The sequence below is a fragment of the Sphaerisporangium rhizosphaerae genome, from assembly GCF_042665155.1.
GTDB lineage: Bacteria > Actinomycetota > Actinomycetes > Streptosporangiales > Streptosporangiaceae > Sphaerisporangium > Sphaerisporangium rhizosphaerae.
This window is the reverse complement of record NZ_JBHTCG010000046.1, coordinates 1-53,413: the sequence shown is the minus strand read 5'-3', so window position 1 is coordinate 53,413 and position 53,413 is coordinate 1. Positions and strand designations below refer to the sequence as shown.

Here is a 53,413-nt window from a genome sequence, read left to right as displayed (position 1 = left end):
GGGCCGTTCGCGCCCTGCGGCGCGGGCGGCGACGGCTGCCACGACGAGGACCGCGACGAGGGCTGCACGGGCTGCGACGGCTGCCAGGACGGGGCCGCCTGCTGGGGGCCCCGCACCGGCTGCGCCGGCTGCCACGGCTGGGCGGGCGCGGCGGCGGCGCCCGTGCCGGTCTGCGTGGCCGGTTGCGGCGGGGCTGCGGACCGGGACGACGCGCCGCCGCCGCCGAGCACGAAGTCGTACCCGCAGGTCTCGCAGAACCGGCCGGTGCGCTCGGCCCCGCAGTCGGGGCAGTCGCCGGTCGCCGCGCCGCCCTGAACGGCCGCGGCCCCGGGGGACGCCGCGCCGGAGGCCGGGCCCGCGGGCGCCCCGGAGGCGGCCGGCGCCGGGCTTCCCGACATCAGCGCGCCGCAGATGTCGCAGTATTCCTCGTCGGCGGAGTCGTGCCCCACAGGGCAGATGGCCATCCTCAGTTCTCCGGGTCCTTGCGCATGCGGACGGTTCGGACGGAACGGGTGTCGAGCGCGATCTCGTCCGCCTTGTCAACGACGCGCTTGAGGCGGGCGGTTCCCGTCTCGGGGTCGACGTCGATCACCTTGTCGAGCAGTTTGGCGGTCTCCTCGTTGCCGGCCTGCTGGGCGATGCCGCGCGCCCTGCCGAGCCGGGCGGTCGCGGTGTCCAGGTCGCCCTCGTTGCGGGCCTGCAGGCCCTCCTGGATCAGCGAGGCGAGCTCCTGCTGGCCGGTGTAGTGGGCGACCCTGGGGTTGATGCGCGTGGACTGGACCGGGTCGTCACTCCACTGCGCCAGGATGTTGCCGCCGGCCAGCACCTCCCCGGTGTCGGGCACCACCAGCTTGACCAGGCCGGCGCGCATCTCCTGGCCGACGTTGCCGGCCGGCACGCGCACGCTGACGTGGTACTCGCGGGTCTCCCCGCCCCAGGAGCCGGTCGGGTAGTCGCCGGTGAGCGCGTCGACCTCCGTGCGGCGGCCGGTCAGGTCCTCAAGGGTCGGGGACACCTGCTTGACGAAATTGAGGGTCGCCGCCCGGGGCGTCCACACGCGCAGCGCGACGTCGGCGACGGTCTTGCCCATGGCGGCCTCGGTCATGGCGCGGAAGTCGGCCTCCAGCTCCTCGGGCCTGCGCACGTCCATCACGCTGCCGAGCAGGGTGGAGCCGATCCTGCGGACCTCGGCCACCACCCAGTCGGTGCCGACGCCGCGGCAGTCGCAGACGAACTTGCCGGCGCAGTAGGCGAGGTTGGCGTCGAACTCGGGGGCGGGCTCGTGCTCGTTCTTGCCGTCGGTGAGCAGGATGGCGTGCCGGATCGCGCCCGGGTGGCTCATCTGGTGGGCGCTGAACAGGTCGGCGGCGCGGCGCAGCCAGCGGCCCATGGCCGTGCCGCCGTCGGCTCGGAGCTGGGCGACGGCGTCCTTGGCGGCCTGCCGGCTCTGCGGGGTGGCGGGCGCGAGCTGCCCGTTGGGCGGGAAGACGACCTCGGCCTGGTGGTCGCCGGAGATCACCGCGAAGTACACCCCGTCGCGCAGGGTGTCGATGGCGGCCTGCGCGGCCTTGCGGGCATCGGTGATCTTGCCGTACGCCATGGAGCCCGACGTGTCGACGATGATCACCTCGGCCGCCTCGGCGACGGGCGCCCGGTCCACCGGGCCGCTCGCCTCGACCGTGATGATGCCGTGGACCTCCTGGCTCCCCGCGGGCAGGTACTTGTTCTGGTCCACACGGACGCTGAAGTCAGTCACTTGTCTCCTTCGGGAATGCCACCGTCGTCTCGCCCCGCTCCCCCTGTCCGAACGGGATCACCGCGACGGTGATGTTGTCGTGACCCCCAGCCTCGTTGGCCAGCCGCACGAGCCGCCGCGCCACCGCCAGAGAGGGGCCGCTCAGGGCCGTGGCGGCCAGCGCCTCCGGCTCGGGGTAGTAGTTCCACAGGCCGTCGCTGCACAGCAGCACCACGCCGGGACCGTCGGTGGTGAAGGTCCTGACGTGCGGCACGACCTCTCCCGCGTCGGCGCCGAGCCAGGCGGTGAGCATGTGGGTGCCGGGGGTGGCGTCGTCGGTGGTCAGCAGCGACGAATGCTCCCCCAGCCAGTACGCGCGGCTGTCGCCCACCCATCCCACGGTGACCCGCCGCCGCTCGACCACCGCGGACACCAGCGTGCAGGCGGGCGAGTCCTCCCCCGGCCGGGCGGCGGAGGCGACGGTGTCGGCGGCCAGCCGCACGGCCTCGCGGGTGGCGGTCTCGGGGCCCTCTCCCTCGGCCAGGCGCTTGGCGATGGTGACCGCCGCGATGTCGGCGGCCGCCTGGGAGGCCTCGTCGGGGCGCGGCGAGGTGGACACCCCGTCGCACACGACCGCGACGACGGCGTCCTCGCCGGCCGTGAGCAGCGCCATGGCGTCCTCGTTGCGGCTGTGCCGCAGGCCGCGGTCGCTGACGCCGGCCATCGGGCCGAGCTCCATCTCCACGTGGTCGCGGCCGGTGGGCTGGAGCATGCCGCAGTTCTCGCAGTAGCCGTCGGACCCGATGGCGGCCGACCCGCATACGGTGCAGGCCCTCCCCGAGGACGGCGCCGAGCCCCGCGCGGCACCTGGCGCCGAACCCGGCGAGGCCGGCCGCGCGGAGACCCGCGCGGCCGCGGACAGGTCATGCCCGCACTGCTCGCAGAACGCCTCACCGGCCAGGACGTGGGTGCCGCACACGGGGCAGGAGCCGCTCACCTCTGCCCCGCTCGTCTCCGGGCCGCTCACCACATCGTCCTCGGCCGCACGGCGTTGGCCCTGCCGATGAGGGCGTGGCGTTCCTCGGTGGACCCGGCCGAGCGGGCCAGGGACCGGTAGACCCGTTCGAGCTCGCCGCGCACGCCCTGCTCGCTGAGCGGGGTGCCGAGCAGCGTCCCGTTGCCGGGCACCGCCTGCCCGGTGACGAACCGGGCGAGCGCGCTCTCGAGCACCTCCGAGGCCAGCCCGGCGCGGTCGCGCGCGTCGAGCTTCAGGTCGCGCAGCCGGTCCCCGGCGGCGACCAGCTCGGGCTCGGCGGGAGCCTGGCCGCGCACCACCACCGCGACGGCCGCCACCTGGGCGGCGGTGCGGTGGATGGAGGTGGGCGGCATCTGGTCGAGCACGCGGATCGCCCCCTGCGGGTCGCCGGCGGCCAGCCGGATGCGCGCCTGGGCGAAGCAGGCGCTGACGTAGGAGCGGTCGGTCTGCCAGATGGCGGCGTAGTGCCGTTCGGCGTCGGCGAGGGCGCCGAGGTGCTCCAGGGCGAACGCCAGGGCCAGCCGGGGCGCCGCCTCTCCGGGGAACCACGAGTAGATGCCGTCGAAGAACTGCGCGGCGCCGCCGGCGTCCCCGGCGGCCAGCGCGGCGACGCCGCGGTACCACCACAGCCGCCAGTCGCCGGGCAGGTCCCTGGCCACGGCCGCGTACAGCTCGTCGGGCACCGGGCGGCCCTGCTCGCTCATCACCCTGATCAGCGCGAGCCTGGTCTCGGGGGTGGGCGGCGCGGACTCCAGCAGGCCGATCAGCTCCTCGGGGTTGCCGGCGGTGAGGCCGGCGAGCAGGCCGGCGGCCGGGTCGAGCGGGTCGACCAGCGGCACGGGGAGCGCGGAGGCGGCGTCGGCGGGGTCGAGCGCCGGGAAGGCGCGCCCGGTGGTGGCCGGGGCGAGCTCGGTGCCCACGGCGGCCCGCTCGGGGCCGAACACCCCCGACTGCGCCGGGTGCGGCGTGCCGTCCTCGATGGCCCTGACCTCGCGTAAGACGCCGACGAGCTGGTCGGACATCTCGGCCGCGCTCTGGAACCGCCTGCCGGGGTCGGGGTCGGCCGCTCGCCGCAGGAAGCGCTGGAAGGACTCCTGGCGGGGGCCCATGTCGGGCAGCGGGGCGCTCTTGCCGCCGCTGGTCGGGCTGAAGGGGAAGGCCAGCACCGCGAGCGTGCGGCCCACGGTGTACAGGTCGGAGGCGACGGAGGGGCCGTGGGAGGCGATCTCGGGCGCCTGGTAGCCGATGGTGCCGTAGATGGCGCTGTCGGCGTCGTCCACCCGCCGCACGGCGCCGAGGTCGATGAGCTTGAGCTGTTCCTCGACCTGGATGACGTTGGCCGGTTTGAGGTCGCAGTAGAGCATGCCGCGGTCGTGCAGGTAGCCGAAGGCCCGCAGGATCTCAAGGCCGTAGGCGATGACCTGGGCCAGCGGCAGCGCCTCGCGGTTGTCGGACTCCCGCAGCCTCCTGCGCAGCATCTCCTGCAGGGGCTCGCCGCCGACGTACTCCATGACGATGTAGCCGACCATCGTCCCGGTGCCCGGGTCGGGGTGGTTCACGAAGTTGAAGATCTTGACGATGTTCGGGTGGTCCATCGCCGTCAGGTAGCGCCGCTCGGCCTCGGCGGCGGCCAGCGCCTCCAGGTCGCCGGTGTCGAGCAGGCCTTTCATGACCACCCAGCGGCCGTCGAGGTTGCGGTCGGCGGCCAGGTAGATCCAGCCGAGACCGCCGTGGGCCAGGCACCCCTTGACCTCGTACTGGCCGGCGACCAGGTCGCCGGAGCGCAGTTTCGGTGTGAAGGAGAAGCGCTGGCCGCAGTGCGGGCAGAAGCCCTCGGGACGGCCCGGGCGGCCGTCCCGCGTGCGGCCGACGGGCTTGCCGCAGTCGGGGTTGCCGCAGAAGCGGCGGTCCTCGGGCACGACCGGGTCGGAGAGCACGACCGCCGAGGGGTCGCGGTAGGGCACCGGGGGCACCTCGACCAGCCCCATGCCGAGCATGCCCCGGCGGGAGCGGCTGCTGGTGCGGCGCGAGCCGCTGGTGAAGCCGGTGATGCCGCTGGGCGCCGAGCCGGTGGGCATGGTGACGGGGGGCATGCCGGCGGAGGGCGCGGTCAGCGGCCCCGGGACGACGCCGGAGGGCGGCGCGCCGGTGGCGGAGGACGGCCAGGCCGTGCCCGGGCGTCCCGCGCCGCCCGCGGGGGCGTTGGGGATGCCGGGGGCGTTGGGCGGCGACGCGGAGGGCCAGGCGGTCCCGGGGTGGCCGGAGTTGCCGAACCCGGGAGGCGCCGGCGGCGCGCCCGGGGGCGCCCAGTGGCCGCCCGGCGGGCTCTGGGGCGCGCCGGGTGGGGCCTGCGCGGGCGCCGAACCCGGGGACGAGCGCGCGGCCTCGGGAACGGGCGCCATGCCGCATGTGTCGCAGTACCCGTCCACCACCGTCCCGGCGCAGCCGGGTTGCGTGCATCTGGTCATCCGGCCGCTCCTATTCGAGTGATGGCCCGCTGGTACTCGGCGACCGCCACGGTCGCCCGCCGCAGATCGCACGGCGCCGTCCACAGAAGGTCCCGCGCCGCCCCGTACAGGCCGGCGAGGGCGAGGTCCTCGGCGTGCCCGAGGCGCACCGCCTTGGCCTGGTAGGCGGACAGGCGCCCGCGCAGTTCGTCGCGGCGGCCGATCAGGCCGGCGACCGACTCGGTGGTGCGCGTGGCGTGGGCCAGCGCCTCCTCCACGCCGCGTTCGAGGGAGGTCAGGCGCTCGGCCAGCTCCAGCCAGCGGCCCGCGCGGGTGTCCAGAGCGGCCAGCCGGTCGCGCAGCGTGGGCGCCTGGTCGGGCATCTGGGGCAGCGACGGCGACTGGATCTTGGTGAGGACCAGGTCGCGGACGCGCAGCGCCTCCCGCTCGGCCTCGGCGACCGCGTCGATGCGCTCCGCGAGCCGGCGGGCGCGGCCGTCGAACTCCTCGCGCACGCGAAGGGCCTGGTCCAGCTCGGCCCGGCGCGCGCCGGCGGCCCGGCCGAGCGCCTCCAGCTCGCCGAGCAGACCGGCCGATCCGAGCGGGTCGGTGGTGACCCGCGCGCGCAGCCGGGCGGCGGTGTCGTCGAGCCGGTCGAGCTCGGGGTCGGGCGCGCCGAGGGAGGTGGCGGCCTCGCGCGCGCCCCGGCGGGCGGCGTCGGCGGCGTCCAGCGCGGGCAGCAGGGTGTTCCACGCGGCGTCCACGGCGCCGATCAGCTCGGCGACCTCGCGGTAGGCGCCGTCCATCCCGGCGAGGGCGAGGTCCAGGGTGATCCACTCGCCCTTCTCCCTGAGCAGGGAGCGCTTCTCGATGGGCACGTCGTCGGGCTTGAGCTCCACCGAGGGGCCGGTGAGCAGCGCGGTGAGCAGGCCGAGGTCGGGCCGGCCCGCGGCCCTGGCCTCCTGGGCCAGGTCGAGCACGCGGCGGTAGGCGTCGAACAGCCACCACAGCCTGACCAGGGTGACCTGCGCCTGGTCCCATCGGCGCGCGGTCTCCCCGGTGGGGGTCATGCCTTTGAGCAGCCGGTGGCTCGGGTGGTCGTCCAGGTCGAGCATGTCGCCGGCGACGCGGTCGCGTTCCTCCATGCGCCGGCGCAGGGCGTGGTCGACGCCCTCCAGGCTCATAGGCGGGCCGGCGGCCCCGGGCATCCCCAACGCTCCGCGCCTCCCCCGGTGCTGGGACGTACTAGTCCGTCTCTATCCACATTCTTTCCATAATTCAGGGGCGCGCGTGCGGTCCGGGAGGGCGGCGCAGGCGGGTATTCGATCACATACCGGTCACGCAGGTGTCACGGCGCGGTCGTCCGGCGCGAAACGGGGGGCGGGGCGGAGGGCGGTCAGCGGCCGACGAGCCAGTTCCACACGCTTCTGACCACGTCGGATCCCACCTCGGCCGGCGCTCCGAGCTCACGGGAGACCGCGTCCTTGATCAGCCGCTCCATGGCGGCCTCGTCGCGGTACTGGACGGCGTAGTCCAGCCGGGTGGCGTACTCGGCGTCTTCGCGGCGCCGTTCGTCCACGGCCCGCAGGATGTCGGCGTCGTCGATCATGGGCGTCAGAAGGGGAAGCGGGCGAGGTCGAACGCCTTGACGCCGCGCACGCCGTCCCACACCAGGAAGTTGCCGTATTCGCGCATCGCCTCCACCGGCACCCTGGCCAGCTCGGTGACGTCGCCCAGCAGCCGCTGGAAGCGGAAGACGGCCGCCGGCCCGAGCTTGTTGACCACGCCGGCCATCAGCCGCACGAGGTTGTAGCGGAACAGCGCCGAGCAGGGCAGGACGCGGTGGTCGTCGCGCAGGCGGGAGAACACCTCGGCGTGTTCGGGGTGGGCGGCGCGGTAGGCCTCGCACACCTCGGCGGAGAAGTGGCCGCGGTAGCGGACGGCGTGCCCGTCGAAGCTGAGCCGGTCGTCGCCGATCGCGAACTCGCCCGTGGTGTAGGTGGCGGCGCCCAGCAGGTCGGCCCACGGTTCCAGGAAGGCGCGCTCGAACCGGGCGGCCCTGGCCGAAAGCCGGTCGGCGAGCGCGGGGCTCGGCAGGAACGCGCCGTGCGACCCGCGCATGTCGAAGATCCAGGGCGGCGGGGTGAGGGTGTCGGCCTTGGTGAGGACGACGGTCAACTTGGCCAGCAGCTCGGCCCTGGTCTGCCGGTCGGCTCCGGCGAGGAGCGCGCGCAGGCATCGGGCGTCGGCGGCGGTGGAGGCGCTGTCGGCGTGGAGGGCCCAGATGACGACATCGGATTCGACCAGCCGGTCGCGATACATGGCGTGATATGCCGGATCCGCGGCCAGCGATTCTCCCATTCCAGGCATATCCCAAAATGTCAACATATGGCCGGAATTACCGGGGACGGAAATGCAACGCGGCTCACACGTTCCCGTTTTGCCGTCGCCGACCGGCAGCCGGGTGCCGAACAACGCGTTGAGCAGCGACGACTTCCCCACTCCCGCCTGCCCCATTATGGCCACGCTCAACGGCCTGCCCGATTCGGCGTCCCGCTCCCGGCGTACTCCCTGCCTGACCTTTTCCAGCCGCTCCTCACCGAGCGCGCCGACGGAAACACGCTCCATCCTTGCCACGGGCTCACCTCAGGTCATAGCGTTGACGACTGTTCAGGACCATTTCCCGCCCCGCCCATCGTGGCCACCGATCCTTGCGATGACCTTGCGGAAAGGCCGCCGACGTGACGATCGCGAACCGACCGCCTCGGTAAGACGTGGCGACATTCGACATCCGCCTGCTCGGTGACGTATCGATCCTCGTCGACGGAACCGCGCGCAAATTACTGCCTCAGACGGCCAAGGCCCTGGCCATGCTCGTCTCCGCCAGGAACCCGGTGCCGCAGAACAACCTGGCCGCGGCGCTCGGCCAGAGTCCCGACTGGCCGGTCACCGACGTGGCGCCCCCGCTGTCGCGGCTGCGCCAGGCGCTGACCGGCAGCGCCCTGGACATCCCTCCCGCCAAGTGGTCGCACGCCTACGAGCTGGTCGAGCGGGAGCCGGGCTACCTGGCCGCGACGGTGGACGCCGCCAGGTTCGAGGCCCGGCTGCGCCGGGGACGCGAGCTGTACGACGACGGCGACCTGGCCGGCGCGCTGCCCGAGCTGCGCGCGGCCGCCGCCGAGTGGCGGGGCGCGCCGTTCGCCTCGCTGTCGGCCGGATGGACGCTGCCGTGGGTGTGCGAGACCTACCGCGCCAAGCTGGAGGACCAGCGCAAGGAGCTGGTGCGGCTGGTCGCCCGCGTCGCGCTGCGCCTGGGCCGCTACAACGAGGCGGCCTTCCTGTCCGAGGGCCCGATCGGCGAGGGCGGCGATGACACCACGGCCGTGTGGCTGCTGCGCTTCCTTGCCTCCCTGCGCGAGGACGGCCCGGCGGGCGCGCGGCGGGCCGTCGAACTGCGGCGCCGGGACCCGCACGGCGACGACGCGGCGCGCCCCGCCGAGTACCTGCTGGCGCTGCACGAGCACGGCTTCGACGTGTGCGCCCCGCTCGGCGCCGCGGCGGAGGCGGCCGACGGCACCGGCGGCCCGGCCGTCCTGGTCGGCCGCCGCCGCGAGGTCACCGAGCTGTCGCGCCTGGTCGAGCGCCTGCGCGCGGGCGAACCCGCCTCACTCGCCCTGTGCGGCCCGGGCGGCATCGGCAAGACGCGCCTGCTGAGGGAGGCCGCCCGCCTGGCGGCCCGCGCCCGGGTGGAGGCCGTCACCGTGATGTGCCGCGACCTGGACGGGCTGCAGCCGTGGCGCGAGCTGGCCGGGCTGCTCTGGGCGCACCTGCGGCGCGACCCGTCCAGCCCGCCCGAGCCGATCAGCACCCAAGAACGCGACACCCTCGGCAAGCTCATGTCGGCGGGGACGCCCGGCTCTCCCGCCGGCCCCGGCCACGAACGCGACCCGCGCGAGCTGACCTTCCTGCTCACCGGCCTGGTGCGCCGGGCCGCCGGGCGGGGGCTGCTGGTGAGCTTCGACAACGCCCACCTGCTCAGCCCGTACGCCGAGGAGCTGCTCCAGCACGTCAGGCGGGGGCTCGGCGCGGTGCCGGCCGGGTTCCTGCTCGCCACCCGCGACGAGGCCGCGCACTGGAAGGAGGCCATGGAGTCCCTCGCCGTGGCACCGCTCACCCAGCCTGAGGTGGCGCAGTGGCTCGGCCGGGTGTGGCCGCGCGAGCCGACGCCGGGCGAGATCGAGCGGGCCGCACGGGTCACCTCCGGCGTCCCGCTGGAGCTGTGCTCCCTCAACGAGGCCGGCGACCTGCGCCCCGCCCCTGCCGCGCCCCGCTCCGAGGCCGGGCCCGCGTTCCACTGGCTGGCCGCCGCGGCGGTCACCGCCCTGGGCCTGGACGTCGACGCCGCGCTGGTGGCCCGCATGCTCGGCCTGGAGCCCGCCGAGGCCGACCGCGCCCAGGCCCTCGCCGCCGCCGGCGGCGCCGTGGAGTGCCGCGACCGGGTGCGCTTCCCGCACGACCGCTCCCGCGAGGCCGTCCTGGACGAGCTCGACCGCGACCCGGCGCTCGCCCGCCACCTGCACCGCCGCGCCTTCGAGGCGCTGACCGACCGCATGGCCTCCGGCGGCTGGGCCGATCCCGCGCTTCCCGTCCGCGTCGCCCAGCACGCCCGGGCCGCCGGATCCGATGTCCCGCAGGAGCGCGCCGCCGCCGCGTGCCTGGACGCCGCCCGCGCCGAGCAGCGCGGGTTCGGCGTCGAGACCGCCGTGGAGTGGGCCCAGTACGGCCTGCGGCTGCGCTGCGACCCCGCCACCCGCGTCGGCCTGCTCATCACGCTCGGGGACGCCCTCAGCGACGGCGGCGACATGGAGGAGGCCGGCCGCCGCTACCTGTCGGCCCACCAGGCCGCCGAAGGACTGCCCACGCTCGCCGCGGCGGCCGCCGTCCGGCTGGCCCGCAGGTGGTCGGCCCCCGGCCAGGTCGACCGGCAGCTCATCCACCTCATCGGCGAGAGCCTTGCGGCGCTGGAGCACGACCCGGGCGACGAGGCCGCCCTGCTGCGCCTGCAGCTCAAGGCCCACCTGGCCAAGAAGCAGACCATGGCGGTCGCCCGCAGCACCGCCGATCCCGTCCCCGACGGCCCGCCCGAGGGCGTCGAGCTCGCCCGCGCCACCCTGCGGGAACTGCCCGCGGACGTCGACCGCCTGGTGCGCTGTGAGGTGCTCAACGAGTGCCGGTGGGCGCTGTACGACCACGCCGACCCCAGGGAGCTGCTCGGCATCGCCGCCCGGCTCCGCGAGGCCGGCGTCCAGGCCGGGTCGGCCTACTTCCAGAGCGAGGGCCTGGTCGCGCTCGCCGTCGACCAGCTCAGGCTGGGGCTGCTCGGCGACGCCCTCGGGACGGTGGACGACCACCGCCGGCACGTGGCGCGCAACCCCCGCGCGCTCGGCCCCTGGCTGCAGGGCACGCTCGACACGGTCATGGACATGTGGAACGGCGACTTCCGCCGCGCCGAGGAGCGTCTCATGGGCGAGGCGCTGCGCATGGTGGAGGAGCTCACCGCCGGCCACGCCGTGCCGGGCGAGACGCTGCGCCAGACCTGGATGGGCCAGTACTTCTGGCTGCTGTACGAGAAGGGCAGGCTGGAGGAGCTGTTCACCTCCGGGATGACCCGGCAGATCGAGCAGCACGGGTACTTCCCGGTCTGGCGGGCCGCGCACGTGCTCGCGCTGTGCGAGACCGGCCGGCACGACGAGGCCGCCGACCGGCTGTCCGCCTTCGTCCGCGACACCTCCGGCCTGGCCGCGCTGCCGCCCCACGGGTGGGCCGTGTCCACCCTGGCCATGCTCGCCGAATCCTGCGCCCTCATCGCCGACGCCCTGTCCACCGCCCCGCCGGCGACCGCCCCCGCCACGGGCCACCTCGGCGCCGCGGACGACGGCGTGCCCCTCCCCGGACGTCCCGCCGACCCGGCCGGCGGCGTGTCCACCCCGGCTCACCTCACCGGCCTGAGCGGCGGCAGGTCGGCCCCAGGTCAACCCGGCGGGCTGGACGACGACGGTCCCGCCGCCTACGTGCCCCTGCTGCGCCGCCGGCTGGCCGCCCATGCCGACGAGATGGTGCTGGCGGGCTGGCCGGCGGTGCTCGTCGGGCCCGCGGCGCGGTTCCTCGGACTGCTGGCGATGATCACCGGGGACGCCCGGGAGGCGCTGCGCCACCTCGACCAGGCGACGCGCATGGTGTCGGCCGCTCCCCCGCACATGGCCAGGCTCCAGCTCGACCGCGCCAGGGCCCTGCGCCTGCTGGACCCCTCCGACGCCTCCGGCGAGGCCACCCGCCTGCTGCACCGTTCCCTGCGCCTGTCCGACCGCCTCGGCATGCCCACCCTCGCCGCCAAGGCCCGCGCCCTGCTCACTCCCTGACCGGCGCCCCGAGCCCGACCGCCGGCCGCCCATGGGCCCCGCCACCGGCCCAAGGGCCGTCACCGCCGGACAAGGCGGCGGGGTGGACCATAATGGCGGCATGGCGGTGGGGTTGCCGGGGCGGTATGACGACATCGCCGGCAGGGTGCCGCGGTCGCTGGGCGACCTGCGGGGGCCCTCGGCCGGCGAGGTGGCGTTGCCGCTGCATCTGTGCTGGTCGGGCATGCGCGTGTACGACGTAGGTGATCCGGCGATCCGCCTGGGCATGTACCAGGTCGTGATCGCCGAGGGCATGCTGGCCGACGTGGAGGCCCATCTGGACGCGCGCCTGCTCATGGAGGTCTGGCCGCGGCTGCGCCGTCTGATCCATTCGGCGGCGCGGGCCGAGTGGGAGTCGCGTTTCCCGGCGCTGGCCGAGCACGCGCGGGCGCACGCCGCCGAGGTCGCGGCGGAGCTGCGCCGGGCCCGCGAGGCGGTCCGCGCCCGGGCGGAGGAGGCGCGCTGATGGACATGCCGCCCTTCCACCGGCGCATCCTGGACGCCGCGCTGCAGGTGTGCGACGCCCACGGCCTGGTGCTCGCCGGCGGGTACGCCATGCGCGCGCACGGGCTGGTCGAGCGGCCGAGCCAGGACCTGGACTTCGCCACCGTCGCCTTCACCCCGCTGGAGGAGATCACCGGCGACCTCGCCCAGGCGCTCGAGCGCGACGGCCTGGAGGTCCGCCACCAGCGCGACAGCGCCCGGCTGGCCCGGCTGACCGTGAGCGACCCGGTCACCGCGCAGTCGGCCGCCGTCGACCTGATGAAGGAGCCGCTGCAACGCCCCGCGGTCGACATGGAGATCTGCCCGGTGGCGAGCATGGACGACGTGGTGGGCATGAAGGTCGGCGCCCTGTGCGGCCGGGCGCTCCCCCGCGACTTCATCGACGTGCTGTCGGTCGCCGACCGGTACGCCGACCGCTACGGCCTGCCCGACCTGGAGCGGCTCGGCGCGCTGTTCGAGGACGGCTTCTCCTTGGAGAACCTCGCCTTCAAGCTGGAAAGCGGCCTCACCCTCGACGACGCGCTTTTCGCCCAGTACGGGCTGGACGAGCGGGAGATCGCCCGGGTGAAGGCCTTCATCCTGTCCTGGTACGAGGACCTGTCCCTGCGCATCGCCGAGGAGACCGAACTCGACCCCGACCAGTGAGGCCCCGCCCACCACCCGCGCCGCCCCGGCTCCCACGGGACGCGACGGGTGGGATGCGGCGGGACGGACGGGACGGGGCGACGGCGAGCCGAGGGGGCGGCGGAATCACCACTCGACCGGCAGCGACTCCACTCCGTAGATGACCGAGAAGGCGCGGAAGGCGATCTCCTCGATCGGCACCGCGGCGCGCAGGCCGGGGAAGCGGCGCAGCAGTGCCGGATAGGCGATGCGCATCTCCATGCGCGCCAGCGAGGCGCCGAGGCAGTGGTGGACGCCGTGGCCGAAGGCGACGTGCGGGATGATCTTGCGGGTGAGGTCCAGGTGGCCGGGGTCCTCCAGCAGGGCGGTGTCGTGGTTGGCGGCGGGGAGGGAGACGGCGATCATCTCCCCCGCCTTGATCTCCTGTCCGCCGAGCACCACGTCCTCGCGCGCGTAGCGGGGCATCACCGTGTGGACGACCGACAGGTAGCGCAGCAGTTCCTCGACCGCCGTCTCGACGTGCTCCTCCTCGCGCATCAGCGCGACGCGGGCGGGATCCTGGAGCAGGAACAGCGTGCCGAGCCCCAGCATGTTGGAGGTGGTCTCGTGCCCGGCCAGCAGCAGCAGGTCGGCGACCCCGGTCAGCTCCTGGTCGTCCACCTCCTCTCCGTGCTCGCGCACCAGCATGCCGAGCATCTCCTCGCCCGGGTCCCTGCGCTCCTTGGCGACCAGGCCGGCCATGTACGCCTGCGACGCGCGTGCCGCCGCGGCGCGCTCCTCCAGGGGGAGCCCCATGTCGAGGCGGGCGCGGCTGAGCCGCTGGAAGTCCTCCCGGTCGGCGTAGGGGACGCCGAGCAGCTCGCAGATCACCAGCGAGGGGACGGGCAGCGCGAAGGCCGGCACCAGGTCGGCCGGGGGTCCTGCCTGCTCCATGGCGTCGAGGTGGTCGGCGACGATCCGCTCGATGCGCGGCGCCAGCCGCTGTATGCGCCGGACGGTGAACTCGGGGGTGAGCAGGCGGCGCAGCCTGGTGTGGTCCGGCGGGTCGTAGGCGAGCAGGAAGCCGTGCCGGGGCGGGGCCGTCCCGGCACCCTCCCCGCTGTGGCCGGAGACGGCGATGGACGCGTAGGAGCGGTGGTCGACCGGGTCGTTGCCGAACCGGGTCGCGTCGCCGAGCACCTCGCGGACGTCCTCGTACCGGGTCACGAGCCAGGCGGTTCCCGCGGGCGTCGTCAACCTGGACACCGGCTGCTCCGCGCGCAGCCGGCCGAGCTCGGGCACCGACTCGAAGCGGTCGCGTGCGACGTGTACCGGTATGACCTGCGGCTCGGCCATCAGGCGAATCCTTTCGGTGTGCCGTTGGTACAGGAGGCGATGGTACGGGGCGAACCTGGGGGTCCCTGGACGGCCCCCGCCGGGGCCGGGCCGCCCCTCCCTCTGATGTGCCGGAAGATCACCGGGCGGGACCGTCGCGGCGGGAGGCCGGGTGCAGGGCGTAGCCGGCGGCGATGAGGACGACCCCGGCGGCGACGGCCAGCAGGATCCACCCGGGGTGGAGGTGCCGGAGCAGCACCGCGCCCGCGCAGGCGCCGCAGAAGATGGCCAGGACCGAGACCGCCCGGCGCAGAGCGCGGGGGTCGGTCCCGCCGGCCAGGAAGGACTCGGCGGCCAGGCCCGTGAGCGTGCGGGTGACCACGGTGGTCGTCATGTCCGGGACCCCGAGCACCCGCACGATCGCGTTCTGCAGCCCCATCCCGGCGGCGACCAGGGCGATCACCACGCTGCGGTGCCCCTCGGCGGACAGGCCGAGCACGGCCGACGCGCCGGCGGCCAGGCCGGCCAGCGCCGCCTCGGCGGCCAGGGTGATCACGATCCGGGAGCGGCGGGAGCGGGCGTGGCGGTGGATCCGGCCCCCCGCGACCGCTCCTGCGAGGAAGGCCAGCAGAGAGACGAGCGACCTGGACGCCGAGAATCCGGGCGCCCCCGCGGCGGCGAACCCGAGGATGACCACGTTGCCGGTCATGTTGGCGGTGAAGACGCGTCCGAGCGCCAGGAAGGCGACCGCGTCCACGCAGCCGCTCAGCACCGTCAGCAGCCCGAGAGCCACCGGCAGCGGGTCGCACCCGCCGTCCCGCGTCCGCCGCCTCACGATCGGCCCCTCCGCGTCCGCACGTCCTTCGCGTGACGTTAACGCAGGTCGGCCTCATCTCACCGGACGATGCGCCCTCCGGCGTGTGGTGCCGTCCGCCACCGCGCGGGCGGCCATGGACCGCATCGCGCCCCGGGAGACGCAGGTCACATTCGCAGGCTGTCACACCTGGCCCGGCCGTTCCGTCAATGGAGGTGCAAGCCACGAACGGACACGCAAGGAGATCACCATGGAAGCCCGTCTCAACCTCTTCGCCAACCCTGCCGCGGCGAAGTTCGCCAAGCACCTCAACGCGGCGGGCAGGGCGGTGTCGGAGTCGACGCTGCCGGCCGCGACCCAGGAGCTGGTGAAGATCCGCGCCAGCCAGATCAACGGCTGCGGCTTCTGCCTCGACATGCACACCAAGGAGGCCGCGCACGCCGGGGAGACCTCGGTGCGCCTGCACCTCGTCGCCTCATGGCGCGAGGCCACGGTCTTCACCGAGGCCGAGCGGGCCGCCCTGGAACTGGCCGAGCAGGGCACCCGCATCGCCGACGCCGCCGGCGGGGTCACCGACGAGGCGTGGGCGAACGCCGCCAAGCACTACGACGAGGACCAGCTCGCCTCCCTGGTGTCCATCATCGCCGTCATCAACGCCTACAACCGCATGAACGTCATGGTCCAGCAGCCCGCGGGCGGCTACCAGGTCGGCCAGTTCGCCTGACCGGCGACCCCGGCCGTCTCTGAGCGGCCTCGTCCACGTCCGGGCACGGCCTCCCCGCCGTGCCCGGACGGGGTCCCCGGACTGACCGCCGGGCAGAGGGGCCGGGACGGGGCCGTCGTCATCCTCAGGTTGGGGGATGAGGGCGGGACGCGGACGGCGAAGGATGGGAGGCGGGCATGGTCCGTGCCCACTCGCACCCATGTCGGGAGGAGCGCGATGATCGGCATCGACATCCCTCTGTGGGCCGCGCGGCTGCGGGCGTGGCGGCGGGGCCGGCTGTGGAGCCGCGAGGACCTGGCCGGGCGGATGGCCGGCGCCGCGGACGACGACACCCGTGACCGCCTTCCCGCCGGGGAGGGCCTCACCGCCATGATCCGCGCCTGGGAGACCGGCGAGGCGCGGCCGGCGCCCCGGTACGCAGAGCTGCTGTGCGGGGTGTTCGGCGCGCGGGAGCGGGAGCTGTTCGGCCAGGAGAGCGGGGAGCCCGCCGGTACCACGCTGTGGCACCACCTCACCGGCGTCCCGCTGCTGCCCGGGCGCTTCACCGCCGAGGAGGAGGAACGCACCGGGCGGGCGATCGAGGACCCGCGCCGGGCCGACGAGCCGACGGTGGCCTACCTGTCGGCCGTGGTCGAGGCCTGCGACCGGCCAGATGTGCGGCCCGGCGAGCAGGCGGGCGCGCTGTCGGCGGTGTTCGGCGTGCTCCGGGGGTTCCGCGGCGAGGCGGGGAGCGGCGTGCGCAGGTCGCTGATCACGCTGTCGTCCCGGGACGCCGACGCCGTGGGCCGCATGTGGTACGAGGCCGGCGACCTGCGGCGGGCGCTGTGGTGGTCCGACGTCGCCCGGCGCTCGGCCGCCCAGGCGCAGGACGAGCGGCTGGTGGCCTACACACTGGCGGGTCGCGCCGGGCTCACCGGCCCGGAGACCGACCCTGGTGAGGTGGTGGAGATCGCGGTGGCGGCGCGGGAGCGCCCGGCCCGCGAGCACGCCGTCCCCTCGCCGGGCCTCGCGGCGATGGCGCGCCTGCGCGAGGCGCTCGGTCATGCGATGGCCGGGGAGGAGGATCTGTGCCGGCGGCGCCTGGAGGAGTCCGCCGAGCCGCCCGGGGAGGAACCGGAGGAGCGCCCGAGGTTCGGGTGGGACTACTCCCCGACCCTGCACGACCTGCTGGCCGCCGACTGCCTGCTGGACCTCGGCCATACCGGCGACGCGATCGAGATCCTGGAGCGGGAGCTCGCCACGGCCGGGCGCAGCCGCGAGACGGCCTACGACCTGGCCCGCCTGGCCCACGCCTACGCCGACGCCCACGAGGGCGAGCGGTGCGCGCAGGCGGCGCGCCGCGCTCTCGATCTGGCCAGGCAGACCGGCGCGGCGCGCGCCCTGCGGGAGCTGGACCTCACGCTGGCAGCGAGGTCCCGAGCTCCAGTGTCGACGGCAGCTCCGCGCGGCTGGTGATGTCCAGCTTGCGGTAGGTGCGCGTCAGGTGCTGCTCGACGGTGCTCACGGTGACGTAGAGCTTGTCGGCGATCTCGCGGTTGGTGTACCCGGCCGCGGCCAGCACCGCGACCCGCCGCTCGGCGTCGCTGAGAATGGCCGTCACGTCGGCCGTCTCGGCGACCGCGCCCGGCGCCGGGGCGGCGCTCGCGTCGCCCTCGCGGGCCAGCGAGCGGGTCAGCGGGTCGGCGTGGCACTCCTGGGCGACGGCGCGCGCCCGCCCGCCGATCATGCCCGCCCGGCGGTACTCGCCGAGCGCGTGGAAGGCCTCGGTGAGGTCCACCAGCACGCGGGCCAGCTCGTACCGGTCGCCGCCGGACTGGAGCAGGTCACCGGCCTGGCGCAGCAACATGGGCCGGTGCCGGGGCTCGCTGGTGGCGGCGAGCAGGCGCATGGCGATGCCGTGCACGCGGGGCGCGCTGGTCCCGCACCGCCTGATCTGCTCCTCCACCAGCCGGCGGGCCTGGTCGGGCCGGCCCAGGCGCAGGCACGCCTCGGCGGCCTCGGCCCGCCACGGGATGAGCCAGGGGACGTCCAGGTCCCAGCGGCCCATCAGCTCTCCGCAGCGCTGGAAGTCGCGCAGCGCGAGCTGGGGGTGGTCGGTGGCCATGCTGTACCGGCCGCGGGCGTGCAGGTAGTGCAGGCCCCAGCGGGTCTGGAACATGGCCTCGGGCACCGGCTGGTCGAGCAGGTCGTTGACCACGTCGTACTTGCCCATGGCCGTCGAGGCGATGATCAGGCTGGACAGCGGGCCGCCGACGGCGACGCCCCAGCCGCTCAGCGGGATGATGTCCAGGGCCAGCCGCCCGTGGAACTCGGCGCCAAGCATGTCGCCCTGGCGCAGGGCGATCTCGGCGCGGATCGCCGACAGCCTGGCCTGCCTGCTCGGGGCGTGCCGGGAGGAGGCCTCGTCGATGAACAGGTCGCACCAGGGGGCGGCCTTGTCCGGACGGCCGCCGTAGGTGAGCGCGAGCAGGGCGCTCTCGACGGTGTCCATGGACATTTCGTCCAGGCGGGAGCCGCGCAGGATGCGTTCGACCACGTTGACGATCTCGTCGCGCGGCCCGCGGGTGAGCACGGCGGCCAGCGTGATCGACGACTCCAGCCTGCGGTAGGCGGCCACGGACAGGATGGCCGCCCGAGACTGCTCGCCGCTCACCTGGGGCAGGTGGGACAGGAACGGGGTGTAGGAGCAGCGCAGCCACGGGCGGGTGACCACCAGTTCGGTGACGGTGTCGGCGTCGAGCTTCTCCCCCGCCTCACCGGCCTCGCCCAGGTGCTTGAGCACCTCCTCGGCGTCGGCGAACCTGCCGTGCCACAGCAGGGCCTTGGCCAGCACGACGGCGTCGCTGCCGCGCAGCTGGCCGCGGTGCAGGGCGTCGGTCAGCTCGGAGAAGTGCCCGGTGGGCGTGCTGGGGTTGATCCGCCACTCGGCGCGCATCAGGGCGGTGGTGATCCTGACCCGCTGCTGGTCGTCGGTGCAGATGCGGCACGCGAGCCGCAGGTAGGCGACGGCGGGCTCGACGCGGCCCTCGCGCAGGGCGTGGCGCGCGGCGTCCTCCAGGACGTCGACGGCCCACGGTTCCTCCACGCGCCCGGCGTTGAGGATGTGGTCGGCGATGGCGGAGGTGGCGCCGCCGTCGTCGTAGGCCAGCACCGCGGCGCGGTGGTGCAGCTCGGCCCGCTGCTCCGGCTCCAGCTCTGCCAGGACGGCGGTCCGCGCCGACTCGTGCCGGAAGCGGCCCATGGACAGCAGGCCGGCGACCGACAGGGAGTGCAGCTCGCGGTTGACGTACTCCTGCCCGGTGCCGAGGAGCCGGTCCAGCGAGTCGGACTGGTTCAGAACGGCCAGGCCCGAGGCCACCTGGAGCATCTTGACGTCGGCACGGTGCAGGCAGGAGACGACCGCCTGCCCGTACCCCTCTCCGGGCACCAGCTCCGCGGGCGGCAGCCCGCTGCTTCTGGCCGCGGTCTGGTAGTCCTCGACCAGGCCGGAGACCAGCAGGGCGTTGCCGCCGCTGAGCCCGTACCACTCCACGGCGAACCGCTCGGCGGCGTCCTTTCCGACCTGTTCGGCGACGACGCTCATGGTCCCGGCCTGAGTGAGCGGAGCGAGCTGGATGCGCCGGCAGTGCGGCTGGCGAAGAAGCTCGGTGGGGAAGGAGGTCTCGGCGTACCGGCCGTGGGTGGAGTGGCTGAAGACCGCGACGATGGAGGCGAAGCGCACCCGGCGCGAGAGGTAGGCCAGGCACAGCAGCGAGGCCCGGTCGGCGTGGTGCACGTCGTCCACGACGATCATGAGGGGGTAGCGCTCGGACAGTTCGAGCAGCACGGTGCACAGGGCGTGGACGATCTGGGCGTCCACCTGGTTGAGCGGTTCGCCGCCGGGGGCCGACAGCATGACGGTGCGCGCCCCCTCCGCGAGAAGGGCCATGGCGCGGTCGCGCTCCTCCATGACCAGCGGGGCATCGTGAATGAGCTGCCCGAGCACGCCGAGGGGCAGATCCCTCTCCGCCAGCGAGCCGGTCGCGGTGATCGGCAGGGCGCCCAGCTCGGCGGCCTGCTCGGCGAAGGAGTGCAGCAGGTCACTCTTACCGGTCGCGACGGTGCCGCTGACCAGCGCCACCCGTCCCTTACCCATGATGGCGCTGGCGAGCAGGCCCTCCAGAGAGGTCAACGCTTCCTGGCGTTCGATCAGGCTCATGACGAGCCTCCCTTTTTGACGTCTTCACATGTCGCCGCGTGGCGCCTTCCATTTGTCCGTGCTTGTCCGTATTTGGTGTTACTTGCCACGCTAGGTCGGCGCGCCTTTCAGCTGTTATCGAGCGGCTATCCGGGGTGATGCCGGCGCCGGACGGGACGGACGGGGACGGGGACGGCGGCGGGGACGACGGGAGCGGCGGCGGCCGCGAGCGCCCGCACGCGCGCCGCCGGAGCCTCGCGCACGACGGGAACCCCGGGGACGGCGGTGATGGCGTCCAGGCGCGCCCGGGTCATCGCCGAGCGGACGGCCGACAGGGCGGCCGCGCCGGCGTCGGGGGCCACGCCGGCGCCCCACGTCGACCTGCCCCCGGCCCTGCACTGGGCGTAGACCACCACCTCGGCGCTCGCCTCGCGACCTCCCCGCGCCCCCTCACGGGCGGTGTGGTGGACGGCCCGCACCTCGACGCCCCAGCGGGCCAGGGCCTCCTTCAGGCCGTTCAGGCGGGCCGTCCGCGCGTCGCCGGGATCGAAGCCGCCGGCGTCGATGTGCAGCTCGGCGCTCACCGGGTCACCGGCGAAGACCAGCGGGACGGGCAGCGCCGGGTACTCCAGGTACTCGCGGTCGAACAGGTCCTTGACCCGCTCGGGGGTGACCTCGCCGCCCTCGGCGTCGGCGTGCGCCTGCACGACGCGGGCGAAGTCGACCTGGAGCGGGCGCGGCAGGTCCATCCCGTGCCAGGCGCCCATGATGTAGGCCACGCCTCCCTTGCCCGACTGACTGTTGATCCGGACCACCGCCTCGTAGGTGCGGCCGACGTCCCGCGGGTCGATCGGCAGGTAGGGCATCTCCCACGGCAACTCCCGCGGGTCGGCGCCGGTCTCGGCGGCGGCGCGCTCCAGGGCGTCGAAACCCTTGTTGATGGCGTCCTGGTGGGAGCCGGAGAAGGAGGTGTAGACCAGGTCGCCGCCGTAGGGGTGACGAGGGTGGACGAGCAGTCCGTTGCACTCCTCCACCGTGTGGCGCACGCCGTCCAGGTCCGCGAAGTCGATGCCCGGGTCCACGCCCTGCGCGAGCATGTTCAGCCCCAGCGTGACCAGGCAGACGTTGCCGGCCCGCTCGCCGTTGCCGAACAGGCAGCCCTCGATGCGCTGCGCCCCGGCCAGCAGGGCCATCTCGGCCGAGGCGACGCCGGTGCCGCGGTCGTTGTGCGGGTGGACCGACAGGCAGACGTGCGCGCGGCGCGACAGGTGCCGGTCGAGCCACTCGATCTGGTCGGCGAAGACGTTCGGCATGGAACGCTCGACGGTCGTGGGGAAGTTCAGGATGATCCCCCGCCCTTCGCAGGGGTCCCACTCGTCCATCACCGCCTCGCACACCTCCAGCGAGAACTCCGGCTCGGTGTCGTTGAACAGCTCCGGCGAGTACTGGAAGCCCAGGTCGCAGCCGCCGAGCAGCCGGTCGGCGTACTTCGTCACCAGCCGGGTGCCCTGCACCGCGAGGTCCTTGCACTCGTCGCGGTCCATTCCGAACACCACCCGCCGGAACAGCGGCGAGGTGGCGTTGTAGAGGTGGATCGTGGCGGCGCGGGCGCCCTCCAGGCTCTCCACCGTGCGCCTGATCAGCTCGTCGCGCGCCTGCACCAGCACCGAGATGCGCACGTCGTCGGGGATGAGGTCGCCGTCGATGAGGGCGCGCACGAAGGTGAAGTCGTCCTGGCTCGCCACCGGGAAGCCGATTTCGATCTCCCGGTAACCCATGCGCACCAGGAGGTCGAACATCGCCATCTTGCGCTCGGGCCCCATCGGGCGGGCCAGCGACTGGTTGCCGTCCCGAAGGTCGGTGGACAGCCAGCGCGGCGCGCGGGTGATGGCGTTGCCGGGCCAGCGGCGGCCGGGCAGGTCCACCTGCGCGGACGGGCGGTAACGAGCGGCCGCGCGGGCGCCGGGGCCGGCGGGCGCGGGATCGGCTGTGGTCACTGTCGGGTTCCCTTCTCCCCTTACTCCGCTGTGCGCCACCGCGCGCCGCCCGGAAGCGAGAAGGCCGGAACGGGCACGGCGGTGATACCGTCGCTCACGCGATCCGGAAATGCGTGGAATACGAATACGGGGACAACATCACCTGGATCTGGTAGGCGTCCGTCTCGTCCTGCATTCGAAATGTCACGATTATTTCCGGGTACGCCGCGCTGACACCCAGGCCGACGAAGTAGTAGTCGCTGTCGAAGACGATGCGATAAAGGCCGCGCTCGAGCTTCTTGTCGCGCCACTCGCTGATGCGGCCCTCGCTGTCGGTCTCGGCGTCGGCGAGGTCGTGCCACCCGCCGAGGCCGTCGCGCTCCAGGCGTGCGCGCACGCCCGCGGCCGACCGGCCGTAGACGCCGTCCAACGCCTGCGCGGTAACACTCATGTCCAGCACACCCATCTGCCGTGCCCGCCGCAACGGACAGCCTCCAGCACCATCGCGGTCGCGGGACGCGGAGCGGCGCTCCTCACCGCGAGCACGCACGTGAGCCTGGGGCGTCTTTCGTCAGGACCACCGTCCCTGGCCCGACGCGCGTACGACGGGACGGACGGACGCCCCTGGGCGCCGGCCGATCCCGGCCTGGGGGCAAGAATGCCCAACGGCACTATCGATCCGCTTTCCATTTTCTATCCGTCGCCGCCTCCGGCGCGCTCCGCGAGAACGTCCGGGCAGCTCAGACCGCTTTTCACCCGGCCCGGCGGGCACTCTTACGGGCGATTTGTCCGGCGGTAACAGGAAAACGCACAAATAGGGGGCATGCACACCCCTGAGCTGCCCCGATGGCCGCCGAGAAGCGATCCGATAAGGACCGAATGGTGACGCTTTCTACGTTGACGGTGTTCCCAGCGAACGGCTGACGGACGACCCGCACCACCGACACGGGAAGAGGCCAGGAAATGAGCGCTCAGAGCAGTGGCCGAGTGGCACGGTTCCTCCTCTCGTCCGTCGCCAACGAGGGATGGGACACCGCCGCGGGGACGCGAGGCCGCTCACACGGAGCGACCGCCCACCGCGCGGCCGCCGGCGGCAACACCCCGTGGGGATGACCGTCCCGCCCCCTCTTGCACGCCAGCGGCATGAATCAGACGTCCACATCCGGACACGCCTCCCAGCGGACCTCTGGCACAGCCTTGACACAAATCCCCCACAACGGGACAAACCACCAAACAGATCGCCGCCTGCCCCCCGCGATCCCGTTGCACACGCGAATGAACACCGTCAGTGCGAGAAGTATCCGTCGACTCTCTATAGATCCGAACCTCGTATAGTTGTACGATCCAGACATAAGTGACATTGCCATAAGTAACCAGCTCGCACCCGACAGTAGATGCCGGGCAATGGTCATAAACTAAGAGGCGATGTTCACGACGAGAGCGGATCTCCTGGCGCCACGCGTTTGTCGTATCTCTCGCATCGGAGGGTGATCGAACACTTCCGGATGGGCCGCGAGTCTTATTGCGAGGAGATGCAGTGCAATTCGGGATTCTTGGGGCGCTTGAGGCGGTCGCCGCGGATCGCCGTCTCGACCTTGGCGGCATCCGGCAGCAGATCGTGCTCGCCGTGTTACTCCTCGACGCCAACCGGGTGGTCACCATCGGCCGCCTCATGGAGGCGATCTACGGCGACGAGCCGCCCAACACCTCCCGCGCCCAGGTCCAGATCTGCGTCTCCGCCCTGCGCCGGCTGTTCGCCGCCAACGGAAGTCCCGACATCATCACCACCCAGTCCCTGGGCTACTCCATCCGCGTCGCCGCCGACCAGGTCGACGCCCAGTGCTACGAGAGCCTGGTCCAGCGCGCCCGCCGCGCCCGCGAGGCCCGCAACCTCAACGAGGCCATCCGGCACTACCGCGAGGCCCTGTCGCTGTGGCGCGGGCCGGCTCTGGACGGCATCGAGAGCAGGCTCGTGCAGTCGGCGGCCAGCAGGCTGACCGAAAGCCGCATCACCGCCAACGAGGACTGCATCCAGCTCGAACTCGACCTCGGCCGCCACCACGAACTGGTGGGCGAGCTGAGCGAGCTCACCGAGGAGTACCCCCTGCGCGAGCGGCTGCGCGGCCTGCTGATGACCGCGCTGTACCGCTCGGGCCGCCAAGCCGAGGCGTTGCAGGTCTACCGCAACGCCCGCCGCACGATGATCGAAGAGCTGGGCATCGAGCCCAACGAGCGCCTCCAGCAGCTCGAGCACGCGATCCTCACCTCCGACGAGAGCCTGGCCGCCCCGGCCCCGCCCCCCGCGGAGAGAGTCGAGGTGCAGGCGCCGACCGGGACGACGATGCCCAACGTCCCGGGGATGCTGCCGACCGACATCGCCGACTTCACCGGCCGCACCAAGCAGATCGAGGACATCCGCCAGCGCCTGATGCTGGCCTCGGAGGACCGCACGCGCTTCGCGGTCCCGATCATCGTGATCGTCGGCAAGCCCGGCGTCGGCAAGACCACCATCGCCGTGCACGCCTCCCACGCCATCGGAGAGCGCTTCCCGCACGGCACGCTGTTCGCCGACCTGCACGGCGGCGGCTCGCGTCCCACCAGCCCCATGCAGGTGCTCGAGCGCTTCCTGCGCGTGCTCGGCGTCGCCGGCACCGGCATCCCCGACGGCCTGGAGGAGCGGGCCGAGATGTACCGCGCGCTGCTGGCCGACCGCAAGATGCTCATCGTGCTCGACAACGCCGGCAGCGAGAGCCAGGTGCTGCCACTGCTGCCGGGCACCCCTTCCTCCGCGGTGCTCATGACGAGCCGCAGCCGCCTGGCCGGCCTGGCGGGTGCGAGCCACATCGACGTGGAGATCTTCGACTCCGACCAGTCGGTCAACCTGCTCTCCCGCATCGCGGGCATCGAGCGGGTGCAGTCGGAGATCGAGGCCGCCGAGGCGCTGGCCGAGCTGTGCGGCCATCTGCCGCTGGCGCTGCGCATCGCCGGCGCCCGGCTGTCGGCCCGCCCGCACTGGAGCATCGAGCAGCTGGTCAGCCGCCTGGAGGACGAGACCCGCCGGCTGGACGAGCTCAAGCACGGCGAGATGGGCATCCGGGCGAGCATCTCGCTGACCTACGACAGCGTCGGGGAGGACGCGCGCCGGCTGTTCCGGCGGCTGACGATCCTGGACTCCCAGATCTTCTCGGCCTGGGTGAGCGCCGCCCTGCTCGACCGGCCGCTGCCCATCGCGCAGGACCTGCTGGACGATCTGGCCGACGCCCAGCTCATCGAGACCACCGGCGTCGGGTACGGCGTGCACAGCCAGTACCGCCTGCACGACCTGATCCGGGTGTTCGCGCGCGAGCGCCTGGCGGCCGAGGAGACCACGGCCGACCGCAACGCGGCGCTCGAACGCGTCCTCGGCGGCCTGCTCTTCCTGGCGGAGGCGGCCCACCGCCGCGAGTACGGCGGCGACTACGTGCAGATCCACAGCCACGCCCCGCGCTGGCCGCTGCCCGACAAACTGGTCGGGCAGCTCGTCGCCTCCCCCCTGCAGTGGTACGAGCGCGAGCGCTCCATGCTGGTGTCGGGCATCCGCCAGGCGGCCCAGGCGGGGCTGGTGGACCTGTGCTGGGACCTGGCGATCAGCTCGGTGACGTTGTTCGAGTCCCGCGTGTACCTCGACGACTGGCGCGAGACCCACCAGATGGCGCTGGCGGCCACCCGGCAGGCCGACGACAGGTGCGGGCAGGCGGCCATGCTGTACTCACGCGGGTCCCTCTACATCACCGAGCAGCGCTTCGGCGACGCCCGCTGCGACTTCGAGGCGGCGGTCCAGCTGTTCGAGGAGGTCGGCGACGGCCAGGGGACGGCCCTGGTCATCAGGAACATCGGCTTCCTGGACCGGCTGAGCGGCCGCTTCGCCGAGGCCGAGGCGCACTACCGGCGGGCCCTTGAGATCTTCCGCGGCAACGGCGACCAGGTGGCCTCGGCGTACGTGCTGCACAACCTGGCCCAGCTCCGGCTGGAGTTCGACGACCTGCCCGGCGCGCAGCGCCTGCTGACCGAGGCGCTGGAGCTGAGCCGCAGCAGCGGCAGCAGGCGGGTGGAGGCGCAGGTGCTGCACCGCATCGGCCACACCTACCTGCAGGCCGACCAAGCGGCGCTCGCGGTGGACGTGTTCGAGGAGGCCCTGACGGCGGTGCGCAACATCGGCGACCCCACCGGCGAGGCCTACGCCCTGCACGGGCTCGGCATCGCGCGCATGCGGCGCGGGGAGCTGGTGGAGTGCGAGAACGCCCTGACCCGTGCGCTGATGCTGGCCAGCGCCTCCAGCGAGCACCTGGTCGAGGCGCGGGTGCAGCTCGGGCTGGGCGAGCTGGCCATGGCCCGCGACGACGCCACCCAGGCGGTCATCTACCTGGAGCAGGCGCTGTCGCTGTTCCGCCAGATGCACATGCCCCTGCAGGAGGCGCGCACGCTGATCAGGCTGAGCGACGCCCAGCAGGCCGCCGGCGACCTGGAGGCCGCGCAGGACTCGCTGAACCAGGCCCTCACGCTGACCGACAAGATGGACGCCCCCGTGGCCGAGCAGATGCGGGGCCAGCTCGGCCAGCGCCTCGGCGAGGGCCGCTGAGACCGCCGCCCGGGCGGCTCAGCCGGTGGGGTCGCCGGGGCGGGCGGCCAGAGGGCGCAGGCGGTTGAGGCGCAGGGCGAGCTGGATCTCCAGGGCGCGTTCGGGAGACTGCCAGCCGTCGCCGAGCAGCCGGCCCACCCGGTCCAGGCGCTGGGTGACGGTGTTGACGTGGATGTGCAGCCGCTCGGCGGTGCGCGACAGGCTCGACCCGGTGCCGAAGTAGGTCTCCAGGGTCCGCACCAGCGCGGTGCCGCGTCGCAGGTCGTAGGCCAGCACCGGCCCGATGGCGCCGTGGAGGAACCCGCCGACGTCGCGGTCGCGGCCGATCAGCAGGCCGACGAAGCCCAGCTCGTCGCTGCCGGCGCCCTCGCCTTCGCGTCCGAGGGCGAGCAGGGCCTCGGCGCAGCGCCGGGCCTCGCGGTAGGCCTCGGCGACGGCGGCCGGGCCGTGGACCGGGCCCGCCGCGCCGGCGGTGACGGGGGTGCCGAGCGAGGCGCCGAGTTCTCTGGCCACCCGGCGGGCCGCCGCGGCCGGTTCGGTGCCGGGCAGCAGCAGGATGGTCTCCTGTCCCCTGGCGGCCACGAGCCCATGGCGCGAGGAGGCGTCGGAGGCGGCCCAGAAGGCCGTGCGCTGAGCGGAGATCGGCTCCTCGGCGCGGTGGCGGGCGACGAGGAGGATGTGCGGGGCGTCCAGGTCGACGCCCAGCAGCCGCGCCCGGCCGTGCAGGGCGTCGGAGTGGACGGCCCGCCCGGTGAGCAGGTCGTCCAGCAGCTCGCCGCGCACCCGGCCCTCCGCCGCCGCCGCGGTGCGGCGGAACAGCAGGAGCAGGGCGGTGACCAGTGCGGCGCGTTCGAGAATCCGCTGGTCGGCGCCGGAGACCTCGTCGGGGGTGCGCAGGGCGAGCGTGCCGAGGTTCTCGGCCCCGGAGGCGACCGAGGCCACCCACAGCTCGCCGCGCTGGACGGTGCGGCCGAGCCGGCGGGAGGCGGCGGCCGCCGCCGCCACCTCGGCCTCGTCCAGGTCGCCGGCCGACCCCACTTCGGCCAGCCGCCGCCCGTCGGCGTCCACCACCACGATGGCGCCGCCGAGGATGTCGGTGACCACCGCGGCGACGTCCTCCACCCCACCGCCGCGCACGACCAGGCCGGTCATGCGGTCGTGGGCCTGCGCGGCGCGCTCGACCGAGGCGCTGTGCGCCCGCAGGAGCCGGTTGGCGGCGCTCAGCTCGCCGAGCGCCGTGCGGGTCTCCTCCAGCAGGCGGGCGTTGTCCAGGGCGACGGCGGCGTGGGCGGCCAGCGAGGCCAGCAGCGCCACCTCCTCCTGGGCGAAGGGGCGGGCGCTGCGGTTGGCGGCGAACAGCACGCCGATGATCTGCGCGCCGAGCCGCATGGGGACGCCGAGGATGGCGACCAGCGCCTCCTCCTTGACGGCGGCGTCGATGTGGGTGCGGTGGCGGAAGCGCTCGTCGGAGAAGTAGTCGGCGCTGGCGTAGGGGGTGCCGGTCTGGGCGACCAGGCCGCCGAGCCCGGCGCCCATGGGCAGGCGCAGCGCCCGGAAGGCCGCCGAGACCGATCCGTCGGTGACCCGCATGTAGGTGTCGCCGTGGTCGGGGTCGTGCAGGGTCATGTAGGAGATGTCGGCGTGCAGCAGCCGGCGGGCGCGGCGGACGATGGCCTCCAGGACGGCGCCGACGTCGCGCAGCCCCGCCAGGTCGCCCGCCGTCTCGAACAGCGCCGACAGCTCGGCCTCGCGGCGGGCGCGGTGCTCCAGCAGCGCGCGCACGCGCAGCGCGGCCAGTTTGGCCCGGTCCAGCTCGGCCAGCACCTCGGGGGCGGCGCCTGCGGCCCGCGCCTCGACCAGCGGGGCCTCGAACTCCACCGGCGGGGCCTCGCGGGCGAGCAGGTCGAGAAAGACGGTGCAGCTCATGGGGTTCATTGTCCCCTTGATCACGATATTTCCCCCGATGCGTCGGCTCGGGCCGCGGCCACGCCGGCGCAGCCCCGGATGACCCCCCTCAGTGCGCCGTCCACCCGCCGTCGATGGTCAGGGAGGCGCCGGTGATCATGGACGCCTGGGGTGAGCACAGGTAGGCGACGGCCTCGGCGACCTCGTCGGGCTCGATCAGCCGCCTGACGGCCGCCGGGGCCAGCATGATCTGCTCGACGACCTCCTCGGGCGGCAGGCCGTGGACGCGCGCCTGGTCGGCGATCTGCTCCTCCACCAGCGGGGTGCGCACGTAGGCCGGGTTCACGCAGTTGGAGGTCACCCCGTGCTCGGCGCCCTCCAGCGCGATCACCTTGGACATCCCCTCCAGGGCGTGCTTGGCGGTGACGTAGGCGACCTTGTACGGCGAGGCGCGCAGCCCGTGCACCGAGGAGATGTTCACCACCCGCCCCCAGCCCCGCTCGTACATGCCGGGCAGGACCCGCCTGACCAGCCGGAACGGCGCCTCCACCATGATCTTGAGAATGGCGGCGAAGACCTCCGGCGGGAACTCGGGGATCGGCGCGACGTGCTGGAAGCCCGCGTTGTTGACCAGGATGTCCACCGCGCCGCAGTCGAGCGCGTCCACCGCCGCCATGTCGGTCAGGTCGGCGGCCAGCGCCATCCCGCCGATCTCGCCGGCGGCCTCGCGCGCCTCCCGCTCGCGGACGTCCAGGATGAGGACCTCCGCGCCCGCCTCCGCCAGCCGCCGGGCGCAGGACAGCCCGATGCCGCCGGCCCCGCCGGTCACCAGGGCCCGCCGGCCCGTCAGGTCCACCTCGGCTACCTGCCCGGCGGTCACGCTCGTTGAAACCACAGCGAATGCTCCTAGAAGTACGGGGGATGCGGTGAGCGGCCTGCGACCGGGCCGGCGCCGTCAGACCGGCGAGCCGACGCCCTCCGGCCGGGCGGGCGAGCCGTCGGGCGCCTCGCCGGACGGCGGGTCGGCGCGCCCGCCGCCCGCGCGGGAGCGAAGCAGGTCGCGGGCCGTGCCCCAGATTCCGCGCCGGAAGACCAGCACGATGATCACGAAGATGGTGCCGGTGACGATGCCGATGCCCTCGAACCCGGAGGTGACCAGGTAGTCGTTCAGCTCGACCACCAGGGCGGCGCCGAGCACCCCGCCCCACAGCGTGCCGATGCCGCCGAGGACGACCATCATCACGACCTGACCGGAGGTGGTCCAGTACACGCTCTCCAGGGAGGCGAAGCCGTGGCCGATCGCGAACAGCCCGCCGGCCAGCCCGGACAGCGCGGCCGACAGCACGAACGCCAGCAGCCGGTAGCGGTCCACCGGGTAGCCGAGCGCCTGCGCCCGCGCGGGGTTGTCCCTGATCGAGGCGAGCACCCGCCCGAAGGGCGAGCGCACGATGCGCCACACCACGACGTACCCGGCCAGCACCAGCGGCAGGCCCGCGTAGTAGAAGACGAACGAGTCCGACAGGTCCAGGCCGAACAGCTCGCGCGGCACGCCCTGCAGGCCGTTCTCGCCGCCGGTCAGGTCGCGCCACTGGTTGACCACGAAGTACACCATCTGCGCGAACGCCAGGGTGACCATCGCGAAGTAGATGCCGCGCAGGCGCACCGACAGGTAGCCGATGGGCAGGGCCAGCACGGCGGCGAACGCCGCGCCGCCGAGCACGGCCACCGGGAAGGGCAGCCCGGTGCGCAGGGCGATGATGCCGGCGACGTAGGCGGCGCCGCCCCAGAAGGCGGCGTGCCCGAACGACAGCAGCCCGGTGAAGCCGAGCAGCAGGTCCAGCGCCGCCGCGAACAGCGCCCAGCAGGCGATGTCGAGCGCGACCGGCGGATAGACCATCCAGGGCAGCGCCAGGGCCAGCAGCAGCCCGGCGGCGAGCAGGAGGGGCCGGGCGGCGAGCCGGGAAAGGATCACGACGGCGACTCCTCGCGTCCGAACAGGCCGGCCGGGCGCCACAGCAGCACGGCCGCCATCAGGATGAACACCAGCGTCTGCGACAGCGCGGGCACATAGAGGTTGCCCAGCGCCGAGACCAGCCCGATGGCGAACCCCGCCGCCACCGAGCCGAAGATCGAGCCGAGGCCGCCGATGACCACGACCGCGAAGACCGTGATGATCAGGTCGGCGCCCATCAGCGGGTTGACCGCGCGCATCGGCGCGGCGAGCACCCCGGCGAAGCCGGCCAGCCCGATGCCGAACCCGAACACCGGCGTCACCCAGCGGCCCACGTCGATGCCGAGCGCCCGGGTGAGCTCGGGCCGTTCGGTCGACGCCCGCACGATCATGCCGACGCGGGTGCGGGTCAGCACCACCCAGACCGCCGCGCAGACGACCAGGGAGACGGCCAGCACGAACACCTGGTAGGCCGGGTAGGTGAACAGCCCGAGGTCCACGGTGCCCGACAGCTGCGCGGGGCGCGGGTAGGGCTGCGACTGCACGCCGTACTCCCGCTTGACCAGGTCCTGCAGGACGAGCGCCAGACCGAAGGTGAACAGGAAGTTGTACAGCGGGTCCAGCGGGGCGAGCCTGCGGATGAACAGCCGCTCCAGCAGCGTGCCGGCGAGCCCGAGCACGACCGGGACCGCCACCAGCGCGACCCAGAAGTTCACGCCGAAGGAGTCCAGCAGCACGTACGACCCGAACGCGCCGAGCATGTAGAAGGCACCGTGGGCGAAGTTGACGACGCCCAGCATGCCGAAGATGACGGCCAGGCCCAGGGCGAGCAGGGCGTAGAAGGCGCCACCCACCAGGCCGTTGAACGCCTGTTGGAGCACGGTGACCTCCAGGGGGACGGGAAGGACGGGCGCGCGGGCCGGGGGTGCCGGCGCGCCCGCCGCGGATCAGAGCTTGCAGGCGGGGCTGACCGGCTGGAACGCCTGGTCGGCCGGGATGGTGCTGAGCACCTTCTCGTAGTCCCAGGGCTCCTTGACCTCGCCGGCCGGCTTGACCTGCGCCAGCGAGACGTCGTGCAGCAGCAGGTGGTCCTGGGCGCGGATCGTGGCGTTCTTGGCGAAGGCGTCCTCGAACTTGTAGCCCTCGAGCTGCTTGACCACCGCGTCGGGGCCGTCGGTGCCGGCCCGCTGCACGGCCTCCAGGTACTGGGTGGCGGCCGAGTAGTTGGCGGCGTTGGGGAAACTCGGCCGCTTGTTCGCCTTGGCCTGGAACTTGTCGGCCCAGGCGCGGTTGTCCGGAGTGGCGTTCCAGTACCAGGCGTCGGTGAACTTGGTGCCGGCCAGCGCGTCCGGGCCGAGGGAGTGGATGTCGGTGATGAACATCAGCCCGACGGCGAGCCCGACGCCCTTGTCGCGCAGCTTGTACTCGTTGTACTGCTTGACCAGGTTGACCAGGTCACCGCCCGCCTGCATGGCGCCGAGCACCTGCGGCTTGGGGTCCAGCCCCGGGGCCTTGAGCAGGAAGGTGGAGAAGTTGTCGTTGGGGAACGGCGCGGGGTCGCTCTGGATGACCTTGCCTCCGGCCCCGGTGACGGCGGCGGTGAAGTTCTTCTGCATGTCCTGCCCGAAGGCGTAGTCGGGGTAGACGATGTACCAGTTCTTCGAGCCGTCCTTGGTCACGGTGTCGCCGGTGCCGTGGGCCAGCATGTAGGTGTTGTAGCCATAGTGGAAGGTGTACTTGTTGCACTGGGCGCCCTCCAGCTCGGTGGTGGCGGCGCCGATGTTCATGTAGATCTTCTTCTTGCTCTTGGCGACGCCCGCGACGGCGAGCGCCGCCGCCGAGGAGGGCACGTCCAGGATGACGTCGGCCTTCTGGCGGTCGTAGAGCTCCTGCGCCTTGGAGTTGGCCACCTCCGGCTTGTTCTGGTGGTCGGCGGACACCACCTCGACGTCCTTCACGACGGCCTTGTCGCCGTACTTGGCCTTGTAGTCCTCGACGGCCATCTGCACGGCCGTGACGCTGCTCTTGCCCGACAGGTCGGCGTAGACCGCCGACTGGTCGTTCAGCACGGCGAGCACGACCTTGCCGTCGCTGATCTTGTCCCCGCTCCCCCCGCCGCCCGGTCCGCCTGCGCAGCCGGCGAGCGTGGCTCCCGCCGCCACCAGGGCGGCGGCTCGGCCCAGAGCTTTCATATGTCTCTCCTTGCGATCTTTTCCGGGGCGTGGAACTCCGGGGGGTGCGGATGCCGGGCGGCGGGCCCGGGTCAGATGCCGAGGTGGTCGAGCAGCTCGTGCTCGCGGGCGCGCATCTCGTCGTTGTCCAGCGACTCGACGACCCGCCCCTCGGCGAGCAGGTAGTGGCGGTCGGCGACCGTCAGGGCGAAGTGGACGTTCTGCTCGATCAGCAGCACGGTCGTGCCCTGCCGCTTGACCTCGCGCAGGATGTCGCCGATCTGCTGGACGATCAGCGGCGACAGTCCCTCGGTGGGCTCGTCGCACAGCAGCAGCCGCGCCCCCATCCGCAGCACCCGCGCCAGGGCGAGCATCTGCTGCTCGCCGCCCGACAGCTTGGTGCCGGGGAACGCGCGCCGCTCGGCGAGGCGGGGGAAGGTCTCGTAGACCCGCGACAGCGGCCAGGGGTCGGGGCCGACGCGGGGCGGCAGCGTGAGGTTCTCCTCCACGGTGAGCGTCGAGTACACCCCCCGGTCGTCGGGGACGTAGCCCAGGCCCTGCCGGGCCCGGCGGTGCGCGGGCAGCCGGGTGATCTCCTGGCCGAGGAACGAGACGCTGCCCGAGTAGCGGCCCTGCAGGCCCATCAGGCAGCGCAGCAGCGTGGTCTTGCCCGCGCCGTTGCGGCCGACGAGCGTGACGATCTCGCCCTGCCCTACCTGCAGGGACACCTCCCGCAGCACCTGGGCCTCGCCGTACCAGGCCGACAGGCCGCCGACGGCCAGCAGGGGGGCGGTGTCAGTCCTCGGCATGGGGGTCTCCCAGGTAGGCGCTGATGACCCGTGGGTCGTGGCGGATCTCGGCGTAGGGCCCCTCGACGAGCACGCGGCCGCTCTGCAGGACGGTCACCCGGTCGGCCAGGCTGGACACGACGCTCATGTTGTGCTCGACCATGACGACGGTGCGCCCGGCCCGCACCTTCCTGACCAGTTCCACGGTGCGGTCGATGTCCTCGACGCCCATGCCGGCGGTCGGCTCGTCCAGCAGCAGCACGCGGGGGTCCAGCGCGAGGGCGAGGGCGAGCTCCAGCGCCCGCTTGTGGCCGTAGGCGAGGGTGCCGGCCGGGGTGCCGGCGTGCGCGCTCAGGCCGACCTCGGAGAGCAGCTCGGCGGCCCGATCGGCGTACCGGTCCAGCAGCCGCTCGGTGCGCCAGAAGCGCCAGGTGAGCCCGGTGGCGCCGGCCAGGGCCAGCTCCAGGTGCTCGCGCGGGGTCATCTGCGGGAACAGGCTGGTGATCTGGAAGGACCGGGCGACGCCGAGGCGGGCCACCTGCTCGGGCCGCCGGCCGGTCAGGTCGCGGTCGCCGAGCATGATGCGCCCGGCGGTGGGCTTGAGGAAGCCGGTCAGCAGGTTGAACAGCGTGGTCTTGCCCGCCCCGTTCGGCCCGACCAGCGCGTGGACGCTGCCCTCGGCGACGTCCAGGTCCACCCCGTCGACGGCGCGGAAGCCCCGGAACTCCTTGGCCAGGCCCTGCGCCCGCAGGACGGGACCGTCCATCTGGCCTTCCTCCTCGTCGTCTCGATCCGGCATCGCCGCCCCCGTCCCGGCCGGTGCGCGGTGTTACCCGCGGATAACCTGGCGGTTAACGGACGAAGTCGTTGTGACGCGGAACACTAAGTGAGCCGGCGGGGCCGTTCCATGTGGCGCCGGCACACAATCTCCGCCGCGAAGACGGGTTCGCCTCACATGTCCCGCAGGTCAGGGGGCACGCCACCCCGTCCGGTGCGCGCGTGTGTGGGGCCGCCACGTACGCCGGGCTCCCCTGGACGGAGGGCGCGGCACGCCGGATGGCGGTCCGGCACGGCGCGGGGCGGGAGGTCCCATGGGGACGCCCGACATGATCGGCCGGGCGATTGTGGGGACGGGGGACGTGGCCCGGCCCACAGCCGATGAGCACCATGGCGGACACGCTCGGGCCCGATGTCACCCGCGATGCCACCCCGATGTCACCCGAGTGTCGCCGGTATCGCCGCCTATGTGAGGAGCCCCCCATGCGATCCTTCCGACGACGCCCGGGCCGGCCGCCGGGCCTGGCCGCGGCCCTCCTGGCCGGCGCGGCGCTGCTCGGGCCGGTGCCCGCGGCCGCGGCGGCCGCCGCCCCCTGCCCGGGACTGAACCGGATCGCGGTGCCCGGGGCCGAGAAGCAGATCTCCGCCTGCCTCACCGACCTGACCACGGCCGCCACCGTCGCCTCCGGCCACTCGGTCGCCGCCGACTTCGCCGGGCTCACCTCGGCCGGCGCCAAGAACCCCACCGGCGTGCCCGGCGCGCAGATCGACGGCTACTTCCCCGACTCCTCCACCTTCAACACCGCCCACGGGTGGAACCACGACAGCCAGTTCGTGATCCGGCTGCCCGAGCACTGGAACGGCGGGCTGGTCGTCGCCGGCACCCCCGGCGTGCGCCGCCAGTACGCCAACGACTACGCCATCTCCGACTGGGTGCTGGCGCGCGGCTACGCGTACGCGGCGACCGACAAGGGCAACAGCGGCGCGGCCTTCTACCAGGACGGCGTCAGGCCCGGCGACGCGCTGGTGGAGTGGAACACGCGGGTCACCCAGCTCACCCGCGCCGCCAAGGCCGTGGTCGCCCAGCGGTACGGCCGCGCGCCGCGGCGCACCTACGCCGCCGGCATCAGCAACGGCGGCTACCTGGTGCGCTGGCAGCTGGAGAACCACCCCGAGCTCTACACCGGGGGCGTGGACTGGGAGGGCACCCTGTGGCGCGAGCAGGGCCCGAACCTGCTGGACTTCCTGCCGCCGGCGCTGCGCGAGTACCCGAAGTACGCCGCCACCGGCGACGCCGCCGCGCACGACGCGATCATCGCGGCGGGCTTCGCGCCCGGCTCGGAGCCGCTGTGGGACTACCACGCCAAGGTGTACTGGGACCTCACCCAGCGCATCTACCGCGAGGAACTCGACCCGTCCTACGACGGGGCGACCGAGGCCGGCACGCCGTTCTGCGCGCCGGGGACGCCGGCCTGCGACGCCGACTACGACTACGCCTCCCGGCCCAGCGCCGTGCACCGGGCGGTCGGGCGCATCGCGCTGACCGGCCGCATCGGCCGGCCGCTCATCACCCTGCACGGCACGCTGGACACCCTGCTGCCGATCACCGAGGACTCCGACGTCTACGACGAACTGATCAGGGCGCGGGGCCGCGACCGGCTGCACCGCTACTACCGCATCGAGGGAGGCAACCACGTCGACGGTCTGTACGACGCCCAGCCGGGGCTGCTGCGGCCGATCCTGCCCTGCTTCCGTGACGCCTTCGAGGCTCTGGAGGGCTGGACGACCCGCGGCGAGGCGCCGCCCGCCGACGCGACCATCCCGCGCCCGGCCACCGGAGACCTCGCCAACTCCTGTTCCCTCACGGGCTGACGCCCGCGTCGGCGGCGGCGCCGCACTTCACCGCGAACGCGGCTGAAACGGGCGCCGTCCGCCGATCGGTTGGGATGCCAGATCGGCCGGCGTGGCGCGCCGCGCCGGCCGGCGCGCTCCCCCACCGGAAACTCTCCGTGGCCATTTCATCACCCCCCGGTTTCCGGTCTCAGTCAGGGAGCACAATCGGATGACAACCATCGACCGCCGCGGGTTCGGGCGGCTGGCCGGACTCGGCGCCGCCGGGTCCCTCGTGGGCGCCGCCCCCGCCGCGCCCGCCGCCGCCTCCGCCACCCCCGTCCTTCCCGCGGCCCCGGCCCGCGGCCCCGCCGCGCCGAGCTGGAGCACCTGCCTCGACGTGGCGCGCGACCTGCTGCTCGTGGGCGAGGACGGCTCGGACCTCAAGCTCTCCTACCTTCGGGTCCTCATCGACACCGGCCTGCCCAGGGCCCGCAGGCCGAAGAAGGTCCTGATCATCGGGGCGGGCATCTCCGGCCTGGTGGCCGCCACGCTGCTGAAGCGGGCCGGCCACCAGGTCACGGTCATCGAGGCCAACGGCAACCGCGTCGGCGGCCGCATCAAGACCTTCCAGACCGGCTTCGCCGACCCCGCCCAGTACGCCGAGGCGGGCGCCATGCGCGTCCCGGACTTCCACCCGCTCACGCTCGCGCTGATCGACAAGCTGGGCATCCAGCGCCGGCCCTTCTACAACGTGGACGTACGCCCGGGCTCGGCCCCGAGCGGCCCGGTCCCGCCCGTCGTCTACACCTCGCGCCGCGGCCGGGTGTGGCGCTCGGGCCCCGGCAGGGGCGAGTTCGTCACGCCCCGGCGGCTCAACCACACCTGGATCCACGTCAACGGCATCCTCCAGCGCCGCGACGAGTACGCCGCCGACCCGCGCAGGATCAACGCCTCGTTCGGCCTGAAGGACCGCAGGACCACCGCCGACATCCTCGACCAGGCGCTGGACCCGGTGCGCGACCACTTCTCGGTGGTCCGTGGCGGCAAGCGGGCCGACAAGCCGCTCCCTGAGCTGATCAAGGGCTGGGCGCGGGTGCTGCACGAGTTCGACGGCTACTCGATGCGCCGCTTCCTCACCGAGCGGGCCCACCTGAGCGAGGCGGCGATCGACGCCATCGGCACCGTGGAGAACCTCACCTCGCGGCTGCCGCTGGCGTTCATGCACACCTTCCTGACCAGGAGCCTGGTCAACCCGTCGGCCACCTACTGGGAGATGGCGGGCGGCAGCCGCCTGCTGCCCTACCGGCTGCAGGCCGATCTGCGGCAGGAGATCCGCATGGACCGCCGGGCCGTGCGCATCTCCACCTCCGCCGGCGGCGTGCGCGTCGAGACGGTCACCGAGAAGGGCAGCGACGAGTCCTCCTCGGCGCCGCAGGCCAGGGCCGAGACGTTCCAGGCGGACGTGGCGATCATCACGATCCCCTTCCCTGCGCTGCGGCACGTCGAGATCGCCCCGGCGCTGTCCTACCCCAAGCGCCGCGCGATCATCGAGCTGCACTACGACTCGGCGACCAAGGTGCTGCTGGAGTTCCGCAAGCGGTGGTGGGAGTTCGAGGAGGAGGACTGGAAGCGCGAGCTCGGCGCGCGCTACCGCCCGGGTCCGGTGACCCACGTGACCGGCGGCGGCTCGGTGGCCGACAACGCCAACCGGTTCACCTACTACCCCTCCCACCGGGTGCCGGGCAGCGAGGGCGGCGTGGTGCTGGCCAGCTACGTGTGGGCCGACGACGCCTCCCGGTGGGACTCCATGGACGACCGCGAGCGGTACGGGTACGCGCTGCGCGGCCTGCAGGAGGTGCATGGCGACCGCGTCGCCGAGTTCTACACCGGCCACGGCCAGACCCAGAGCTGGCTGCGCAACCGGTACGCCTTCGGCGAGGCGGCCGTCTTCCTGCCTGGCCAGATGACCGAGATCCACCCCGCGATCGCGGTGCCCGAGGGGCCGCTGCACTTCGCCGGAGAGCACACCTCGCTCAAGCACGCCTGGATCGAGGGCTCGCTGGAGTCCGCCGTGCGCGCCGCGCTGGAGGTCAACGGCTGACGCCCGTCACCGGCGGCCCACCCGTGTGCCCGTTCCAGGCTCCGCGGGTGGGCCGCCGGCGGCGTTGACCGTCACATTGCCTGCCGCGGGAATGGCAAAAGAAATGCCACGCGAAGGTAATGCAAAGTCCGCTATATCGTCATGCGCATCCTTACAACACGGCGACATTGGCCAAAACGGACTAACCGGCCTTGCAAATCGCCCATAACGTGATAACTTGAGTCTTTCCAGATAACAAACGATTATGTCGCCCGTAATGAACCATGACGGGTGCGGCACGGACAGGCCCGGCTCGACTGGAGGAGGGCGAGATCCCGATGGAATTCTCTGAGCAGCACCTCCGTCTCTCCCGTCCGGTCCGGCCGCCCCACGCGACCGGCCGCCCGCGAACCTCGGTAACCCGAGCGCCGACTACTATGGAAAGCGCTTTCCGTCTCTTGCATGCCCGGGGCAGACCCGCCGCAGCTGAACCCGTGGAGAGCAGGATGAAAGAGTCACCCGGTGATCCGGATCGGCGAACCGCATGGCGCATTCGCACGCGCGCGCTGGTCCGCCCGCGCTCCATTCGCGGGCGGATCACCGCTCTGGTCGCCCTCCTCGCCGCTCTCCTGCTCATACCTTCGGGTCTGCTGGCCGGCATGGTTGCACATCAGTCCGTGGGCGGTGACACCTGGACGGCCGCACGGCGGGAGTCGGCGATCGTGGCCGCCGCCGACCGCCTCGGCCAGGTCACCGGACCCATCGGCCGGCACGTGCCGGGGGTGACGCTGGTCCAGGTGGTCGCCCCCGGACACCGGGTGATCGCCGCCTCGTCCATGGCGCGCGGGCTGCCGGCGCTGACCCGGGTGTGGCCGACGCCGCAGGAGCCACAGCAGGACGTGCACACCTGCGCGCAGGCGCGCCTCGGCTGCGTCAACCTCTCGGCGCGGCGGGTCTCCGCCGCCCCCGATGCCCACGTCGTGTACGCGGGCAGCCCCGCGCCGACGGAGAGCATCACCGGCGTCATCGACTCGATCTTCGTCATCCAGGGCGTCGCGCTGATCCTGCTCGCCATCACCATGGCATGGAAGGTGACCGGCCGGACGCTGCGGCCGGTGGAGGCCATCCGGGCCGAGCTGGCCGCGATCAACGTCAACGATCTGAGCACCCGCGTCCCCGAGCCTCCCGGCTACGACGAGGTCGCCCGGCTCGCCCACACCATCAACGGCACGCTGTCACGGCTGGAGCACGCCAAGGACGGGATGCAGCGGACGCTGGACCACCAGAGGCGCTTCGCTGCGGACGCCTCGCACGAGCTGCGCACCCCGGTCGCGGGCCTGCGCGCGCAACTGGAGGAGGCCCAGCTGCATCCCGAGGACACCGACCTGAAGGAGCTGCTGAACCACTCCCTGCGGGACGTCGACCGGCTGCAGGCGATCATCGCCGACCTGCTGCTGCTGGAGAGGGTGGGCGCGGGTCCCTCGCAACCAGGGACCGGTCTCGACCTGGCCGACGTCGTCCGCTCGGAGGTCGCGCGGCGCTCCGACCCGCACCAGGTGCGCCTGGAGCTGGCCCCCGGCGTGCGAGTCGAGGCCGTGCGCACCCATATCGGCCGCGTCCTCGGCAACCTGATGGACAACGCCGCGCGGCACGCCAGGGGGACGGTGACGGTGACGGTCCGCCGGACGGGCGACGCCGCCGAGCTGATCGTCGACGACGACGGCGATGGCGTCGCGGTCGAGGACCGCGAGCGGATCTTCCAGCGGTTCACCCGGCTGGACGCCGCGCGCAGCCGGGACAAGGGGGGCACCGGACTCGGCCTGGCCATCGCGCGCGACCTGGCGCGGACCCATGGCGGCACGATCACGGTGGACGCCTCCCCGCAGGGCGGCGCGCGGTTCGTCGTCCGCCTGCCGTTGTCCCGGAACAACGCGCACGACCCTTCTCTACCGGGCAGCAGAGTGTGAGGAACGCGCGATCCCCGCCGGCCCGGAGGCTCAGAGCGGGTGCGGCCTCCGCGCCCGGGTGTGACAGGGGGTGCGCTTGACCGGCACGTGACATCACACCATTAGTCTTTTGTCTGATTTGCACCCTTTTGGGGCTTCTGCTATGTTGGCTGTAGCCCTAGGAGGCATCCGAAGGGCCGTGCGGGCATCCCCGCCGTCCGTTCCCCGGGCCGCCGCACAGCTACGGCACCACGCCGTACCCCCTCCGGTGTCCCGCCCCGGAACTTCCGCCCGATCGGGCGCATCCCCCCATCGCCCCTAGTGACCGGCGCCGCCGGTCACCGCGAGGAGGAGTCGCGTCCCATGAGATCGTCCTTCCGGCCCCCCGGGCGCCGCGTCCCCCGGCCGTGGCGCCCCCGGTCGATACGCGGGCAGGTCACCGCACTGGTCGCCCTGCTGTCGATGCTGCTGCTCGTCCCCTCCGGCGTGCTGGCCGGAATGGTCGCGCGCCAGGAGCTGGCCAACGCCGGCTGGCTGGACGCGCGCCGCGCCGCCGGCCTGATGGCCGCCGCCGACCGGGCCGGACGGCTGCACGACCCGGTGGTCACCAGCAGCGTGCCGGGCGTCAACGTGGTCCAGGTCGTCGCCGCCGACGGGCGGGTCCTGGCCTCCTCCCCCGACGCGCGCGGCCTGCCGCCCCTGTCCACCCTGCGGCCGACGGCCGACGACCCCCAGCGCGACGTGCAGACCTGCGCGAACACCCGCCTGGGATGCGTCCGCCTGTCGGCGGTGCGGGTCAGCGCCGACGACGATTCCACCGTCGTCTACGCCGGCGGCCCCGTCCGCACCGTCATCGCGACGGGCGTGTTCGACGCGCTGTTCGCGGTGCAGGTCGGGGTGCTCATCTCCATCGCCATCTGGGCCGCGTGGAAGATCACCGGCCGGACGCTGCGGCCGGTCGAGGCCATCCGCGCCGAGCTGGCCGCCACCAACGTCAACGACCTGAGCAGCCGCGTCCCCGAGCCCGCGGGCGACGACGAGATCTCCCGCCTGGCCCGCACGGTCAACAGCACGCTGGAACGACTGGAGAACGCCAAGGGGCGCATGGAGCAGGCCCTTTCCGCCCAGCGGCAGTTCGCCTCCGACGCCTCCCACGAGCTGCGCACCCCGGTCGCCGGCCTGCGCGCCCAGTTGGAGGAGGCCAAGATGCATCCCCAGGACACCGACCTGGACGCCCTGCTGGACCGCACGCTGGGCGACGTCGACCGGCTGCAGGCCATCATGGCCGACCTGCTGCTGCTGGCCAAGATCGGCGGGACGCCGCCGGCGATGGGCGAGGTCGACCTGTCGGAGACCGTCCGCATGGAGGTCTCCCGCCGCGCCGACCGGCTCCCCGTCCGGCTGCGGCTGGCCAGGGCGACCATCGTCCAGGGCGTCGACACCCAGATCACCCGCATCCTCACCAACCTGCTGGACAACGCCCAGCGGCACGCCAGGAGCGCGGTGATGGTGGAGGTGCGCCACGACGACCGCCACGCCGAGCTGGTGATCTCCGACGACGGCGACGGCATCGCCGAGGCCGACCGGGAACGCATCTTCGAGCGGTTCACCCGGCTGGACGCCTCCCGCTGCCGCGACCGGGGCGGAACCGGCCTCGGCCTGGCGATCGTCCGCGACATCGTGCGCGCGCATGGCGGCACCATCGGCGTGGACACCGGCGACGCCGGAGGCGCCCGCTTCACCGTCCGTCTCCCCCTCCACCCCCGCCCCTCCGACGCCCCGGCTCCCTCGGGGACCACGATGAGCCTGGCCGCCTTCTCCGCCCACTGACGGAGGTGAGGGACCCGGCCGTCGGCGACTCCCGGTGTCTCAGAATCCGATGGCCTCGCGCAGCAGCAGGACGGTGCCGCGCCCGGGGTGAGGTTCGGCGTTGAGGATGAGCAGGCGGTTGACGGCGCTGGGCTGCCCATAGGCCTGCTGGGCTCGGACGGTCTCCAGCGGGAGGGCGTGCTCCTCCACGCGGCGGAGGGCGGTGCTCAGGTCGGGCACGATCTTCTGCGCGCCGACGATCCAGATCGCGTGGGCGGCGCCGCCCGCGTAGGCGGGCAGCTGGCTGCCACTCGCGGAGGGGATCACCAGGGAGCCGGTCTCGGTGACCGCGGCGACACTGCCCACGACGACGTCAGGGCCGGCGAGCAGCCGGCGGATGTCGTCGGCCTCAGTGACGCGATCCATACTCAGCAGGCGCGGCCTGAAGCCCTGATATCGCCCGCCGGCGTTGATGTCGTCGTCGATGCCGGACAGGCGCAGGGTCTCGCTGGCCGCGGTGAACACTCCGGCGCCCGCGGGGATCAGCTCTTGGACGCGGGTACGCGCGGCGGCGGCGTCGTCGAGGATCTCGACGGCGAAACGGTTGGCCCTCAGCGCGGCGGCCGCCCGCTCCAGGCGCTCCGCGGATGCCGGTTCGGTGAAGGACCCGTCCCCGGCCGGCGGGCCGGCGACCGTCTGTGGCACGTCGGGTGAGCCCGGGAGCGGAGTGGTGTCGAAGTACCTCACCTCGAAGACGCGTTCGGCGAACTTCCAACCGCCCGGAGTGCGCTGGTAGCGGTCGTGGAACAGGGCGTAGTTGAGAATCGAACCGCCGTCGCGCAGGCGCCCGAGCTCGAAGATGTAGGCGCGGCCGGACGCGGTGTCGCCGTCGAACTCGATCGCGCCCGGGTGCGTGGTCTGCACGAAGTACTCCCACGCCTGCCCCATCCGCCCTGTCCCTGCGCGGATCTGCTCCCGGCCGACGTGCTCGATCCCCGCGTCAGGGATCCGGTACACGGCGTCGTCGGTGAACAGCGACACCAAGCGGTCGTGGTCTCCCATCATCGCCGCGTCGGTGAACTCGCCCCGTAGCGCCTCGATGTCGACGCGGTCGGCGATGGCCTGCATGTTGTTCACGGGTTTCCTCTTCGTCGAGTCGCAGGGTGTGGACAGCGGTACTCACCAGCACCCCGGCTCAGCGATGTCAACGGTGAACCCTGTGCCGCGGTGGCTGTCACACCTGACCGACGAGCAGACTCGGCACGCCGGGACGCCCGGAGGACGTGACGTGCGTCACTCCCGTCCGGCGCCCGCGGCGCGTGCCGGCGCATCGGCCGCGAGATGGGCAGGCCTTCTCCGCGGACACCCGGACGCGCGCGCTCGAACCGTCAGCCCAGGTCGGGGTGGGGGAGGTAGCGGTCGAGGCGGATCGCGGACGGGTCGGTGGCCATGAGGGTGTCCATGTCGTCGATCCGCCAGCCGGCCCGCACCAGCCGGGGCAGAATGGGGTGCGCCCCGGGCACGGCCACCTGGACCTCGTCGACGCCCGGGTGCGCGGCGACGGCCGCGGACAGCGCCTTGGCGCAGTCCTCCGGGGTCTCCCCTCCCGCCGGGCCCATCTCCAGGTCGCCGCCCTCGGTCACCCGGGCGAAGGCGTACCCCGTGCCTGTGGTGTGGACGGTGACCCCGGGCAGGCCCGCGTACCAGGACAGTGACCCGGCCCGGTCGCCGCCCGCGAGCCCGGCGTCCAGCATCGCGGCCTCCCGCACGTCCGGCCGGTCCCCCCGCGCGCGGGCCGCCCGGCGAACGGGCCGCCCGTCCGGCGCCGATGCCCGGGGCGTTTCGGGCGCGTCGGGGCGGGCGGAGCCGGGGGTGAAGGTGAGGTAGAGCAGCGGGCAGACCGGGCGCATGCCCTGTCTGACGTACAGGGCCAGGGCCCGGCCGTCGTCGGAGGCGAAGGTGACCCCGGGCGTGCCCGGCGGCAGCAGCAGGGCGAGGATCTCCCGGCCGATGCCCGACGACTGGTGCTCCGGCAGGACGAACAGGTCGCCCAGATGGGAGACCCGGGCCCGCCGGAGGATCCCGCCGAAGCCCACGACCCGTCCGCCGGCCTCGCCGACGACCAGCGCCCCGAACTCCCGCTCGGCGTCCAGGAAGTCCGGCATGTCCGCCCAGTCGTCAAGCAGTTCGTAATGCGCGGCCACCTCCCGCACGCCCGGCATGTCCGCGTCCGTCGCGACCCGCACCACCGATCCGCCCATCACCGCGCCCCACCTGCCGCTGTTCGCCACCACCCGCCCACCTTAGAGCGCCGGTGAGCCCCGCTCCCCCAAGGCGGGCGGGCAGCGTGTCGCGGCAGGTGTCACTTGGTGAGGGTGAAGCTGTCCACGTCGAACAGCGAGCCGGAGCCGCCGGTGAACACCAGGAACACCGGCCCGGACGCCGACCCGGACAGCGTCGTGGACACGGTGGTGAAGGTGTCCCAGCCGCCGGTGCTCGCGACGTTCACCGAACCCAGCAGGGTGCCGGTGGCCGAGCCGGAGCGGATCTGGATGGTGCCGCCCGCCCCGCCCGAGGACACCCGCGCCGAGAACCCGGTCGCCCCGGCCGTGCTCACCGACGCGTACCCCGCCCAGTCGCCGTTGTCGATGTACCCCACCGTCTTGCCACCGCTGGCCCCGGTGTGACCGGCGACCTGCACCCCGGACTGGGAGGTGAACGCCTCGCCCTCGACCGGGGCGGCGGCGCTGGAGCGGGTGATCGTGAAGGTGTCCACGTCGAACAGCGATCCGGAACCGCCGGTGAACACCAGGAACACCGGCCCGGACGCCGAGCCGGTCAACGTCGTGGAGACCGTGGTGAAGGTGTCCCAGCTCCCCGTGGACGGAACCTGCACCGACCCCAGCAACGTGCCGGTCGCCGACCCCGAACGCACCTGGATCGTCCCGCCCGGACCACCCGAGGACACCCGCGCCGAGAACCCGGTCGCCCCGGCCGTGCTCACCGACGCGTACCCCGCCCAGTCGCCGTTGTCGATGTACCCCACCGTCCTGCCACCACTGGCCCCGGTGTGAGAGGCCGCCTGCACCCCGGACTGGGAGGTGAACGCCTCGCCCTCGACCGTGGTGGAGCCGCCGGGGTTGCCGGTCGGCGGGGCGCAGTTGGCCTGGACGGCGCCGGCCGCGTACTTGATGCCGCCGAGCAGCAGGTTGCGGAAGGCCGGGTCGGCGTAGGACTCGATGGTGTGGCCGAGACCGGTGTAGAAGGAGCGGCCGGACTGCTGCGGGTGGCACCAGGTGATCGGGTGGTCGCCGCTCATCTCGCCGCCGCTGTAGGTGGACTCGTCCAGGCTCTGCAGCACGTGGACCGAGGCACGGGGGTTGGTGCGGTAGTTGTACCACTCGTCGGTGCGCGTCCAGGTGGCCGCCAGTCCCGAGGTCGCCGGGTGCGTGCGGTCCTCGTTCTTCACGGTCGCCTGCTGGATGGCCGGGTGGCTCTTGAACCAGGCGCCGACCAGGCCGCCGTAATAGGGCCAGTCGTACTCGGTGTCGGCGGCGGCGTGGACGCCCACGTAGCCTCCGCCGCCGTCCACATAGGAGGTGAAGGCGGTCTGCTGGGCGTCGTTGAGGACGTCGCCGGTGGTGCTGAGGAACACCACCGCCTTGTACTGGGCGAGGTTGGCCGCGGTGAAGGCGGCGGCGTCCTCGGTCGCGGTGACCGTGAAGCCGTTGGCCGTGCCGAGGTCGCGGATGGCCTGGACGCCGGTGGGGATGGAGTCGTGCCGGAAACCGGCCGTCTTGGAGAAGACGAGCACCTGGTAGTCGGCCGCGTACGCGGCGGACGGGACGAACTGGGCGGCGATCACCGCGGTGGCGACCAGCGCCAGTCCGCGGCGGATGACGTTGAGCATTTCTGTCCCTAGGGGTCGGCGGGCCGCCGGCGCGGCGCGGGCACGTTCGCGAGGTGCCCGCGCCGCGCCGGTCCGGCTAGCGGGTGATGGTGAAGGTGTCGACGTCCAGCAGGGAGCCGGAGCCGCCGGTGAAGACCAGGAACACCGCCCCGGACGCCGAGCCGGTCAACGTCGCGGAGACCGTGGTGAAGGTGTCCCAGTTGCCGGTGCCGGCGACGTTCACCGAACCCAGCAGGGTGCCGGTGGCCGAGCCCGAGCGGATCTGGATGGTGCCGCCGGCGCCGCCGGAGGACACCCGGGCGGAGAATCCGGTGGCGCCCTGCGTCGTCACCGACGCGTACCCGGCCCAGTCACCGTTGTCGATGTAGCCCAGCGTCTTGCCGCCGCTCGCGCCGGCGTGGTCGGCCGGCTGCACGCCGGACTGGGAGGTGTAGGCCTCGCCCTCGGCCGTGGTGGAGCCGCCGCCGGTCCCGGTGCCGAAGGTGAAGGCGTCCAGGTCGAACAGGTTGCCCTGGCCCGTCGGGCCCTTGAAGACCAGGTACAGCGTCGTGGTCCCGGACGGGGCGCCGGTGATGGTCGCGCTGACGTCGGCGAAGGTGTCCCAGCCGCCGGTACTGGCGACGTTCACCGAGCCGAGCAGCGTGCCGGTCGCCGATCCGGCCCGCACCTCCAGGGTGCCGCCGGCGCCGCCGGAGGAGACCCGGGCGGTGAAGGTCTTGGCGTTGCCCAGGGCGTAGGGCGTGAAGGAGATCCAGTCGCCGTTGTCGGTGAAGCCCACGGTCTTGGCGCCCTCGGCGCCGGCGTGGTCGGCGAGCTGGACGCCGGACTGGGCGCCGTAGTGCTCGGCCTGGCGGTGCCGGGGCTGCAGGGTGCGGACGTTGTGGGTGACCAGGCCGCCCTTGTCGGTGTAGGCGGCGTCGAACACGCCGTAGATGTTGGCCGCCGCGTCGTGCTCGCCGTCGGTCGGGACGACCATCGAGCCGCTGCAGCCGGTCTTGGAGGTGATCTGGTGGCGGTGGCTGTCATGCCCGAGCAGGTAGGTGAGGCTCGCCCGGGTGCAGTCGATCGTGCCGTCCTCGGGGTCGGTGACCGTCACCTGGTACGGCACGGTGTCACCGAAGGAGAACAGCTGGCCGTCGATGGGCTGGGTGAGCGTCACCGTCGGCGCGGTGTTGCCGACCGTGATGACGACGCTCGCGGTCCCGGTGAGCCCCTGCGGGTCCCTGACGGTCAGCGTCGGGGTGTAGGTGCCGTTGGTGGTGTAGGTGTGGCTCGGGTTGGCGGCGGTGGAGGTGCCGCCGTCGCCGAAGGTCCACGAGTAGGTCAGCGTGCCGCCCTCGGGGTCGGAGCTGCCGGCGGAGGAGAAGGTCACGGCCAGCGGGTTCGGCCCGGAGGTCTTGTTCGCCGAGGCCTTGGCGATCGGGTTGCGGTTGGTGCCGCCGATGTACTCCACCCGGATCAGGGCCTGGTTGTCGCTGCCGGTGCCGTAGTCCAGCACGTACAGCGCGCCGTCGGGGCCGAAGGCCATGTCCATGACCTGCGTGCCGGTCCAGGGGAAGTCGCCGATGTCGCCGGGGGTGCCGTCGGACTTCACCTCGATCGCCTTGATCCACCGCCGGCCGTACTCGCCGGCGAAGTACCGGCCGTTCAGCGACTGGGGGAACTTCACGCTGGAGTTGAGCGCGGCGTCGTACCGGTAGACCGGGCCGCCCATCGGCGACTCCGAGCCGCCGCCGAACTCCGGCGGGGAGCCGGCGTCGCCGCCGTACTTGATCCAGCTCGGCTTGGCCGGGGGCAGCGTGGTCAGGCCGGTGTTGCGGAAGGAGTTGTTGGTCGGCCCGTTGGCGCAGTCGTACTTGGCGAGGGAGGGGCCGCTGGGGAAGGTGTACTCGTTGTAGGTCTCGCTGGTGGTGTTGGTGCCGGTGCAGTACGGCCAGCCGTAGTTGCCCGGGCCGGTGATGCGGTCGAACTCCACCTGCCCGCTCGGGCCGCGCGAGGCGTTGGTGCCGCCGGCGTCGGGGCCGTAGTCGCCGAGGTAGACGATGCCGGTGGCCTTGTCGACCGACATGCGGAACGGGTTGCGGAAGCCCATGGCGTAGATCTCCGGGCGGGTCTTGGCCGTCCCCGGGGGGAACAGGTTGCCCGAGGGGATCGTGTAGGTGCCGTCCGCCTGCGGCTTGATGCGCAGCACCTTGCCGCGCAGGTCGTTGGTGTTGCCCGCGGAGCGCTGCGCGTCGAACTGCGGGTTGCGGTCGGTGCGCTCGTCGATCGGCGCGTAGGCGTCCGATTCGAAGGGGTTGGTGTCGTCGCCGGTCGTCAGGTACAGGTTGCCCGCGGCGTCGAAGTCGAGGTCGCCGCCGACGTGGCAGCACTGGCCGCGGTCGTTGGGCACCTTGAGCACGACCTTCTCGCTGGTCATGTCGATGGTGTCGTCGGACTTGAGCGTGAATCGCGACAGGTGCAGCTCGCCCTTCCACTGGTCGAAGTCGGCGGCGGTGCCGTTCTTGGGCGCGTCGCCGCCGGGCGTGCTCAGCTTGGGCGAGAAGTACAGGTAGATATACCTGTTGGTGGCGAAGCCGGGGTCGGCCGCGACGCCCTGGAGCCCTTCTTCGTCGTGGGTGTAGACGTCCAGCCTGCCGGCCACCTTGGTGTTGCCGGCGGCGTCGGTGACGCGCACCGTGCCGTCGCGGGCGGTGTGCACCACCGAGCGGTTGGGGAGCACCGCGAGGGACATGGCCTCGCCCAGTTCGGCGCCTCCGGTGGCCAGGCTGACCTGCTGGTAGTCGGAGGCCGGGATGACCGAGGCGTGGGCCGCGGGGCCGGTGGCCGTGACCGTGGCCGCGCCGCCGACGACCAGCGAGATCGTGGCGAGCAGCCGTGCCCACGGTCGTGGACGTGGTGACATGGGAGTCCTTTCCTGACTTGGGGGGGAGTCAGGCAAGGCGCGCGCCGCCGCGCTTGCTGTCGGTCGTGCGGTGTCGTGAGGTTGTGGGTGACGCCTTCGGAGGGTGCCGCCTCCGGCTCGTGCGGTTCGTTGAGCAGGACGATGTCAACGGTTCCGCAATAATCGGATTGACCTTCGCAATTACCTGTTATAGAGCTGCCGGGCTGCGCAACCTCCCAACGACCGATGCCGGAGTCGGCCTCGGGGCGAAGTCTTGAATGGAGTTCTAACACGGACGCACGGCGCCGTAAATCCCCGCTGCTCCATCGCTTCTCGCAACGGGTGTGAAACCTGACATCGCCACGGCCCGGCTCGGCGCGTTACAGAAGTGTTACAGACGCGATGGACTCCGGACTTGCGCCGGATGGGAGAGCGCTCTCTAATAGTCGGAAGGCATCGCAAAATCAGCTACTCTTCTTGCAATTTGCTCGATGATCGTTGCAAAAGATGAGCAGATGCCGCTCCATCGAGACTCCCGTCCGGCCGGCCGCCCCGATCTGTGCCGGGGCCGTTCCCGCCGACTTCGGCCTCGCCATGGTGGTGCCGCAGGCGCGGCCGGGCGGACGGGCACCCTCGTCCCGGCGAATCCCCCCTTCGACGCGAGGAGTCACCATTCATGCGTAACTGGCGCCGAGCGACCGCGGCCGCCGTCCTGCTGGCGGCGTCGCTGCTGACGTCGGCCCCGGCGGGCCCGGCTCTGGCCGCCGCGGCCGCGCCCGTGGCGGCGGCCGTCCACACCTCCGCCGACGTGCACCTGTTCTACTACCCGTGGTACGGCTCCCCCGCCGTCGCCGGGAGCTACCGGCACTGGCCGCAGGGCGGCCACACCCCACCGGCCGACATCGGCGCCGACTACTACCCCAAGCTCGGCCCCTACGACTCCGGCGACCTGTCCGGCGCCGTGGACCAGCACATGCGGTGGATCCAGCAGTCCGGCGCCGGCGTGATCGTCTACAGCTGGTGGGGCCAGGGGTCCTACGAGGACCAGCTCGCCGCAGGCGTCCTGTCCGCGGCCGCGCGCTTCGGGGTCAAGGTGGCCTGGCACCTGGAGCCGTACACCGGCCGCACCGCCGCCTCGACCGTCGCCGACATCCAGTACATCAACTCCCGGTACGGCGGCAGCCCGGCGTTCTACCGCGACGAGGCGCACGGGCGGCGGGGCGCGTTCTACGTGTTCGAGAGCCTGCGCGTCACCGACTGGTCCGCGCTGGACCAGGTGAGCTCCAGCAGCATCGTCCTGGCCCAGACCACCGACACCACCAAGGTGGCCCACTTCGGCGGCATGTACACCTACGACGGCATCGCCGGCGCGACCGCGCCCGGGTGGAAGGGCGCGAGCGACTACTGCAAGGCCAACGGCCTGATCTGGGCGCCGTCGGTCGCCCCCGGCTACATCGACGACCGGGCGGTGCCGGGCAACACCACGCCCACCCTCGGCCGCGCCGGCGGCGCCACCTACGACACCGAGTGGCAGAACGCCCTGACCCAGGGCGAGCCGAGCTGGGTCTCGGTCACCTCCTTCAACGAGTGGCACGAGGGGTCGGTGATCGAGCCTGCCACCTCCACCCCGCCGTCCGGGTTCGGCTACCAGACCTTCGACGGCGCCTACGGCAGGACCGGCGCCGCCGCCGAGACGGCCTACCTGGACCGGACCAGGTACTGGGTGGACCGCTTCGCCGGGACGACCACCCCTCCCCCCGGCACCGACCTTGCGGCGGGCAGGCCGATCAGCGCCACCAGCCACACGCAGGGCTACGTCCCGGCCAACGCCAACGACGGCAACCCGGGCACGTACTGGGAAAGCGCCAACAACGCCTTCCCGCAGTCGCTCACCGTGGACCTGGGCGCCGCGACCGGCGTGTCCCGGATCGTCCTCGCGCTGCCGCCTTCGTCCGCCTGGGGAGCGCGGACGCAGACGATCGCGGTGCTGGGCAGCCAGAACGGCACCTCGTACACCACGGTGGCGGCGGCGGCCGGCCGCCGCTTCGACCCGGCGACCGGCAACACCGCGACGATCACCTTCCCCGGCACCAGCCAGCGCTACATCCGGCTGACCTTCACCGGCAACACCGGCTGGCCGGCCGGGCAGGCGGCCGAGCTGCGGGTGTACGCCACGTAGGCCGGGGCGGGCGTCCCCCCGCTTCCACCGCCCATCGGCGGGCCTCCCTTCCCGGAGGCCCGCCTTTCTCGTCATTCATCCGCCTTTCCGCCGCACTCGGGCGGGTCGCTGGAAATGAGTTTGCGCGGCGATGGGATTTGGCCGGTGATGTCCAGGAAATTGTGAGGGACAGTGCGGTTCTCCGGGTGCGCGGGAAAACGCGTGTGATGACGACGCCGTCCGCCTGCAGGGAGACCGTGGAACAGTCCGATGCACCGTCGCCGACGGGAAGGTGTGTGGCGTGGCAAGCGTGGATACCACCAGGAACAGTCGCCAGTCGGAGAAATCAGTTACGGGCACCGTGGGCCAGGCGAACGCCGGAAAGGTGGTGAGCGGCGGCAGGAAGCCGGACTCGCCCGCGGGCGCGTTCCCCACGGTGGAGTGGGAGCACAGGATGCTCGACGTCACGCAGGCCGGAGGCCCGCGGTCGCAGGACGTCAGGGCGCCCAGCTACGAGGAACTCCGGCCCTTCGGGCACCGCGAGACCGCGGGATTCCCGGTCTACAAGAACCTGGAAAGGCGGCTTCTGGAGGCCGGCGGCCATCCCGACCCGGAAATCGCGCACGTTCTCGCCACCTGCGCCGCGTACGCCTATTCGGACGCCAGGACGCTCTCCATGATCATGGCGAGAATGGGCCTGGAGGACAATCACTGCCAGATGATCCAGACGTCGGTCGACGCGATGCTCATCTGCTCGACCGCCTTCCTCATCCAGAGCAAGAGCGGCCGGGTCGCCATTCTGTGCTACCGCGGAACAGAGCCGCTCAATTTCATCAACTGGCTGAGCGACATCGACGTCGAGCCCGAGCGCATCGGCTACCAGATCGGCGACCCGCGCGCCACCGTGCACGCCGGCGTCTACCGCAACGTCCGGGCGACGCGGTACGAGGTCATGAACATGCTGCGGCGCGCCTGCGACCGCCAGGGAACCCACCCCCCGCGCGGCGACGGCGCCTCCCAGGTCCATGACTCCTACGGCTCGCCGCCGGCGGAGGGCAACCTCGAGGCCCTGTACATCACCGGGCACAGCCAGGGCGGGGCGATGGCCGCGCTCATGGGCGTCATGCTGCGGCACGAGCGCAAGTACAAGGAGGCGCTCGGCGACCGGCTCAGGGCCGTCTACACCTTCGGCCAGCCCATGATCGGCGACCCGGCCTTCGCCGAGGCCTGCGAGCGCGACGAGTTCCTGCGCGAGCACGTCATCCGGTACGTGTACGACAGCGACATCGTGCCGCACCTGCCGTCCACCGCGTCGGGACCGTTCCGGCACTTCGGCCGCGAGTACCACTACCGCGTCCCGCACCTGCGCAACAGCCTCATCGACACCCTCACCCGTCCGAGGTGCGCCCCGCAGTCGAGAAGGGGCCAGTGGGAGACCAGGAGGCGCCCGACCTCGCAGATGCCGGGCCTGCTCGGCCTGCCGATGTCGGCGCTGTCCTTCATCGCCCGCAAGTTCGAGGCGACGCGCTCGCTGCCGGCCGTCTACTCGGTCGACGACCACCTGCCGCAGCACTACATCGCGGCGCTCACCCCGGCGGGCGTCACCAACGAATACGGCGACTGACCGGAGTACACGGCGACCGACCGGTCACGCGGATCGCCGGCCCGCTCGACGGGACCGGCGATCCGCCATGTGCGGACCACGGGACACGCCACGCCGGGCATCTCCACCCACTGCGACCATTTCATCACCCTCCGCTACGATGATCGTGGTGTCGATCCACAGTGGAGGAGAATGCCATGCGACGTGCCATGTCCGCTCTGAGCGCCCTGCTCGCCACCGCGCCCCTGACCCTCGCCGCTCCCGCGCCGGCCTCCGCCGCGACCGGGACGCTGGTCGTCGAGGGCGACCAGGTGCCGCGCACGCGGCTGGTGAATCCCGCGCCCGGGTGCTACGCACTTCCCTGGTTCCCGCTGTTCACCCATGCCTCCGTGGTCAACTCGACCGACGCCGACGTGATCCTCTACTCGGGCGAAGGCTGCAAGGCGGGGTTGCTGCGCGCCGCGACCAGCGTGCGCGCGGGCACCACCCGCGAGCGCACGCTCAGCGGCACGCACAGCATCCTGGTGCAGAGCACCTGACGAGACGTCCACACGCTTCGAGGTGAACGCTGGAGCATGCGGGCGTCTCGCTCAGACGTTGAAGTATTTGGCTTCGGGGTGGTGGACGATCAGGGCGGAGGTGGCCTGTTCGGGATGCAGCTGGAACTCCTCCGACAGGGTGACCCCGATCCGGCCCGGATCCAGCAACTCGAACAACTGCCGCTGATCCTCAAGATTCGGACACGCCGGATAACCGAAGGAGTACCGGCAACCCGCGATGTTGACCTTCAACATGTCGGCCAGCGCCTCATCACCACCGATGCCCAGCTCCGAGCGGACCCGGGCATGCCAGTACTCGGCCAGCGCCTCGGTCAACTGCACCGACAACCCATGCAACTCCAGATAATCCCGGTAGGCGTTCTTGGCGAACAACTCCCCCGTCGCCGCCGAGACCGCCGACCCCATCGTCGCCACCTGGAACGCCACCACATCCACCTCCCCGGACCCCCTGGACCGGAAGAAGTCCGACAGGCACAGATGCCGATCACGCCGCTGCCGCGGGAAGGAGAACCGCGTCCGCTCCCCACCCGTCCGCCCGTCCAGGATGATCAGATCATCGCCGTCGGAGACGCACGGGAAGTAGCCGTAGACCACCGCGGCCTGCAGCAGAT

At 72.8% G+C, this 53,413-nt stretch carries 36 protein-coding genes and 1 pseudogene; 13 read left to right on the top strand and 24 right to left on the bottom strand.

Going from position 1 to position 53,413, the window contains the following annotated elements; translation table 11 throughout:
• The 7 genes and pseudogenes from ACFQSB_RS37260 to ACFQSB_RS37230 all read right to left on the bottom strand — a co-directional run.
• Positions 1–464 (bottom strand): annotated as a pseudogene (locus ACFQSB_RS37260) (hypothetical protein); the annotation flags it as partial.
• Positions 465–466: 2 nt separating this feature from the next.
• Entirely contained in the window at positions 467–1,756 is a 1,290-nt protein-coding gene (locus ACFQSB_RS37255) for a VWA domain-containing protein (protein WP_354846830.1), read from the bottom strand.
• Positions 1,749–2,762: a protein phosphatase 2C domain-containing protein gene (locus ACFQSB_RS37250; protein ID WP_380831829.1), complete on the bottom strand. Its 1,014-nt coding sequence runs from the start codon at positions 2,760–2,762 to the stop codon at positions 1,749–1,751. The genes ACFQSB_RS37255 and ACFQSB_RS37250 overlap by 8 nt, the downstream gene beginning before the upstream one ends.
• Positions 2,759–5,239: a tetratricopeptide repeat protein gene (locus ACFQSB_RS37245; RefSeq protein WP_380831827.1), complete on the bottom strand. Its 2,481-nt coding sequence runs from the start codon at positions 5,237–5,239 to the stop codon at positions 2,759–2,761. Before ACFQSB_RS37245 ends, ACFQSB_RS37250 begins: the two co-directional genes overlap by 4 nt.
• Positions 5,236–6,426, bottom strand: coding sequence for a hypothetical protein (locus ACFQSB_RS37240; RefSeq protein WP_380831825.1), 1,191 nt, complete (start codon positions 6,424–6,426; stop codon positions 5,236–5,238). The genes ACFQSB_RS37245 and ACFQSB_RS37240 overlap by 4 nt, the downstream gene beginning before the upstream one ends.
• A gap of 188 nt (positions 6,427–6,614) precedes the next feature.
• Complete coding sequence (locus tag ACFQSB_RS37235; protein WP_354846842.1) at positions 6,615–6,827, bottom strand: hypothetical protein; 213 nt, start codon at positions 6,825–6,827, stop codon at positions 6,615–6,617.
• Positions 6,828–6,832: 5 nt separating this feature from the next.
• Positions 6,833–7,846: a GTPase family protein gene (locus tag ACFQSB_RS37230; RefSeq protein ID WP_380831823.1), complete on the bottom strand. Its 1,014-nt coding sequence runs from the start codon at positions 7,844–7,846 to the stop codon at positions 6,833–6,835.
• 146 nt (positions 7,847–7,992) lie between these two features.
• Here ACFQSB_RS37230 and ACFQSB_RS37225 point away from each other — a divergent pair, with 146 nt between their 5' ends.
• From ACFQSB_RS37225 to ACFQSB_RS37215, 3 genes are all read left to right on the top strand, one after another.
• Positions 7,993–11,637: an AAA family ATPase gene (locus ACFQSB_RS37225; RefSeq protein ID WP_380831821.1), complete on the top strand. Its 3,645-nt coding sequence runs from the start codon at positions 7,993–7,995 to the stop codon at positions 11,635–11,637.
• Positions 11,638–11,737: 100 nt separating this feature from the next.
• Entirely contained in the window at positions 11,738–12,142 is a 405-nt protein-coding gene (locus tag ACFQSB_RS37220; protein ID WP_354920932.1) for a hypothetical protein, read from the top strand.
• Positions 12,142–12,825 (top strand): nucleotidyl transferase AbiEii/AbiGii toxin family protein, encoded by a 684-nt coding sequence (locus tag ACFQSB_RS37215; RefSeq protein ID WP_380831819.1) that lies wholly within the window; start codon positions 12,142–12,144, stop codon positions 12,823–12,825. Before ACFQSB_RS37220 ends, ACFQSB_RS37215 begins: the two co-directional genes overlap by 1 nt.
• Positions 12,826–12,930: 105 nt before the next feature.
• Here ACFQSB_RS37215 and ACFQSB_RS37210 read toward each other — a convergent pair whose 3' ends face one another.
• On the bottom strand, positions 12,931–14,139 hold the full coding sequence (locus tag ACFQSB_RS37210; protein ID WP_380831818.1) for a cytochrome P450: 1,209 nt from the start codon (positions 14,137–14,139) through the stop codon (positions 12,931–12,933).
• Between the two features lie 118 nt (positions 14,140–14,257).
• The gene (locus ACFQSB_RS37205) at positions 14,258–14,953 is read right to left on the bottom strand and encodes a YoaK family protein (RefSeq protein WP_380831816.1); all 696 of its coding nucleotides are present in this window, start codon (positions 14,951–14,953) and stop codon (positions 14,258–14,260) included.
• A 229-nt stretch (positions 14,954–15,182) separates the two neighbouring features.
• On the opposite strand from ACFQSB_RS37205, the gene ACFQSB_RS37200 reads away from it, so the two are divergent.
• Both ACFQSB_RS37200 and ACFQSB_RS37195 read left to right on the top strand, forming a co-directional pair.
• Positions 15,183–15,656: a carboxymuconolactone decarboxylase family protein gene (locus ACFQSB_RS37200; protein WP_380831815.1), complete on the top strand. Its 474-nt coding sequence runs from the start codon at positions 15,183–15,185 to the stop codon at positions 15,654–15,656.
• Positions 15,657–15,872: 216 nt separating this feature from the next.
• Entirely contained in the window at positions 15,873–17,111 is a 1,239-nt protein-coding gene (locus ACFQSB_RS37195) for a hypothetical protein (RefSeq protein ID WP_380831813.1), read from the top strand.
• Here ACFQSB_RS37195 and ACFQSB_RS37190 read toward each other — a convergent pair.
• The 3 genes from ACFQSB_RS37190 to ACFQSB_RS37180 all read right to left on the bottom strand — a co-directional run bounded on the left by ACFQSB_RS37190 (position 17,053) and on the right by ACFQSB_RS37180 (position 22,275).
• Entirely contained in the window at positions 17,053–19,854 is a 2,802-nt protein-coding gene (locus ACFQSB_RS37190) for a helix-turn-helix transcriptional regulator (RefSeq protein ID WP_380831811.1), read from the bottom strand. The two genes, ACFQSB_RS37195 and ACFQSB_RS37190, sit on opposite strands and share 59 nt — an antisense overlap.
• A gap of 125 nt (positions 19,855–19,979) precedes the next feature.
• A complete protein-coding gene (locus tag ACFQSB_RS37185) occupies positions 19,980–21,830 on the bottom strand; it encodes a 2-isopropylmalate synthase (RefSeq protein ID WP_380831809.1) in 1,851 nt (616 codons plus the stop codon).
• 94 nt (positions 21,831–21,924) lie between these two features.
• The gene (locus ACFQSB_RS37180) at positions 21,925–22,275 is read right to left on the bottom strand and encodes a hydroxyisourate hydrolase (protein WP_354920953.1); all 351 of its coding nucleotides are present in this window, start codon (positions 22,273–22,275) and stop codon (positions 21,925–21,927) included.
• A 1,071-nt stretch (positions 22,276–23,346) separates the two neighbouring features.
• Here ACFQSB_RS37180 and ACFQSB_RS37175 point away from each other — a divergent pair.
• On the top strand, positions 23,347–26,427 hold the full coding sequence (locus ACFQSB_RS37175) for an AfsR/SARP family transcriptional regulator (protein ID WP_380831807.1): 3,081 nt from the start codon (positions 23,347–23,349) through the stop codon (positions 26,425–26,427).
• Positions 26,428–26,445: 18 nt separating this feature from the next.
• Here the strand turns inward: ACFQSB_RS37175 and ACFQSB_RS37170 are convergent, their stop codons facing one another.
• The 7 genes from ACFQSB_RS37170 to ACFQSB_RS37140 all read right to left on the bottom strand — a co-directional run bounded on the left by ACFQSB_RS37170 (position 26,446) and on the right by ACFQSB_RS37140 (position 34,041).
• Positions 26,446–28,353, bottom strand: coding sequence for a helix-turn-helix domain-containing protein (locus tag ACFQSB_RS37170; RefSeq protein ID WP_380831805.1), 1,908 nt, complete (start codon positions 28,351–28,353; stop codon positions 26,446–26,448).
• Positions 28,354–28,441: 88 nt separating this feature from the next.
• The gene (locus ACFQSB_RS37165) at positions 28,442–29,227 is read right to left on the bottom strand and encodes a 3-hydroxybutyrate dehydrogenase (RefSeq protein ID WP_380831803.1); all 786 of its coding nucleotides are present in this window, start codon (positions 29,225–29,227) and stop codon (positions 28,442–28,444) included.
• A gap of 60 nt (positions 29,228–29,287) precedes the next feature.
• The gene (locus tag ACFQSB_RS37160; protein WP_380831801.1) at positions 29,288–30,304 is read right to left on the bottom strand and encodes a branched-chain amino acid ABC transporter permease; all 1,017 of its coding nucleotides are present in this window, start codon (positions 30,302–30,304) and stop codon (positions 29,288–29,290) included.
• Positions 30,301–31,164, bottom strand: coding sequence for a branched-chain amino acid ABC transporter permease (locus tag ACFQSB_RS37155; RefSeq protein ID WP_380831799.1), 864 nt, complete (start codon positions 31,162–31,164; stop codon positions 30,301–30,303). Before ACFQSB_RS37155 ends, ACFQSB_RS37160 begins: the two co-directional genes overlap by 4 nt.
• Positions 31,165–31,230: 66 nt before the next feature.
• On the bottom strand, positions 31,231–32,475 hold the full coding sequence (locus ACFQSB_RS37150; RefSeq protein WP_354846939.1) for an ABC transporter substrate-binding protein: 1,245 nt from the start codon (positions 32,473–32,475) through the stop codon (positions 31,231–31,233).
• Positions 32,476–32,546: 71 nt separating this feature from the next.
• Positions 32,547–33,263 (bottom strand): ABC transporter ATP-binding protein, encoded by a 717-nt coding sequence (locus ACFQSB_RS37145; protein ID WP_354920968.1) that lies wholly within the window; start codon positions 33,261–33,263, stop codon positions 32,547–32,549.
• Positions 33,250–34,041 (bottom strand): ABC transporter ATP-binding protein, encoded by a 792-nt coding sequence (locus tag ACFQSB_RS37140; protein ID WP_354846945.1) that lies wholly within the window; start codon positions 34,039–34,041, stop codon positions 33,250–33,252. The genes ACFQSB_RS37145 and ACFQSB_RS37140 overlap by 14 nt, the downstream gene beginning before the upstream one ends.
• A gap of 461 nt (positions 34,042–34,502) precedes the next feature.
• On the opposite strand from ACFQSB_RS37140, the gene ACFQSB_RS37135 reads away from it, so the two are divergent.
• The 4 genes from ACFQSB_RS37135 to ACFQSB_RS37120 all read left to right on the top strand — a co-directional run bounded on the left by ACFQSB_RS37135 (position 34,503) and on the right by ACFQSB_RS37120 (position 41,708).
• A complete protein-coding gene (locus ACFQSB_RS37135) occupies positions 34,503–35,891 on the top strand; it encodes a tannase/feruloyl esterase family alpha/beta hydrolase (RefSeq protein ID WP_380831796.1) in 1,389 nt (462 codons plus the stop codon).
• Positions 35,892–36,081: 190 nt separating this feature from the next.
• On the top strand, positions 36,082–37,953 hold the full coding sequence (locus ACFQSB_RS37130) for a flavin monoamine oxidase family protein (protein ID WP_380831794.1): 1,872 nt from the start codon (positions 36,082–36,084) through the stop codon (positions 37,951–37,953).
• 638 nt (positions 37,954–38,591) lie between these two features.
• On the top strand, positions 38,592–39,899 hold the full coding sequence (locus ACFQSB_RS37125; RefSeq protein WP_380831793.1) for a sensor histidine kinase: 1,308 nt from the start codon (positions 38,592–38,594) through the stop codon (positions 39,897–39,899).
• Between the two features lie 342 nt (positions 39,900–40,241).
• Entirely contained in the window at positions 40,242–41,708 is a 1,467-nt protein-coding gene (locus tag ACFQSB_RS37120; protein WP_354920980.1) for a sensor histidine kinase, read from the top strand.
• A gap of 39 nt (positions 41,709–41,747) precedes the next feature.
• On the opposite strand, the gene ACFQSB_RS37115 is transcribed toward ACFQSB_RS37120, so the two are convergent.
• The 4 genes from ACFQSB_RS37115 to ACFQSB_RS37100 form a co-directional block, all read right to left on the bottom strand.
• Positions 41,748–42,815, bottom strand: coding sequence for a nuclear transport factor 2 family protein (locus ACFQSB_RS37115; protein ID WP_380831830.1), 1,068 nt, complete (start codon positions 42,813–42,815; stop codon positions 41,748–41,750).
• 260 nt (positions 42,816–43,075) lie between these two features.
• Complete coding sequence (locus ACFQSB_RS37110) at positions 43,076–43,981, bottom strand: GNAT family N-acetyltransferase (RefSeq protein WP_380831791.1); 906 nt, start codon at positions 43,979–43,981, stop codon at positions 43,076–43,078.
• 68 nt (positions 43,982–44,049) lie between these two features.
• Positions 44,050–45,597 (bottom strand): ThuA domain-containing protein, encoded by a 1,548-nt coding sequence (locus tag ACFQSB_RS37105; RefSeq protein ID WP_380831789.1) that lies wholly within the window; start codon positions 45,595–45,597, stop codon positions 44,050–44,052.
• 76 nt (positions 45,598–45,673) lie between these two features.
• The gene (locus tag ACFQSB_RS37100; protein ID WP_380831787.1) at positions 45,674–48,502 is read right to left on the bottom strand and encodes a carbohydrate-binding protein; all 2,829 of its coding nucleotides are present in this window, start codon (positions 48,500–48,502) and stop codon (positions 45,674–45,676) included.
• A gap of 655 nt (positions 48,503–49,157) precedes the next feature.
• Here ACFQSB_RS37100 and ACFQSB_RS37095 point away from each other — a divergent pair.
• The 3 genes from ACFQSB_RS37095 (at position 49,158) to ACFQSB_RS37085 (ending at position 52,781) form a co-directional block, all read left to right on the top strand.
• The gene (locus ACFQSB_RS37095) at positions 49,158–50,660 is read left to right on the top strand and encodes a discoidin domain-containing protein (protein WP_380831785.1); all 1,503 of its coding nucleotides are present in this window, start codon (positions 49,158–49,160) and stop codon (positions 50,658–50,660) included.
• 280 nt (positions 50,661–50,940) lie between these two features.
• On the top strand, positions 50,941–52,263 hold the full coding sequence (locus ACFQSB_RS37090; RefSeq protein WP_380831784.1) for a lipase family protein: 1,323 nt from the start codon (positions 50,941–50,943) through the stop codon (positions 52,261–52,263).
• A 176-nt stretch (positions 52,264–52,439) separates the two neighbouring features.
• Positions 52,440–52,781 (top strand): hypothetical protein, encoded by a 342-nt coding sequence (locus tag ACFQSB_RS37085; protein WP_354846975.1) that lies wholly within the window; start codon positions 52,440–52,442, stop codon positions 52,779–52,781.
• A gap of 51 nt (positions 52,782–52,832) precedes the next feature.
• Here the strand turns inward: ACFQSB_RS37085 and ACFQSB_RS37080 are convergent.
• Positions 52,833–53,413 (bottom strand): vitamin B12 dependent-methionine synthase activation domain-containing protein (locus tag ACFQSB_RS37080; protein ID WP_380831782.1); only part of this gene is annotated, 581 nt, incomplete at its 5' end.

What these genes read in the sequence shown, in the direction of transcription:
- ACFQSB_RS37230 (WP_380831823.1), bottom strand. Translation starts at nt 7,846, where the DNA reads ATGGAGCGTGTTTCCGTCGGCGCGCTCGGTGAGGAGCGGCTGGAAAAG.
- ACFQSB_RS37125 (WP_380831793.1), top strand. Translation starts at nt 38,592, where the DNA reads ATGGTTGCACATCAGTCCGTGGGCGGTGACACCTGGACGGCCGCACGG.
- ACFQSB_RS37095 (WP_380831785.1), top strand. Translation starts at nt 49,158, where the DNA reads ATGCGTAACTGGCGCCGAGCGACCGCGGCCGCCGTCCTGCTGGCGGCG.
- ACFQSB_RS37085 (WP_354846975.1), top strand. Translation starts at nt 52,440, where the DNA reads ATGCGACGTGCCATGTCCGCTCTGAGCGCCCTGCTCGCCACCGCGCCC.
- ACFQSB_RS37170 (WP_380831805.1), bottom strand. Translation starts at nt 28,353, where the DNA reads ATGAGCTGCACCGTCTTTCTCGACCTGCTCGCCCGCGAGGCCCCGCCG.
- ACFQSB_RS37195 (WP_380831813.1), top strand. Translation starts at nt 15,873, where the DNA reads ATGATCGGCATCGACATCCCTCTGTGGGCCGCGCGGCTGCGGGCGTGG.
- ACFQSB_RS37180 (WP_354920953.1), bottom strand. Translation starts at nt 22,275, where the DNA reads ATGGGTGTGCTGGACATGAGTGTTACCGCGCAGGCGTTGGACGGCGTC.
- ACFQSB_RS37240 (WP_380831825.1), bottom strand. Translation starts at nt 6,426, where the DNA reads ATGCCCGGGGCCGCCGGCCCGCCTATGAGCCTGGAGGGCGTCGACCAC.
- ACFQSB_RS37235 (WP_354846842.1), bottom strand. Translation starts at nt 6,827, where the DNA reads ATGATCGACGACGCCGACATCCTGCGGGCCGTGGACGAACGGCGCCGC.
- ACFQSB_RS37135 (WP_380831796.1), top strand. Translation starts at nt 34,503, where the DNA reads ATGCGATCCTTCCGACGACGCCCGGGCCGGCCGCCGGGCCTGGCCGCG.
- ACFQSB_RS37190 (WP_380831811.1), bottom strand. Translation starts at nt 19,854, where the DNA reads ATGAGCCTGATCGAACGCCAGGAAGCGTTGACCTCTCTGGAGGGCCTG.
- ACFQSB_RS37115 (WP_380831830.1), bottom strand. Translation starts at nt 42,815, where the DNA reads ATGCAGGCCATCGCCGACCGCGTCGACATCGAGGCGCTACGGGGCGAG.
- ACFQSB_RS37220 (WP_354920932.1), top strand. Translation starts at nt 11,738, where the DNA reads ATGGCGGTGGGGTTGCCGGGGCGGTATGACGACATCGCCGGCAGGGTG.
- ACFQSB_RS37210 (WP_380831818.1), bottom strand. Translation starts at nt 14,139, where the DNA reads ATGGCCGAGCCGCAGGTCATACCGGTACACGTCGCACGCGACCGCTTC.
- ACFQSB_RS37140 (WP_354846945.1), bottom strand. Translation starts at nt 34,041, where the DNA reads ATGCCGGATCGAGACGACGAGGAGGAAGGCCAGATGGACGGTCCCGTC.
- ACFQSB_RS37200 (WP_380831815.1), top strand. Translation starts at nt 15,183, where the DNA reads ATGGAAGCCCGTCTCAACCTCTTCGCCAACCCTGCCGCGGCGAAGTTC.
- ACFQSB_RS37215 (WP_380831819.1), top strand. Translation starts at nt 12,142, where the DNA reads ATGGACATGCCGCCCTTCCACCGGCGCATCCTGGACGCCGCGCTGCAG.
- ACFQSB_RS37245 (WP_380831827.1), bottom strand. Translation starts at nt 5,239, where the DNA reads ATGACCAGATGCACGCAACCCGGCTGCGCCGGGACGGTGGTGGACGGG.
- ACFQSB_RS37150 (WP_354846939.1), bottom strand. Translation starts at nt 32,475, where the DNA reads ATGAAAGCTCTGGGCCGAGCCGCCGCCCTGGTGGCGGCGGGAGCCACG.
- ACFQSB_RS37100 (WP_380831787.1), bottom strand. Translation starts at nt 48,502, where the DNA reads ATGTCACCACGTCCACGACCGTGGGCACGGCTGCTCGCCACGATCTCG.
- ACFQSB_RS37145 (WP_354920968.1), bottom strand. Translation starts at nt 33,263, where the DNA reads ATGCCGAGGACTGACACCGCCCCCCTGCTGGCCGTCGGCGGCCTGTCG.
- ACFQSB_RS37130 (WP_380831794.1), top strand. Translation starts at nt 36,082, where the DNA reads ATGACAACCATCGACCGCCGCGGGTTCGGGCGGCTGGCCGGACTCGGC.
- ACFQSB_RS37105 (WP_380831789.1), bottom strand. Translation starts at nt 45,597, where the DNA reads ATGCTCAACGTCATCCGCCGCGGACTGGCGCTGGTCGCCACCGCGGTG.
- ACFQSB_RS37120 (WP_354920980.1), top strand. Translation starts at nt 40,242, where the DNA reads ATGAGATCGTCCTTCCGGCCCCCCGGGCGCCGCGTCCCCCGGCCGTGG.